At 62.4% G+C, this 55,033-nt stretch carries 57 protein-coding genes and 1 tRNA gene (2 of these 58 only partly in view); 23 read left to right on the top strand and 35 right to left on the bottom strand.

What is annotated here, in order from left to right; genetic code table 11:
• The 9 genes from pyrC to pxpB form a co-directional block, all read right to left on the bottom strand.
• Positions 1-341 carry the 5' portion of a dihydroorotase gene (pyrC, locus tag ACX93L_RS08955; RefSeq protein ID WP_459404532.1) on the bottom strand. 697 nt of this gene lie to the left of the window's left edge, so the window shows 341 of its 1,038 coding nt (coding positions 1-341); the start codon lies at positions 339-341; its stop codon lies beyond the left edge, outside the window.
• 66 nt (positions 342-407) lie between these two features.
• A complete protein-coding gene (locus ACX93L_RS08950; RefSeq protein ID WP_459404531.1) occupies positions 408-1,493 on the bottom strand; it encodes an HD domain-containing phosphohydrolase in 1,086 nt (361 codons plus the stop codon).
• A gap of 18 nt (positions 1,494-1,511) precedes the next feature.
• A complete protein-coding gene (locus ACX93L_RS08945; RefSeq protein ID WP_459404530.1) occupies positions 1,512-3,761 on the bottom strand; it encodes an ATP-binding protein in 2,250 nt (749 codons plus the stop codon).
• On the bottom strand, positions 3,758-4,252 hold the full coding sequence (locus tag ACX93L_RS08940; protein ID WP_459404529.1) for a putative pterin-binding protein: 495 nt from the start codon (positions 4,250-4,252) through the stop codon (positions 3,758-3,760). Before ACX93L_RS08940 ends, ACX93L_RS08945 begins: the two co-directional genes overlap by 4 nt.
• Before the next feature lie 26 nt (positions 4,253-4,278).
• Entirely contained in the window at positions 4,279-4,671 is a 393-nt protein-coding gene (locus ACX93L_RS08935; protein ID WP_459404528.1) for a response regulator, read from the bottom strand.
• Between the two features lie 210 nt (positions 4,672-4,881).
• Positions 4,882-5,604, bottom strand: coding sequence for a Crp/Fnr family transcriptional regulator (locus ACX93L_RS08930; protein WP_459404527.1), 723 nt, complete (start codon positions 5,602-5,604; stop codon positions 4,882-4,884).
• Between the two features lie 156 nt (positions 5,605-5,760).
• Positions 5,761-6,801 carry a proline racemase family protein gene (locus tag ACX93L_RS08925; protein WP_459404526.1) on the bottom strand — a complete coding sequence of 347 codons (1,041 nt, stop codon included), beginning with the start codon at positions 6,799-6,801 and terminating at the stop codon, positions 5,761-5,763.
• Between the two features lie 17 nt (positions 6,802-6,818).
• Complete coding sequence (locus ACX93L_RS08920) at positions 6,819-7,844, bottom strand: 5-oxoprolinase subunit C family protein (protein ID WP_459404525.1); 1,026 nt, start codon at positions 7,842-7,844, stop codon at positions 6,819-6,821.
• On the bottom strand, positions 7,841-8,506 hold the full coding sequence (gene pxpB, locus ACX93L_RS08915) for a 5-oxoprolinase subunit PxpB (protein WP_459404524.1): 666 nt from the start codon (positions 8,504-8,506) through the stop codon (positions 7,841-7,843). The genes ACX93L_RS08920 and pxpB overlap by 4 nt, the downstream gene beginning before the upstream one ends.
• Before the next feature lie 143 nt (positions 8,507-8,649).
• Between pxpB and ACX93L_RS08910 the strand changes: the two genes are divergently transcribed.
• From ACX93L_RS08910 to ACX93L_RS08895, 4 genes are read left to right on the top strand one after another with little or no spacing between them, the layout of a single operon-like run.
• The gene (locus tag ACX93L_RS08910; protein ID WP_459404523.1) at positions 8,650-9,414 is read left to right on the top strand and encodes a LamB/YcsF family protein; all 765 of its coding nucleotides are present in this window, start codon (positions 8,650-8,652) and stop codon (positions 9,412-9,414) included.
• A 10-nt stretch (positions 9,415-9,424) separates the two neighbouring features.
• Positions 9,425-9,892, top strand: a complete 468-nt coding sequence (gene accB / locus ACX93L_RS08905; protein ID WP_459404522.1) for an acetyl-CoA carboxylase biotin carboxyl carrier protein — start codon at positions 9,425-9,427, stop codon at positions 9,890-9,892.
• Positions 9,893-9,897: 5 nt separating this feature from the next.
• The gene (gene accC, locus ACX93L_RS08900) at positions 9,898-11,253 is read left to right on the top strand and encodes an acetyl-CoA carboxylase biotin carboxylase subunit (protein ID WP_459404521.1); all 1,356 of its coding nucleotides are present in this window, start codon (positions 9,898-9,900) and stop codon (positions 11,251-11,253) included.
• Positions 11,253-11,654, top strand: a complete 402-nt coding sequence (locus ACX93L_RS08895) for a hypothetical protein (RefSeq protein ID WP_459404520.1) — start codon at positions 11,253-11,255, stop codon at positions 11,652-11,654. The genes accC and ACX93L_RS08895 overlap by 1 nt, the downstream gene beginning before the upstream one ends.
• 49 nt (positions 11,655-11,703) lie before the next feature.
• On the opposite strand, the gene ACX93L_RS08890 is transcribed toward ACX93L_RS08895, so the two are convergent.
• Both ACX93L_RS08890 and trxC read right to left on the bottom strand, forming a co-directional pair.
• A complete protein-coding gene (locus ACX93L_RS08890) occupies positions 11,704-12,948 on the bottom strand; it encodes an alpha/beta hydrolase (RefSeq protein WP_459405356.1) in 1,245 nt (414 codons plus the stop codon).
• 162 nt (positions 12,949-13,110) lie between these two features.
• On the bottom strand, positions 13,111-13,554 hold the full coding sequence (gene trxC / locus ACX93L_RS08885) for a thioredoxin TrxC (protein WP_459404519.1): 444 nt from the start codon (positions 13,552-13,554) through the stop codon (positions 13,111-13,113).
• A 90-nt stretch (positions 13,555-13,644) separates the two neighbouring features.
• Between trxC and ACX93L_RS08880 the strand changes: the two genes are divergently transcribed.
• A complete protein-coding gene (locus ACX93L_RS08880; protein ID WP_169591258.1) occupies positions 13,645-13,947 on the top strand; it encodes an ArsR/SmtB family transcription factor in 303 nt (100 codons plus the stop codon).
• Positions 13,948-14,019: 72 nt separating this feature from the next.
• Here ACX93L_RS08880 and ACX93L_RS08875 read toward each other — a convergent pair whose 3' ends face one another.
• From ACX93L_RS08875 to ACX93L_RS08860, 4 genes are all read right to left on the bottom strand, one after another.
• Positions 14,020-15,513: an acetyl-CoA hydrolase/transferase family protein gene (locus ACX93L_RS08875; protein WP_459404518.1), complete on the bottom strand. Its 1,494-nt coding sequence runs from the start codon at positions 15,511-15,513 to the stop codon at positions 14,020-14,022.
• Positions 15,514-15,725: 212 nt separating this feature from the next.
• Positions 15,726-15,802: transfer RNA gene (locus ACX93L_RS08870), tRNA-Arg, on the bottom strand.
• A 138-nt stretch (positions 15,803-15,940) separates the two neighbouring features.
• Positions 15,941-17,371: an ATP-binding protein gene (locus ACX93L_RS08865; RefSeq protein WP_459405355.1), complete on the bottom strand. Its 1,431-nt coding sequence runs from the start codon at positions 17,369-17,371 to the stop codon at positions 15,941-15,943.
• 272 nt (positions 17,372-17,643) lie between these two features.
• Positions 17,644-19,668: a methyl-accepting chemotaxis protein gene (locus ACX93L_RS08860; RefSeq protein WP_459404517.1), complete on the bottom strand. Its 2,025-nt coding sequence runs from the start codon at positions 19,666-19,668 to the stop codon at positions 17,644-17,646.
• Positions 19,669-20,100: 432 nt separating this feature from the next.
• Here ACX93L_RS08860 and rpmH point away from each other — a divergent pair, with 432 nt between their 5' ends.
• Genes rpmH through yihA form a run of 5 tightly spaced genes read left to right on the top strand, consistent with a single transcriptional unit; the run spans position 20,101 to position 24,131 of the window.
• Positions 20,101-20,235: a 50S ribosomal protein L34 gene (gene rpmH / locus ACX93L_RS08855; protein ID WP_028738831.1), complete on the top strand. Its 135-nt coding sequence runs from the start codon at positions 20,101-20,103 to the stop codon at positions 20,233-20,235.
• Positions 20,236-20,261: 26 nt separating this feature from the next.
• Complete coding sequence (gene rnpA / locus ACX93L_RS08850) at positions 20,262-20,651, top strand: ribonuclease P protein component (RefSeq protein ID WP_459404516.1); 390 nt, start codon at positions 20,262-20,264, stop codon at positions 20,649-20,651.
• A complete protein-coding gene (gene yidC / locus ACX93L_RS08845; RefSeq protein WP_459404515.1) occupies positions 20,651-22,447 on the top strand; it encodes a membrane protein insertase YidC in 1,797 nt (598 codons plus the stop codon). Before rnpA ends, yidC begins: the two co-directional genes overlap by 1 nt.
• A gap of 59 nt (positions 22,448-22,506) precedes the next feature.
• Positions 22,507-23,421, top strand: a complete 915-nt coding sequence (locus ACX93L_RS08840; RefSeq protein WP_459404514.1) for a DMT family transporter — start codon at positions 22,507-22,509, stop codon at positions 23,419-23,421.
• Between the two features lie 50 nt (positions 23,422-23,471).
• Positions 23,472-24,131, top strand: a complete 660-nt coding sequence (gene yihA, locus ACX93L_RS08835) for a ribosome biogenesis GTP-binding protein YihA/YsxC (protein ID WP_459404513.1) — start codon at positions 23,472-23,474, stop codon at positions 24,129-24,131.
• A gap of 51 nt (positions 24,132-24,182) precedes the next feature.
• Here yihA and ACX93L_RS08830 read toward each other — a convergent pair whose 3' ends face one another.
• The 3 genes from ACX93L_RS08830 to ACX93L_RS08820 form a co-directional block, all read right to left on the bottom strand.
• Complete coding sequence (locus ACX93L_RS08830; protein ID WP_459404512.1) at positions 24,183-24,740, bottom strand: fasciclin domain-containing protein; 558 nt, start codon at positions 24,738-24,740, stop codon at positions 24,183-24,185.
• A 198-nt stretch (positions 24,741-24,938) separates the two neighbouring features.
• Positions 24,939-25,661 carry an anti-sigma factor gene (locus ACX93L_RS08825; RefSeq protein WP_459404511.1) on the bottom strand — a complete coding sequence of 241 codons (723 nt, stop codon included), beginning with the start codon at positions 25,659-25,661 and terminating at the stop codon, positions 24,939-24,941.
• On the bottom strand, positions 25,633-26,193 hold the full coding sequence (locus ACX93L_RS08820; protein ID WP_459405354.1) for a sigma-70 family RNA polymerase sigma factor: 561 nt from the start codon (positions 26,191-26,193) through the stop codon (positions 25,633-25,635). Before ACX93L_RS08820 ends, ACX93L_RS08825 begins: the two co-directional genes overlap by 29 nt.
• Positions 26,194-26,372: 179 nt before the next feature.
• On the opposite strand from ACX93L_RS08820, the gene argB reads away from it, so the two are divergent.
• Positions 26,373-27,260, top strand: a complete 888-nt coding sequence (gene argB, locus ACX93L_RS08815) for an acetylglutamate kinase (RefSeq protein WP_169591289.1) — start codon at positions 26,373-26,375, stop codon at positions 27,258-27,260.
• A 20-nt stretch (positions 27,261-27,280) separates the two neighbouring features.
• Here the strand turns inward: argB and ACX93L_RS08810 are convergent, their stop codons facing one another.
• The 4 genes from ACX93L_RS08810 to ACX93L_RS08795 form a co-directional block, all read right to left on the bottom strand.
• Positions 27,281-27,820 (bottom strand): methylated-DNA--[protein]-cysteine S-methyltransferase, encoded by a 540-nt coding sequence (locus ACX93L_RS08810; RefSeq protein ID WP_459405353.1) that lies wholly within the window; start codon positions 27,818-27,820, stop codon positions 27,281-27,283.
• A 75-nt stretch (positions 27,821-27,895) separates the two neighbouring features.
• The gene (locus ACX93L_RS08805; RefSeq protein WP_459404510.1) at positions 27,896-28,810 is read right to left on the bottom strand and encodes an EamA family transporter; all 915 of its coding nucleotides are present in this window, start codon (positions 28,808-28,810) and stop codon (positions 27,896-27,898) included.
• A gap of 65 nt (positions 28,811-28,875) precedes the next feature.
• Positions 28,876-29,997 (bottom strand): NAD(P)/FAD-dependent oxidoreductase, encoded by a 1,122-nt coding sequence (locus ACX93L_RS08800; RefSeq protein WP_459404509.1) that lies wholly within the window; start codon positions 29,995-29,997, stop codon positions 28,876-28,878.
• A 78-nt stretch (positions 29,998-30,075) separates the two neighbouring features.
• Positions 30,076-31,032 (bottom strand): LysR family transcriptional regulator, encoded by a 957-nt coding sequence (locus ACX93L_RS08795; protein ID WP_459404508.1) that lies wholly within the window; start codon positions 31,030-31,032, stop codon positions 30,076-30,078.
• 140 nt (positions 31,033-31,172) lie between these two features.
• Here ACX93L_RS08795 and ACX93L_RS08790 point away from each other — a divergent pair, with 140 nt between their 5' ends.
• From ACX93L_RS08790 to ACX93L_RS08780, 3 genes are all read left to right on the top strand, one after another.
• Entirely contained in the window at positions 31,173-31,943 is a 771-nt protein-coding gene (locus tag ACX93L_RS08790) for an ABC transporter substrate-binding protein (RefSeq protein ID WP_459404507.1), read from the top strand.
• A 92-nt stretch (positions 31,944-32,035) separates the two neighbouring features.
• A complete protein-coding gene (locus tag ACX93L_RS08785) occupies positions 32,036-32,755 on the top strand; it encodes a pyrimidine 5'-nucleotidase (protein WP_459404506.1) in 720 nt (239 codons plus the stop codon).
• 110 nt (positions 32,756-32,865) lie between these two features.
• Entirely contained in the window at positions 32,866-33,630 is a 765-nt protein-coding gene (locus tag ACX93L_RS08780; RefSeq protein ID WP_459404505.1) for a calcium-binding protein, read from the top strand.
• Positions 33,631-33,684: 54 nt separating this feature from the next.
• Here the strand turns inward: ACX93L_RS08780 and ACX93L_RS08775 are convergent, their stop codons facing one another.
• Positions 33,685-34,545 carry an LOG family protein gene (locus ACX93L_RS08775; RefSeq protein WP_459404504.1) on the bottom strand — a complete coding sequence of 287 codons (861 nt, stop codon included), beginning with the start codon at positions 34,543-34,545 and terminating at the stop codon, positions 33,685-33,687.
• Positions 34,546-34,699: 154 nt separating this feature from the next.
• Between ACX93L_RS08775 and dapD the strand changes: the two genes are divergently transcribed.
• From dapD to ACX93L_RS08755, 4 genes are all read left to right on the top strand, one after another.
• Positions 34,700-35,557 (top strand): 2,3,4,5-tetrahydropyridine-2,6-dicarboxylate N-succinyltransferase, encoded by an 858-nt coding sequence (gene dapD, locus ACX93L_RS08770; RefSeq protein WP_459404503.1) that lies wholly within the window; start codon positions 34,700-34,702, stop codon positions 35,555-35,557.
• A gap of 5 nt (positions 35,558-35,562) precedes the next feature.
• The gene (locus ACX93L_RS08765; RefSeq protein WP_459404502.1) at positions 35,563-35,946 is read left to right on the top strand and encodes a DUF805 domain-containing protein; all 384 of its coding nucleotides are present in this window, start codon (positions 35,563-35,565) and stop codon (positions 35,944-35,946) included.
• A gap of 106 nt (positions 35,947-36,052) precedes the next feature.
• The gene (gene dapE, locus ACX93L_RS08760; RefSeq protein ID WP_459404501.1) at positions 36,053-37,246 is read left to right on the top strand and encodes a succinyl-diaminopimelate desuccinylase; all 1,194 of its coding nucleotides are present in this window, start codon (positions 36,053-36,055) and stop codon (positions 37,244-37,246) included.
• On the top strand, positions 37,233-37,829 hold the full coding sequence (locus ACX93L_RS08755; RefSeq protein ID WP_459404500.1) for a hypothetical protein: 597 nt from the start codon (positions 37,233-37,235) through the stop codon (positions 37,827-37,829). The genes dapE and ACX93L_RS08755 overlap by 14 nt, the downstream gene beginning before the upstream one ends.
• Positions 37,830-37,834: 5 nt before the next feature.
• On the opposite strand, the gene arsH is transcribed toward ACX93L_RS08755, so the two are convergent.
• The 7 genes from arsH to ACX93L_RS08720 form a co-directional block, all read right to left on the bottom strand.
• Positions 37,835-38,560, bottom strand: coding sequence for an arsenical resistance protein ArsH (arsH, locus tag ACX93L_RS08750; protein WP_459404499.1), 726 nt, complete (start codon positions 38,558-38,560; stop codon positions 37,835-37,837).
• Positions 38,557-38,970 carry an arsenate reductase (glutaredoxin) gene (gene arsC, locus ACX93L_RS08745; RefSeq protein ID WP_459404498.1) on the bottom strand — a complete coding sequence of 138 codons (414 nt, stop codon included), beginning with the start codon at positions 38,968-38,970 and terminating at the stop codon, positions 38,557-38,559. The genes arsH and arsC overlap by 4 nt, the downstream gene beginning before the upstream one ends.
• An 88-nt stretch (positions 38,971-39,058) precedes the next feature.
• Positions 39,059-39,820: a tRNA pseudouridine(38-40) synthase TruA gene (truA, locus tag ACX93L_RS08740; RefSeq protein WP_459404497.1), complete on the bottom strand. Its 762-nt coding sequence runs from the start codon at positions 39,818-39,820 to the stop codon at positions 39,059-39,061.
• A complete protein-coding gene (gene fmt, locus ACX93L_RS08735; protein ID WP_459404496.1) occupies positions 39,820-40,755 on the bottom strand; it encodes a methionyl-tRNA formyltransferase in 936 nt (311 codons plus the stop codon). Before fmt ends, truA begins: the two co-directional genes overlap by 1 nt.
• Positions 40,756-40,815: 60 nt before the next feature.
• Entirely contained in the window at positions 40,816-41,331 is a 516-nt protein-coding gene (gene def, locus ACX93L_RS08730) for a peptide deformylase (RefSeq protein ID WP_459404495.1), read from the bottom strand.
• Positions 41,332-41,420: 89 nt separating this feature from the next.
• Positions 41,421-42,938, bottom strand: coding sequence for a methyl-accepting chemotaxis protein (locus tag ACX93L_RS08725; protein ID WP_459404494.1), 1,518 nt, complete (start codon positions 42,936-42,938; stop codon positions 41,421-41,423).
• Between the two features lie 178 nt (positions 42,939-43,116).
• Positions 43,117-44,649 (bottom strand): methyl-accepting chemotaxis protein, encoded by a 1,533-nt coding sequence (locus tag ACX93L_RS08720; RefSeq protein WP_459404493.1) that lies wholly within the window; start codon positions 44,647-44,649, stop codon positions 43,117-43,119.
• A 352-nt stretch (positions 44,650-45,001) separates the two neighbouring features.
• Between ACX93L_RS08720 and ACX93L_RS08715 the strand changes: the two genes are divergently transcribed.
• The 3 genes from ACX93L_RS08715 (at position 45,002) to ACX93L_RS08705 (ending at position 49,677) form a co-directional block, all read left to right on the top strand.
• The gene (locus ACX93L_RS08715; protein WP_459405352.1) at positions 45,002-46,156 is read left to right on the top strand and encodes a DNA recombination protein RmuC; all 1,155 of its coding nucleotides are present in this window, start codon (positions 45,002-45,004) and stop codon (positions 46,154-46,156) included.
• Between the two features lie 42 nt (positions 46,157-46,198).
• Positions 46,199-47,098, top strand: coding sequence for a ribokinase (locus tag ACX93L_RS08710; protein ID WP_459404492.1), 900 nt, complete (start codon positions 46,199-46,201; stop codon positions 47,096-47,098).
• Between the two features lie 221 nt (positions 47,099-47,319).
• Positions 47,320-49,677, top strand: a complete 2,358-nt coding sequence (locus ACX93L_RS08705) for a methyl-accepting chemotaxis protein (protein WP_459404491.1) — start codon at positions 47,320-47,322, stop codon at positions 49,675-49,677.
• Between the two features lie 74 nt (positions 49,678-49,751).
• Here the strand turns inward: ACX93L_RS08705 and ACX93L_RS08700 are convergent, their stop codons facing one another.
• Complete coding sequence (locus ACX93L_RS08700; protein ID WP_459404490.1) at positions 49,752-50,696, bottom strand: nucleoside hydrolase; 945 nt, start codon at positions 50,694-50,696, stop codon at positions 49,752-49,754.
• A gap of 154 nt (positions 50,697-50,850) precedes the next feature.
• On the opposite strand from ACX93L_RS08700, the gene ACX93L_RS08695 reads away from it, so the two are divergent.
• Together ACX93L_RS08695 and ACX93L_RS08690 are read left to right on the top strand one after the other, a co-directional pair.
• Positions 50,851-51,276: an Hsp20 family protein gene (locus tag ACX93L_RS08695; RefSeq protein ID WP_459404489.1), complete on the top strand. Its 426-nt coding sequence runs from the start codon at positions 50,851-50,853 to the stop codon at positions 51,274-51,276.
• 49 nt (positions 51,277-51,325) lie between these two features.
• Complete coding sequence (locus ACX93L_RS08690) at positions 51,326-51,583, top strand: BQ00720 family protein (protein WP_169591376.1); 258 nt, start codon at positions 51,326-51,328, stop codon at positions 51,581-51,583.
• A gap of 10 nt (positions 51,584-51,593) precedes the next feature.
• On the opposite strand, the gene trmB is transcribed toward ACX93L_RS08690, so the two are convergent.
• The 4 genes from trmB to lnt all read right to left on the bottom strand — a co-directional run.
• Positions 51,594-52,295, bottom strand: coding sequence for a tRNA (guanosine(46)-N7)-methyltransferase TrmB (gene trmB / locus ACX93L_RS08685; RefSeq protein ID WP_459404488.1), 702 nt, complete (start codon positions 52,293-52,295; stop codon positions 51,594-51,596).
• Between the two features lie 7 nt (positions 52,296-52,302).
• On the bottom strand, positions 52,303-53,541 hold the full coding sequence (metK, locus tag ACX93L_RS08680; protein WP_459404487.1) for a methionine adenosyltransferase: 1,239 nt from the start codon (positions 53,539-53,541) through the stop codon (positions 52,303-52,305).
• 166 nt (positions 53,542-53,707) lie between these two features.
• Positions 53,708-54,127, bottom strand: a complete 420-nt coding sequence (locus ACX93L_RS08675; RefSeq protein WP_169591386.1) for a helix-turn-helix domain-containing protein — start codon at positions 54,125-54,127, stop codon at positions 53,708-53,710.
• Positions 54,128-54,275: 148 nt separating this feature from the next.
• Positions 54,276-55,033, bottom strand: the end of a protein-coding gene (gene lnt, locus ACX93L_RS08670; protein WP_459404486.1) for an apolipoprotein N-acyltransferase. 829 nt of this gene lie beyond the right edge of the window; 758 of the gene's 1,587 nt are visible here — the last part of the coding sequence; its start codon lies off the right edge, out of view; it ends in the stop codon at positions 54,276-54,278.

Genomic DNA, 55,033 nt, shown 5'->3' with positions numbered 1-55,033 from the left:
CGGACGCCACCATGCGAGTTGGTGGTTGCTCCGGCCGGGTAGAGCTTCACGGCGGTGATGAGGCCGCTTTTCTTTCCCTCTTCCACGTCATCCGGATTCGTATCCTCGGTGAGATAGAGGGTCATCAGCGGCTCGAAACGATCGCCCTTCGGCAGGGCAGCCATGATCCGTTCGCGATAGGCACGCGCATCCGCCGTGGTGACCACCGGTGGGACGAGATTGGGCATGATGATCGCCCGGGCGAAATGGCGGCTCGTGTCGCCGACCACCCCCTCAAGCATCGCGCCGTCGCGCAGATGCAGATGCCAATCATCGGGGCGGCGGATGGTGAGCGAGCGCATGGTCAATCTCCGGGCGTAAGCGATGCCCGCAGATAGCACGTTCGCCGCGTCGATCAAACCCGCGTGTCAGGCGACCTTGCCGGCCTGCACCGCGAGGGCCTTTTCAGCCTCTTCAAGCTGCTCACGGCGGTCGTTGTCCATGATTTCCCGGATCCTCGGCAGTGCACGCTGGAACGCCGCCACGCAATCCGGATCGAACTGGCTACCGGCGCGACCGACGATGTGTTCGACCGTGCGCTCAAAGGGCCAGGCCGGCTTGTAGGGGCGCTCGGTCGTCAGCGCATCGAAGTTGTCGGCGATGCAGATGATCCGGCCCGAGATCGGGATGGCGTCGCCCGCCAGGCGGTTCGGATAGCCCTGGCCATCCCAGCGCTCGTGATGGCTCGCCGCAATCTCCGAGGCGAGCTGCAGCAGGGAGGAATGGGAGCGCGCCAGAATATCGCTGCCGATCTGGGCATGCGACTGCATCTGGCGGTATTCGGCCTCGGTCAAGCGGCCCTGCTTCAGCAGCACCGTATCGGGCATGGCGACCTTGCCGATGTCATGCATCGGGGCAGCCAGGCGGATGTCGTTGCAGAACTGCTCCGGCAGGCCGAGTTCGATGGCGATCGTTTCGGCATAGGCGGCAACGCGAAGCGTGTGGCGCGAGGTTTCCGGATCCTTGTAACCGGCGGCGAGTGTCAGGCGATGAATGATCTCCTGCTCGCGCTGGCGCAGTTCACCAACGGCGCGGTCGACCTCGCGGCGCAGCCATTCGGCTTGGTCGGCAAGCTGGCGTCGGGCGCGTGCGAGCGAGACGATGTTCTGTACGCGCGCCTGGAACTCGACCGGGTTGATCGGCTTCGTCAGGAAGTCGATCGCGCCGGCGTTGAGCGCAGCCATGCGGGTCGTCATGTCCTTGTCCGCCGTGACGAAGATTACCGGAACCTGGGCATATTTGTCGAAACGGACGATCTCGGTGAACAGCTCGACGCCGTTGTAGACCGGCATCTGGTAGTCGATGATCGCGATATCGAAATCCAGATCCGGCAGTGCGGAGAGGACCGCGTCGGGGCTGTCGAAGCCGACGGCTTCGCAGCTGTCGAGCTTGGCGACGAGTTTCGTCAGCAGTTTCAGGTTTGTGCTGTTGTCATCGACCAGCAGGATACGCATAGACGCCTCCCTAAGCTCTCAAGCTACGAGTTTGAATTTGAGGGTTTCGATTTCGCCGGTCAGCCTGTCGACATCGGCGGGAGAAGGACGACCGTTGCGCATTGCGTGCGCTCGATCGGCCAGATCATTGAGACCGATATTCACGGCGGCACCCTTGATGGTGTGCAGCACGCGGTCGATCTTCTGGGGATCGTGGTTGGCGAGGGCCACATGCAGTTCCTGAATGAGGCCGGCCGCATCCTGGAAAAAGGACTCGACCAGTTCGTGGAAAACGTCTTCGCCCAATGCGTCGACGAGCTCCGACTGGCGGGCTTCATCGAGGCCCTCGATCGCCAGTTCCGGGATAGACGGGAAATCCGTGTCGTCCATGTTGATCAGCTCCGGCAGGCCGCCCTCGTCGGCGGCATCTTCGTTTCCGGCGTCGGCCGGCACATCGACAATCGACTTCACCACGTTGCGCAGCCGTTCCATCGTGACGGGCTTGGATTCGAAGCCCGCCATGCCGGCCTCGATGCAGCGCCGCCGGTCGTCGTCGGAGGCGTTTGCCGTCATCGCGATGATCGGAGCCGACGAGGACGGGCCGCCTTCGGCGATGATGCGGCGGGTCGCCTCGATGCCGTCCATCACCGGCATCTGCATGTCCATCAGGATGACGTCGAAGCTCTCCTCGCCTGCAAGCGTGACTGCTTCCGCGCCGTCATTCGCCACCACGACATCCTGTCCCAGCCGGTCAAGGAAGCGGGTCGCGACCATCTGGTTCACCCGGTTGTCCTCGACGAGAAGGATGCGCAGGCGCGGCAACGGCGCCTTGTCGGCAAAGCCGCCCTGGCGACGAACCTCGTCCTTGCCGACCGCCACCACCGAGAGCTCGAACCAGAAGATGCTGCCGACACCGACGGTGCTGCTCATGCCGAGCTCGCCGCCGAGCTTCTCGACGATCTGCTTGCAGATGGTCAGGCCAAGACCCGTGCCGCCATATTTCCGGGTGATCGACGCATCGACCTGGGAGAAGGGTTTGAAGAGCTTGGCGAGACCCACCTCATCGATGCCGATGCCGGTATCCTCCACCTCGAAGCGCAGCATCAGCTTGCCGTGGCGATAGAACTCGCGAAGGCGCAGGGTCACAGTGCCCTTGCTGGTGAACTTGACCGCGTTGGAGAGGAGGTTCAGTAGCACCTGGCGCAGACGAGTGGGGTCGGTGCGGACATAGAGCGCGTCGAGTGAGTCCGGAATATCGAGCACGACGGTGTTGCCGTGATCGTCGGCGCGGCCGCGAATGATGCTAACGGTGGTTTCGGCAAGGGCACGAATATCCACGGCACGCTCTTCGAGTTCGAGCTTGCCGTGCTCGATCTTCGAATAGTCGAGGATCTCGTTGATGACTTCCAGCAGGGCCTCGCCGGACGAACGGATCGTCTTGACGCTGGAGCGCGCATCATCGGGAAGTTCGGAAAACTCGAGAATTTCCGACATGCCGAGAATGGCGTTAAGCGGCGTGCGGATTTCATGCCCCATGGTCGCCATGAACTGGGATTTCGCCCGGTTGCCGGCATCCGCAGCCTCATAGGCTTCGCTGACGCGACGCGCCATGCCCTCAAGTTCCAGACCCGCCTTGCGAACCGACTTGAGCTGGCGACGTAGGGTGACGACCAGGAAGACGACCGAGATCATGAGCAGAGCGAGCATGATCGCCGAGGTTCGCTCGAGTTCAAAGACGGTCTCGCGGGCATCCGAGCGCTCGATGCTCAGCCGCATGTTGGTATGAACCAAAAGATCTTCGGTCCGGACCGCCAAGTCGGCGAGCGTGCTGTCAATCTCTTCAAGTTCCTCTGTCGTGGGTACCCGACCGGCAGCATATGCGTCAAACGCAGGCTCCAGACTAGCTACGCCAGCAGAGATCTCGGAAAGCAGCCGGGCGACCTTCTCATCTTGCGAGAAGTAGCTGCTGAATTTTGATTCCTTCACCAGACCGGCCCTGGAAAAAAGGATGTCATAACGCAGGACGAGTTCGTCGGCGCGACCGGTCCCGGGCGCCTGGCGCCTCAGTTCGGCGACGCTATAGTCAAGAGCGCGGACTTCCCGATCCAGCTGATAGACCGACCAAACGGCGTTTTCGCGAATGCCGTCCTGCAGGAAACGGAACTGCCGGGAGATATCGACGAACAGCATGATCAGCACGAAGAGCAGGACAGCCGACAACAGCTGCAGGATCAGGGTGGTACTCCCTGCCTTGCGCATGATGTCACCGCTTCTGCGCAAACGTGTCACCGAACGACCTCGATTTCCTTGATCTGCCAGACCGACCGGGTGAAATACTTCTCGTTGTAGAGCGAGTGATCCTTGTCGAACGGATAGACCAGCATCAGGGGTCCCTTCGTCCGAACGGTCATCGGCTTGCCGTCGAGACGGGTCGCGAGGATCGTGTCCAAGTCGACGGCATCGGCAAAGGGAACCTCGGCGGAATAGCCATTCAGCGCCCGCACGATCAACATGGTGCCTTCGGCGCCAGCGGCCTCCAGCACCTTGCGGAGATAGGGGCCGGTAAACTCGACCTCACCCTTCGTCCAGGGCGTTTCCATTTTTGCGGCGCGGCCTTCGATGGCCTCGATCATCGTGAGGTCAAAGGCGGCACTACCGTCATGATTGACGTTCTTGACACTGCCGGAAATCGTCAGGACCACCGGCCCGGCCGGAGCGTCCAGTGCAAGAGCAGGGCTTGCGACGCAGGCCACGAGGGCGAGAGCAAGAAGCGTTTTCATACGTTTTTTCCCGTGTAGCTTCGATCTCAACCGGCAAGCGCCGAGGGAAAGGACGGGCGCCCTAGGCAAGAAGACAGGAGTGCACGGAAAGCGACCGCCTCGACGGGCTTGGTCAGGAAATCGGTGACGCCGACCTCCTTCGCGCTCTCGCGCAGCTTTGGCTCCTGATCGGCGGTCACCATGACGACCGGAATAGCGTCGTAGCGCGACATCATGCGGATCGCCTTGATGAACTGCAGCCCGCTCATGCCTGGCAACATGTGATCGACGATCAGCATGTTGAAGAGGGTGTTGTGGCAAAGCGACAAGGCCTTCGTGGCATCCGCCTCGACGACGATATCTTCGTCCGTCACCTTCTTCGCGAGATGCTTCAGGATCATTGCATTCGTAGCATTGTCTTCAACGATAAGGATCGTCATTTCGCTCTTCCCTCGCCGCAAAGCGCCTGTTGTGCCTTGGTTCTAGCAGGGGGACACTGATTTTGATTGAACCGTTTTGAATCAATTTTACGGATTGCTACATTAAGATGATCTTAAGCTTTTAGCGCACGCTAAAAGAACGGGTCCGGAGGCGACAAGCGTCCGGACCCGTTCTTGAAGAAGCTCGGTTATGCTCTGGAAAGCGGGCGATCAGCCCTCGAGGGCGCGAGAAATTCGGCGGGACAGTTCGACCGGATTTTTCAGCACGATGGCACGGCTGGTGCGCTCGATCAGTTGTTCGCGGATCAGCTTGGACATCTCGCGGGACACTGTCTCGCGGCTGGATCCGATATGCTCGGCCAGTTCGGCGTGCACGAGGGGCGGCGATATGATCCGCTCCCGGCCGCCGTCCCCCCGTAAACGCGAAAGCCTCAGCAGGGTATTGTAAAGGCGGTGCTTCGTGTCGAGGAACGACAGTTCCGAGATCCGCTCGTTCATGACGCGGATGCGGCGCGAGAGCAGCTGCATCAACGCCAGACAGACCTCCGGGCGATTGCGCAGGATATCGTGGAAGACCGCATAGGGAATAACGGTCACGACCGCATCACTGACAGCCATCAGGCTTGCGGAACGCGCCATATCGTCAATCGCCGACAGCTCGCCCAACAGGTCGCCGCGTCGAAAGGTGCCGAGGATTGCCTCTTTGCCAACGGTAAAACGGAGAACGGCGCGGATTTCTCCACTCTGGACAACAAAGACATCCTTCGACAGATCCTCGTAGTCGACCAGACTTTCACCCGCGCAGAGAGATCTCGTATGGCAACGGGACAGCCATTCGTTGTCTTCGCCCGCAGTCAAGCTGGCAAATATCGAAGTTCCGCGCAGCGTAGAGAGGTTCTGCGAGTTGGTCTGCAGGTTGGTTCCTGTCGTCAAACGGCTCTTCCACTTTTGTTATACTTGCAGCCGCATGGGCTGGACAAATGCAGAGACTTCTTATGCCCCGATCGGCACAAAGAGCAAGCCGGATCGGGACACGAAAGCCGTGGATGAATTACCAATTGGTAAAAAGTTGGGCCGGAACTCGCCCTATTAACCAATCGAGCCGGCGGAAGGCCCCCAGACGTCGGTGAGGGCGAAGCCTTCAGCCAACGGGTCGAAGGGGTCGAGTGCCACCTGATGCAGGCCAAACGTGAAGCCACGCCCGCTGATCGTCGGAATGACGGCCGGACGTCCGGCCACTTCGGTCAGCTCCTTGAAGCCGACCTCGAACTCCGAACCGATGATCGAACGGGAGGTCAGGACATCTCCGACCTTGACCTTTCCGCGAGCATGCAGCGTCGCCAGATTGGAGGAACTGCCCGTTCCACAGGGCGAGCGGTCGACGCGACCCGGCCACATCGTGGTGCAGGTGCGGATCGCGCCATCGGGGTCGACGTCGCGGAACATCACATAGGCGACGCCGGAAATCGCCGGAATTTCCGGGTGAACCACCGGGATGCGGCGGTTGATCTCTTCCTTGAGGATCATCCCTGCCTCGACCAGGGCGCGGGCATTCGCCTTGTCGATCTTGAGGCCGACCTGGCCGACATCCACGAGCGCATAGAAGATACCGCCATAACTGAGATCGAAGGTGATACGGCCCCACTGCTCGGTTTCAAGGCTGACATCCAGCTCGTGCACGAAGGACGGCACCATGGTAAGTTTGACCCGCTCGCAACGGCCGTCGCGGCAGGTGGCGGTGGCGGTGACAAGGCCGGCTGCGGTATCCAGCACGACGGTGGTCTCCGGCTCCTGCATTTCGACGATCCCGCTTTCGAGAAGCGCCGTGGTCATGCAGATGGAGTTGGAGCCGGAACTCGCATGCGCCTGATCAGGCTGCAGGATGACCATCCCGGCATCCGCCTTCGGATGCTTGGCAGGCAACAGGAGATTGACCGAACCGATCGGGGCTCCGCGCGGCTCGAGTACGAGGAAGCGTCGCAGTTCCTGGCCCTTGGGATCGTTGTTCAGCCAATGCAGTTGCTCGGCGATCGTTTCGCCCGGGATCTTCGGCACGCCCCCCACGGCAACCTTGCCGATCTCGCCCTCGCAGTGGACGTCAACCAGCTGAATCGTACGCTTCCATCTCATCAATATTACTCCGTCAATCAGAATGATCGGTCGGCACCGGCAAGGGCCGACAGATTTTCGGGATGTCTCGCATCCTTGCGGGCAAGGGCCGCAAACGCGGCTGCGCGATCGAGCCGCGCACGCTGCTCACGCAGCGCCGCCACTGCCTCGCTGCGGCTGACCAGGGCGAACCGCAACAGGCTCCCGACCGGCGCCTGACCAAGGCGCCAGAGATCGGCCTCGATCACATGGGCGATCTTCGGATAACCACCGCAGGTATTCGCCTCTGCCAGTTGGATGATCGGCTGGCCTGATGGCGGCACCTGCACGGTGCCCGGCATGATGCCATGCGAATGCAGTTCGAGCTTTCGCGTCAGCCTGAGTTCGGCGCCAGACAATCGATAGCCTTGCCGATTGGCGTCTTCGGTGACCTTCCACGGCGTGGTCTCGAAGGCCGCGGCAGCCGACGCCTCGAAGAACTGGTGTTCGGCGCCCGGGAAAACACGGATCGGAGTGGTTTCCGCAAGATCGGAGGCTGTGCGCCCCAAGGCGACCGGATCAAGCCCAAAACCCGCAGGCAGGGCGGTCAGGGTGACGGAACGCGGCGTGAAGACGAGCCGGTCGCCGCGGCGCAGGCCACGCCCCTCCAGTCCGCCCCACCCGCTCTTCAGGTCCGTCGCGGCCGAGCCCAGCACGTTTTCGACGACGATCCCGCCCGCGACCGCGAGATAGGCACGCGCGCCGGAACGCGGCAAACCGAGTTCGAGAACATCGCCGCTTCGAACGGGCAATGCCCACCACGCGGGATGGAGGTTTCCGTTGAGGCTCACGGGACAGTCGGCACCGGTCACCGCGACGAGGGCGGAATGGCTGAACCTTACCCGAAAGGGAAAGACGGCGATCTCAATCGCGGCGGCGCCGGCATCGTTGCCGATCATGCGGTTGGCAATTTCCAAGGCCGACGCATCCATGGCACCCGAACGCGAGACCCCGGCGTCGAGATAGCCGAACCGCCCCAGATCCTGAACCGAGTTCGCGGCCCCCGTCGTGAGGATCTCGATCATGCGCGGACCTCCATTGCGATGAAGCGGATGCGGTCACCGGCTCGAAGAGCCGCCGGCGGTTCACGCTTCGCGTCGAACAGGGAGAAATCGGTGTGGCCGAGAATATGCCATCCCGATGGCGCCGTCAGGGGCATGATGCCTGCCTGCGCGCCGCCGATGATCACCGAGCCGACCGGCACACCCATGCGGGGCACGGCGCGGCGCGGCAGGGCAAGATCGGGATCAAGGCCCGAGAGATAGACGAAACCCGGCATCGCGCCGACCGCCGCGACCGAATAGACCGGCGCAACATGCATTTCGACCAGCCGCCCGACCGTCAGCCCCTTGGCGGCCGCAACCTCCTTCAGGTCGCTGCCATCGTTTCCGTAGACCACGGGGATCTCGACCAGCCGGCCTGCCGCCGAACCCGGCTCAGCGTGACGCCAGCCGTCCTGCAATTGCGCTTCCAGCTTTTCGGGAGCGAGACGTAAGGGATCGAACACCACTATCAGGTTGTTCATGCCGGGTGCCGTCTCGGACACGCCGTCGATCTCGCGCAGGCTACGGGCCAGAACCCACAGCCGTTCCTGCAGCACCGGATCGAAGACGGGACCGGCAACATCGAAGAGCAGCGCACCGGCGCCCTCTGCACTGATCCGTGGATTGTCGTCACCTTGTCGCATATCGACCGTCGCAGTTCCGCTTGTTCGCATTCTGATATATCAGAGGATTTGAAAGACCCAAAGCATTTCTTCGCCGGCCCCTGTGCAAGCAGGCATCCCCGACCTAAACTTTGCCCAGAAGGCAGAAACGGAGCGTAAGCATCATGACAATCAGCGTCGATCTCAATTCCGACATGGGCGAAGGATTCGGAGCCTATCGCATGGGCGACGACGACGCGATGCTCTCGATCGTCAGCTCGGCGAATATCGCGTGCGGGCTGCATGCCGGCGACCCGGAGATCATGGCGACGACGTTTGCGACGGCGAAGGCCAAAGGCGTGGCAGTCGGTGCGCATCCGGGCTTCCCCGATCTGTGGGGTTTCGGCCGTCGCAACATACCGTTTTCGGCGGGTGAAATCGAACGGCTCGTCGCCTACCAGATCGGCGCGGCACAAGCCCTTTCCACTTATGCCGGCCATCCGATCACCCATGTGAAGGCCCATGGTGCGCTCGGCAACCTGACCCAGCAGGACGAGACCGTAGCACGCGCCGTCAACAATGCCGTGAAGGCCGTCGATCCGAGCCTGGTCTGCCTGACGATCGCACTCGGACACCAGGAACGGCTGGCGCGCGAGATGGGTCTGAAGTGCCGTTCGGAGATCTTCGCCGATCGCGCCTACACGGACGAGGGTTTCCTGGTGCATCGCAGCCAGCCGGGCGCGGTGATCCATGACGCCGACGCCGCAGCCAGACGCGTCGTGAGGATGGTGAAGAACGGATCGATCGAAACGATCACCGGACGCGTCATCGTCACGCCGATCGATTCGATCTGCGTTCACAGCGACACGCCGTCCGCGGTCGGCATCGCGCGGATCGTGCGCGAGGCGCTCGAAGCCGCCGGCGTCACCGTCGCCAACTTCCTTCGCTGAGGAGCCCCCGATGGATCTCACCACGATCGAACGACTGATGGAAATGCTGCAGAACTCGTCCCTCAACGAAATGGAGGTCAGCGAGAACGGCATGCGGATCCGCCTGTCCAAGACAGCCTCGCGCAGCAACGGAGCAGCGGCCGCCTCCGTCCCTTCGATGCGCCCGAGCTCGCCCGAAGCGATGGCCGCTGCCGAGATCGCCGCCCTGATGGCGCTACCGGATGTCGCCGAGACCGACGAGGTCGTGATCGTCGCGGGTCTATCCGGAACCTTCTACCGCGCGCCGGCTCCGGGTGCCGAACCGTATGCGAAGGTGGGCGACGTGATCGAGGAAGGCCAGACGATCGCCCTCGTCGAGGCCATGAAGATGCTCAATCCGGTCGAGGCGCCGCGCTCCGGTCGCATCACCCGGATCCTGATCGAGGACGGCGAGCCGGTCACGCCGGGCACCGCACTTGCCTTGCTCAGCAGGGACTGACGCTGATGTTCGACAGCGTCTTGATCGCCAATCGCGGAGAGATCGCACTCCGCATCCTCCGGGCCTGCCGGGATCTCGGCCTTAGGACCATTGCCGTCCATTCCGACGCAGATGCGGACCTGCGCCATGTCGCTCTTGCGGATCAGACGCTCTGCATCGGCCCGGCCCCGGCGGCACGAAGCTATCTCGACAAACACGAGATCCTGCTTGCCGCACAACTGACCGGGGCCGGCGCCATCCATCCGGGCTATGGCTTTCTCTCCGAAAACGCCGACTTCGCCGAAATGGTCGAACGCTCTGGCATCGCCTTCGTCGGTCCGCCGGCCACGGCGATCCGCACAATGGGCGACAAGGTTTCGGCCAAGCGGGCGATGATCGCCGCCGGCGTCCCTTGCGTTCCCGGACCGGATAGCGCGCTCCCCGACGAACCTGATCGCATCGCGGCGATCGGCGCCGAGACCGGATATCCGCTGATCGTCAAGGCTTCGGGCGGCGGTGGCGGCCGCGGGATGCGGATCGTGCGCGAGGCCGCCTCGCTCATCTCCGCCGTCTCGCTGGCACGCGAGGAAGCCGGCCGTGCCTTCGGCAATCCCGAGGTCTATGTCGAGCGCTTTCTCGAATTTCCCCGGCACGTCGAAATCCAGGTTCTCGCCGACGCCCATGGCAATGCGATCCATCTCGGCGCCCGCGACTGTTCCACGCAGCGCCGGCATCAGAAGCTGATCGAGGAGGCCCCGCCACCCGGCATCGACCCGGCGGCGATCGACCGGATCGGCCGCCGCTGCGCGGCCGCCTGCCTGGCGATCGGCTATCGCGGCGCGGGAACATTCGAGTTTCTCTACGAGGACGGCGAATTCTACTTCATCGAGATGAACACCCGCGTGCAGGTCGAACATCCGGTCACCGAAGAGATCACCGGGATCGACATCGTCCGCGAACAGCTGTTGATCGCTATGGGAGAGCCGCTCGGGGTCGCGCAGGAGGACGTGCGCTTCGACGGCCATGCGATCGAGTGCCGGATCAATGCGGAAAACCCGTTCCGCTTCACGCCCTCGCCAGGACGGCTCAGCCGATTTGTCGCCCCGGGCGGACCCGGCATACGCCTGGATACGCATCTCTATCCGGGCTACGAGATCCCGCCCAATTACGATTCCCTCATCGCCAAGCTGATTGCCCATGGCCCGACGCGGGCGATCGCGATTGCCCGCATGCGCCGGGCGCTCGGCGAGATGACGATCGAGGGCGTCGAGAGCTCCGGCCCGCTGCATTCTCTGCTGATGGCGGAGTCAGGCTTCGTTGGCGGCGGTTTCGACATCCATCATCTCGAGCGGCTGATGGCCGACGGATTCGGGAGAGCCTGATGAGCGAGCATCCGATCGAAACACTGCTTGCACTCATGCAACGACACGGCATCGAAGTCTTCGAATTCGAGGACGGCGACCGACATATCCTTCTCAGTGCGGGAGACGTCATCGAGGCCGCGGATCCCGTCCCTTCGGCGCCGGCACCCGCGAAGGCGGGAGAGACCATCCCGGCTCCGCATATCGGGATATTCGAACCCCGGCATTCCCTCGGCGACAGCCAGGGTACCCTACCGCGGCTGGTCAGGCAGGGCGAGATCATCGGCCTGCTGAAGGCCGGAGGGCTGTTGCGGCCGGTCCTCGCGCCGTCCGACGGCATCCTGTCGCGGCAGATCCTGGAGACCGGCGCACTGGCCGGCTATGGCACGGCCCTCTTCGAGATGCACGTCAGGACACTCTAGGCGCAAAGCTCTGGACGCGCGGTTGCGGCCGCAGCCACACGCGCGGCGTTCACGGCTGTGCCGGTATCAGCGCCTCGCCGGCAGAACCGAGCGTATTGCCGGCCGAGTTGCCGAGAAGCATCCATTGACGGCTGTAGCTGCGGCGGGTGCGGGGATCGAAGATGGCGATCGGCGTGCTGATGACGGTGCTTGCCGCCTGGCCGACGGTGGTGCTGGCGCCAATTGCGACGGCACCGAGGCTCTCGCCCAGCCCTACAGCGGAATCCGTCACCGCCTGGCCGGCGATCAGGCGATCGCCGATGAGGCGCACGACTTCCGGGCTCTCGGCGAACTTGCCATGATTGAGCGGATCGCCGGACTTGAGCTTGGTCAGATCGAGCACGGAGATACCCGCCATTTCGAGCTGCGAGCGATAGGGCTCCTGGGTCGGATCAATGTGACCAAGCCGCTCGACATTGCCGGAAATACGCTTGGAGAGCGTCAGCGCGCGGTCGTCGCGCGAGACGAACAGGGTGAAGTGCGGCGGCTTGGAGCCGAAGCTCTGGTATTGTCGGCTGAAGACGTCGACGTCGAGATCGGGCGCGGCCAGGATGACATTGCCGATCTTGGGATCGATGCCGCCGTTGCGGATCGCCATCTGGCGAAGCGCCTCCACGGCGAGCCAGGTGCCCATCGAGTGGGCCATCACCGTCACCTCGCCGACCGCGGGATTGCGGGCGATCTGCGTCAGCAGGTCTTCCAGCGCATCCCGGGAATAATTGGTGCTTTCCTTGTCGTAGTTGTAGTCGAAGACCGTGCCCCGCGACGGCCAGGTAAATACCACCGGCACCACGTCGGCCTTGGAGTCGTGGACGATCTGGGCGAAGCGGTAGACCGCCTCCTCATAGAGGTTGTTGAAGCCGTGGACGAAAACGAGCACGCGCCGACTCTTCGACACGCGCGTCTTCAGCCAGGCCTCACCTTCCTGCCTGCTCTCGATCGGGTCGACGGCAACGGTCGCGAATTCCTTATGCGGATCCGGCGGCAGGCGTTTCGGCCATTGCACCTGGCCGATCTCGCGCTTCGCATCCGGCGGGATCGAGATGGTCACCGCGTCGATCATCAGGCCGGAACCACGCTCGCCGGTGAACAGGATCGCCTTGTCGGCCGCCGGGGCCCGCGTGGTCGCCGCGATCAGTTCGACCTTGGTTGCACCGTCGGCGTGATGATTGGTCGGCTCCATGACGCCGATCGGCCGTCCCGCGCAGGCGGCAAGGGCGAAAGCAACCAGACCGAGGAACGCGGTTCTGCGCAGCGCCGAACCGCTTGCTGTCCGGGACCGGACCCGTCCCGAAATCTCGGTGTGATCAGGATACACTCGCACTCCAACGTCAGGCCACAGATAGGCCGAAACCAAGCTTCTACCGGCCTTGACGACAGCTTTCCAGCGTTTTCGAATGAAAACCGTCTTCGGGCGTCAGGCCTTGCCAAGCTGAGAGCGGGTCCAGTCAATGATCTGCCGGGCCGACATGGCGCCGGAGACGCGGGCGATCTCGCGGCCGCCGCGATAGAGGAGCATAGTCGGGATGCCGCGAATGCCGAGCCGAGACGCCGTCTCCTGCTCGCTCTCCGAATTCAGCTTGATCAGGCGGACATCCGGCTCGAGCACACCGGCCGCCTCGGCAAAGGCCGGCGCCATCATGCGGCACGGACCGCACCAAGGCGCCCAGACGTCGACGAGCACCGGAACATCGCTGCGGCTTACTTGTTTCTCGAAGGCGGCGGCACCAGTATCAACCGGATACCCCTGAAACACCGGCTGTCCGCACTTGCCGCAGCGCGCCTCCGCCGGCGGTCGGCCACCGACAAGCCGATTGACGGCGGAGCAGTTGGGACAAACGATCTTGCGGTCTTCCTGCATCTTCAAAAGCCCTGGATTTTCTCCGCCGACGGCGAAGGACGGCAACGCTTAGCCTTGACAATATATTCAGATTAACGTAGATACGCAAGAATGAAAATTGATCCCGATTCCATGCAGACGGCCGCCGACGACGCCAGCGAATTGCTGAAGGCGCTCGCCAATCGCCATCGGCTGCTCATCCTCTGCCAATTGATCGATGGCGAACGCTCGGTCGGCCAGCTTGCCGAATTCCTGGGGATCCGCGACTCCACGGTATCGCAGCACCTGGCACTCCTGCGCCGCGACCGGATCATTTCCGGGCGCCGCGACGGGCAGACAATCTGGTACCGCATCGAAAGCGAACCGGCCCGAAACGTCATCACGGCGCTCTACGGCACCTACTGCGCAGTGTAGCTGCCGCCACAGACATCTGGACACGAAAAGGGCCGCTGATGCGGCCCTTCTGCGTTCTACGATGCTACATCCTCAGGCGGGACGCATCGTGCCCCGTTCGCGCAGGTTCACGTGCCAGGACAGCGCTTCTTCAAGCACATGGGGCGTATGCCCGCCACGCTTCAGCGCGCGGTCGAAATAATCCTGCAACGCATCCCGGTACTCCTTCGCCACGCAATTGGCGATGATGACCGGCGCGCGCTCGCGCGGCGCAAGCCCACGCAGGTCCGCGAGACCGACTTCCGTGACCAGAATGTCGACATCGTGCTCGGTGTGGTCGACATGGCTGACCATCGGGACGACGCTCGAAATCGCGCCGTTCTTCGCCATCGACTTCGTCACGAAGATCGACATGAAGCCGTTACGGGCGAAATCGCCCGAACCGCCGATGCCGTTCATCATGTGGGTGCCGCCGACATGGGTCGAGTTGACGTTGCCATAGATGTCGAATTCGAGCGCGGTGTTGATGCAGATCAGACCGAGGCGACGGATCACTTCCGGATGGTTGCTGATCTCCTGCGGCCGCAGCATCAGGTGATGCTTGTACTCCGCCAGCCGCGGCAGCACCTTCTGGTACATTTCCGCCGACAGCGTGATCGACGAACCCGAGGCGAAGGTGAGCTTGCCGGCATCGAACAGCTCGAATGTCGAGTCCTGCAGGACTTCGGAATACATCTTCAGATCATGAAACGGCGTATCGATGAAGCCGTGCAGCACGGCATTGGCAATCGTGCCGATCCCGGCCTGCAGGGGCTGCAATTCGTAGCCCATGCGGCCCTGCTTCACTTCGTTCAACAGGAAGTCGGTCAGGTGGCTGGCGATCGCGCGGGTTTCATCGTCTGGCGGCTGGATGGCAGCCGAGCTGTCATGCTTCTCGGAGACGACGACGGCGACGATCTTTTCCGGCGGGATGGGAATGAAAGGCAGACCGACGCGGCTCTCCGGCGTGACGACGGGGATCGGCATGCGGGTGGGGCGGCGCGACGGAATGTAGATGTCGTGCAGGCCTTCCAGCGTGATCGGCTGCGACATGTTGAGTTCGACGATCACCTTGTCGGCCAGGATGGCGAAACTTGCCGAATTGCCGACCGAAGTGGTTGGAACGACGCCACCGGTCTCGGTGATGGCGACGGCCTCGACGACGGCGATGTCGACCGGCTTGAGTTGCTGTGTCCGCAGCTGCTCGACCGTTTCGGACAGGTGCTGATCAATGAACATTACCTCGCCGGCGTTGATCATCTTGCGCAGGCCCGGATCCGACTGGAAGGGAATGCGCCGTGCGGTGACGTGCGCCTCGGCGAGCGTCTTGTCGAGATCGTTGCCGAGCGAAGCGCCCGTCATCAGGGTGATCTTCAGCGGATCCTTGCGGGCGCGCTCGGCGAGCGCCAGCGGCACGGCCTTTGCCTCACCGGCACGCGTGAAGCCGCTCATGCCGACCGTCATGCCGTCCTTGATATAGGCCGCAGCCTCATCGGCGCTGACCACCTTCTCGAGCAATGGCTTGTAGCGAATACGGTCACGCAGCATGGAAGTTCCTTGTCGTCATCGAGTTTTGGCCCGGCTGGCGGGTGCATTGGCATAAATGCCGAGGCGTTAACAAGGCAATCATTCTTCAGTCGCATTGCGCGCGTGCCTGATATGCAAAAAACGCACAACTGACGATCAGCGGACGGATAGATGAAACGCCAATTCGGCGCGAACCGCTAACGTCTTACATTCGTATTTCGAAGGAAGAAAAATGGCGCACCCGAAGAGATTCGAACTCCTGACCCCCAGATTCGTAGTCTGGTGCTCTATCCAGCTGAGCTACGGGTGCGTACCGGTCCGACTTGTCGTCGGCGGCGTGGCGATCCTCTAAAGCGGGACGCGGAGGATTGCAAGCGCCTTTCGAAAAAAAGAGTCATTTTGCCGTCACATGAAGGGCAGAGCCCCTGCATTTTCGGGCTTTCTTTTTTCAGGCGCGGGCCCGCCAATCGTCGAGCGCGACGGGGCGGTCCGGAATCTCGATGCGGAACAGGGTGCCGGGTCCGGGCTTCTCCACCAGCGCGATCGTGCCGCCATGGGCGAGGACGAGCTCGCGTGCAATCGCGAGGCCAAGCCCGGTGCCGCCGGAGCGCGCTGAGCCGCGGAAGGCGGTGAAAAGATTCTCCCGAGCCTTGGCAGCAAGCCCCGGACCGGTGTCGTCGATCGAGATTGCTACCACGCTGCCGACACGCTGCGCCGAAAGCGTGATCCGCCGCAGGATGAGCGGATCACCGGCACCGTGATTCGCCAGCGCCTGAACCGCATTGCGGCAAAGATTGTGAATGACCCTGAAAAGCTGCTCGCTGTCGGCATCGACCTCGATATCGACCGCAACGGCCTCGAGGAAATCAATGCCGCTCTCGGGATCGATGGCCAGGATATCCCGCACCTCCTGACAGAGGTCGGCGAGACGGAAGCGCCGGCGCTTCGGTTCCGCCTCCGAGGCCTGCCCATAGGCCAGAACCTCGTTGGTATAGCCGACGGCCCTGTCGATGGTGCGGACGAGCTTAGGCGCAAAGCCCTTCACCATCGGATCATCGACATCGACGAGGCGGTCGGACATCAGCTGTGCCGATGCCAGGATGTTGCGCATGTCGTGGTTGATCTTGGAGACGGCAAGCCCGAGATCGGCGAGGTTTCGCTGCTGCTTCAGCGTTCGCTGCAGTTGGCCCTGCATCAGGGCGAGATGACGTCCGGCAAGCGCAATCTCGTCGCTGCCCGGTGCCGGGACCAACACCCTGGCCGGATCTTCCGGGCTGTCGGCAAAGGCCTGCATGCTGCTGGTCAAACGGCGCACCGGCCTGATCATCATGCGGTTGATCGCGATGTAGATCAGCGAAGCGGTGATCAGCGAAATCATCAGCGAGACCGAGAAGACGTTTCGCGCATAGGCAAGCATCGCGTTGCGGAGGCTTTTCTCCTGCATGACGACCTCGATGATCATGTCGCTGTCGCCGACCGGTCCATAGACGCGCAGCACACGATCGCCACCGAGCACCAGGGCATAGAGCGCGTCTCCGATCGACTCCAGCATGGGGACATCGGTCAGGTCGTATTTGGCATCCACCTGCGGCGGCATACCGTCGACCGCGAGAAGCCGCGAAGTATCGTCGCGGCGCAGCACGATGGCTTTCGTGCCGGTTGCCATCAGCGTGTCGTCCTGGACATTGCGCGGCAATTCGATCGGCTGCAGACCGTCGATCACCACCCCTGCGGCCGCGGCCGTGTTCAGACGATCCTGCAGCCAGCGCAGGCGCATGGTCGCGACCGAAGGAACGAAGATCAGCACTTCCGCCAGCATGACGAAGGCCATGGTCAGCCACAGGAGCTTGCCGGACAGCCCGCGCAGCCGATGGGGCATGACGGTGGGACCGCCTGCCTCGGCTTCCGGACCGGTCTCGGTCAGACGCAGCATCGTCTACTCTCCGTGGTCAGTGTCGCCGCGAGCGATATTTGTCGGTGCCAGCGGAACATTTCAATGGCAGCATACTAAACGACGCGACGGTTTTTGGCCAACGGCATTGCAACATCACCGACAAGACCGCGCCGGCTGGCCAATACCCCGCACGGAGAAAAGCAAACGCCGCGTCCCGATCGGGACGCGGCGTTCCGCAAGGCTACCGTTCGGGTCGATCAGAATTCTTCCCAGCTCTCGGTTTCCGGTACGGCTGCCCGGGCCGTGGCAGCACGTCCACCACCGAAGGCCTTGGCAACGGAACCCATCATCTGGCGCGCCGGAGAAGGCGCGGGGCGATGCTGTGACGCCTTTGCCACCACGGGAGTGGATTGCGCGCGCCCGTCGTCGGAAATGCGGAACTGCGCGACGAGACCGGCCAGGCCATCGGCTTCGCCCGACAGCTTGTGGGTCGCAGCCGAGGTCTCCTCCACCATGGCGGCGTTCTGCTGGGTTACCTGGTCCATCTGGTTCATCGCCTTGGCGACCTCAGCAAGACCTGTCGACTGTTCCTTGGCCGCGGCCGCGATCGAATGGATGTGGTCGTTGATCTTCAGAACGCGGCTCTCGATTTCCGAGAGTGCTTCGCCGGTACGCTGCACCAGCTTCACGCCTCCGGAGACTTCCTCGCCCGACTTGGTGATCAGCGCCTTGATGTCCTTTGCGGCATTGGCCGAGCGCTGGGCGAGTTCGCGGACTTCCTGGGCGACGACGGCAAAGCCCTTGCCGGCTTCACCCGCACGGGCGGCCTCGACGCCGGCATTCAGCGCCAGCAGGTTGGTCTGGAAGGCGATCTCGTCGATGACGTTGATGATCTGCGAAATCTCGCGCGACGCCTGTTCGATGCGTCCCATGGCATCGACGGCGTCGGAGACCACGATTGCCGACTGGGCAGCGCTCTGCTTGGCCTCGGTCACCATCTGGCTGGCTTCCTGGGCGCGTTCGCTCGATCCACGGACGACGACGGTGATCTCGTCGAGGGCGGCCGAGGTTTCCTCGAGCGCCGCCGCCTGCTGCTCGGTGCGCTTGGCAAGATCGTTCGTCGCCGAGGTGAGTTCGTCGGTGTTTCCGTTGATGAGATCCGTCTTGCCGCGGATGTCGGTCATCGTGTGGCGCAGGCGCTCGAAGGTGGCATTGACGTTTGTCTGAAGTTCGGCGAAGGCGCCACGGAAATCGCCCCGCATGTTCTGCGTGAGGTCACCCGCGGAAAGACTTGCAATGACGCGACGGGTCTCGGATACGCCCTGATCGACCGACGAGAGCAGCGTGTTGATGTTGGCGGCGAAACGGTTGAGATTTTCGTCCTCATAGTCCTTGTCGATGCGCTTGCCAAAATCACCGGCCGCGGCCGCGGCGACCGTGACTGACATGCTGGACTGAAGGTCGTCGCTCTTGGCGCGCATTGCGGTTTCCTGGGCATTGAGGCGCTGGACGGCAAGACCGTTGCGCTTGAACACCTCGACCGCGGCGGCCATGTCGCCGATTTCGTCGGCGCGTCCCTCGTAAGGAACATCGGCGCTGAAATCGCCGTCGGCCACGCTCTTCATTGCCGCCGTCACATTACGGATCGGCCGGCTGAGATGATTGACGCCGATATGCATGCCAAGGCCTGCTCCGATGGCGAGCGACAGGACCGTCACGCCGGAAATGATGACCAGCATGGTATCCTGGAAGCTTGCGAGCGAATCCTTGAGAGCCTGGAGCTCGACCTTGTCCGCATCGACGACTGCATCGATCTCGGCCTGGAAGGCCTTGCGGTTGGCGCGGTTGGCTTCGTTGTTGCCCTGCTCGTTCGCCGCCTTCGGATCTACCGAGGTGCCCAGGCGTGCCGTCTCCGCACGGAAGGTGCGGAACTCCGCTGAGCGGGCCTGCATCGCGTCGAAGGTCGCCATCTGCGCCTCCGGAACGAGCGGCTTCCAGGTCGCGAGCACCTTGTCCATCTCGTCGAGGTTCTTGAGCAGGCCCTTGGCGAAGTTCTCGGCCTTCTCTGTGCTCGGTGCCGCATAGATGCCGCGCGCTTCCATAACCACGCCGGTCACGAGGCGATTGAGCCGCTCACCCAGATAGACGCGCTCTGAAACTTCACTCACCTGTTCGGACTTGGCCCCGTACTGCGTGGTGACGAAGATGCCCATCGCCCCGATCACGACGGCTGCGAAGCCGAGAATCCCCACCAATGAATAGACTTTACCGCTGATCTTCACGAACGCGCTCCTGCATGAGACGAAGAGGCCTCAACCCCCACATTTTTACTAAAATAGAGTCCGCCTGTTAACGAAGTCTTGTCGCGCCCGAATCGGCCCCTTTCGCATGTAAAACTGCCACTGCAAGTGCGAAATTTGCGCGCGACAGCCATTCAAACGATCAAAACCGATCACTTTTCGCTGCAATGCAAGATGACCGCAGCATTAAGCCAAGGGAACTGTTCGCCCTACTGGTTAATGACGAATGACAAGATCTTGCCGCAGCGAAAACGCTGGAAAGGCCAGGAATTGACTCTCGGGGTCTTCGCCCGTATAAGCCGCGCACGTTCGGACCGACCCGCCCATGTGGCGGATGAAGAGCCGTGCGATAAATCCAACGCTCTTGCAGTTACTGCAAACCCAAGAAGGGCCGCACACCGCGGTGTTAAATAAATGAAGCGTACCTACCAACCTTCCAAGCTTGTTCGCAAGCGTCGCCACGGCTTCCGTGCGCGCATGGCCACCAAGGGCGGCCGCAAGGTTCTCGTTGCTCGCCGCGCTCGCGGTCGCAAGCGTCTCTCGGCCTAAGGCCGGGGCTGCCCGAGACCGGGCGAATGAATGCTCCTAAAAACAAGCACACTGTCGGGCGGCTGAAAAGCCGGCCGCAGTTTCTTGCCGTTCGCGCCGGAGAAAAGCGCAAGGGAGGCCTGTTCCTCCTCGAAGTCCTCGACCGCCAGCAGCCGGATACCGAAGCGCGGGTCGGCTTTACCGTCACCAAGAAACACGGCAACGCGGTCGAGCGAAACCGCATGCGGCGTCGGCTAAAAGAAGCCGTGCGGCTCAATGCGGCGTTTGCAATGCAGCCCGGACACGACTATGTGGTGGTCGCCCGCAGGGACGTGCTCAATGCACCCTTTGCGAGGATTGCCGCGCAATTGGCCGAGCGGATCAAGGCCAGACCGAAAAACGCAGGGTCCTCCGCGACCGATTCCAGGAAAGTATGATGCAAAACAACCGCAATTACTTCATCGCGATTGCCCTGTCCGTGCTGATCGTTCTCGGCTGGCAGTATTTCATCATGAATCCCAGGATCGAGGCGCAGCGGATTGCCGAAGAGGCACGCCTTGCCGAGCAGGCCAAGACCGAGCAGACGACGACGACACCGGCACCGGCCGGCACCGTCTCGGGCACCCTTCCCGGCAGCAATGCGCAGGCCGCCGCCGAGGCGAGCCGCGAGGAAGCGATTGCGAAATCGACCCGCGTCGCCATCGACACGCCCGCACTCGCGGGCTCGATCAACCTCACCGGCGCCCGCTTCGACGACCTGAAGCTCAAGGAATACCGCGAGACCGTCGACCCGACGAGCCCGATCATCACCCTCTTCAACCCGGCGGACACCAAGGACGGCTACTTTACCGAACTCGGCTTCATCGGCGGCGAGAACGCCGGCACGGTCCCGGGCCCGACCACCGTCTGGACGCTCGCCGAAGGTGACAAGCTTACGCAAACGACACCGGTCACCCTCTCCTTCACCAACGAGGCCGGCCTGACCTTCAAGCGCAAGGTATCGATCGACGAGCATTACATGTTCACCGTCGAGGATGAGATCAGCAATGCCGGAACGGTTGCGGCATCGGTTGCACCCTATGGCCGCATCACCCGCTACAACAAGCCAATCACACCCTCGGTCTACGTCCTGCATGAGGGCTTCCTCGGCGTGATCGGTGCGGAGAACGGCCTGACGGAAGAAAAGTACTCGAACATCGAGGAAGAGGCCGTTGCCAACGAAAAGGCGACCGGCGGCTGGCTCGGCATCACCGACAAGTATTGGGCGGCGGCCCTCGTTCCGCAGCAGACGCTGGCATTCGAATCGCGCTTCTCGCATTTCACGGACGGCCAGCCTCGCTTCCAGGCTGACTACAAGAACGATGCGGTCAGCGTCGCGCCCGGCCAGTCGGCCACGGTCAAGCAGCTCGTGTTCGCCGGCGCCAAGGAAGTTCCGGTCGTTGACAGCTACAAGGCAAGTCTGGCGATCCCGCATTTCGACCTGATGATCGACTGGGGCTGGTTCTACTTCCTGACCAAGCCGATGTTCAAAGTGATGGACTTCTTCTACCGTCACGTCGGCAATTTCGGCATCGCCATCCTGCTGACCACCATCGTCGTCAAGGCGCTGTTCTTCCCGCTCGCCAGCAAGCAGTACGCCTCCATGGCCAACATGAAGCGCGTCCAGCCGAAGATGGAAGAGCTGAAGGCGAAGCACGGCGACGACAAGATGGCGCTGCAGCAGGCGATGATGCAGCTCTACAAGGAAGAGAAGATCAACCCGGTCGCCGGCTGCTGGCCTGTTCTCCTGCAGATCCCGGTCTTCTTCTCGCTCTACAAGGTGATCTACGTCACCATCGAAATGCGTCATGCACCGTTCTTCGGCTGGATCCAGGACCTGTCCGCACCCGATCCGACGACGTTCATCAACCTGTTCGGCCTCCTGCCGTTCGAAGGTCCGACCTTCCTGCATCTCGGCGTCTGGCCGATCATCATGGGCGTCACGATGTGGCTCCAGATGCGGATGAACCCGACGCCGCCGGATCCGACCCAGGCAATGCTGTTCAACTGGATGCCGCTGATCTTCACCTTCATGCTCGGCACCTTCCCGGCCGGTCTCGTCATCTACTGGGCATGGAACAACACGCTCTCGATCGCCCAGCAGTCGATCATCATGAAGCGTCACGGCGCCAAGATCGAACTGTTCGACAATCTGAAGGGCATGTTCCGGCGAAAACCCACCGAGACGAAGTGATCCTCAAAGCCCCGGTCTTACCGGGGCTTTCTTTTATCACCGTTCGCTTACGAGTTCCCATGTCCGCCCAAAACGCTTCGCTCACCTCCGCCCGTCCCTGGCTCGGTATCGCATTGGTGCTCGGTTCCGCCACCGCCTGGAGCTATGGCGGTGCGATCCAGCGTTTCATCGGCCTGACTGACGGTTGGGCGATCGTCTTCTGGCGCTGCCTGTTCGGCGGATTGTTCTTGTTGAGCTTCATGCTGATCCGCGACAAAGCCGCGGGTACAGTCAAGCTGTTCCGGGCCATGGGATGGCCGGGCCTGATGATCGCGATCGGCTTTGCCGCCGTGTCGACATGTTTCGTGCTCGCGGTCAGCATGACGCCGGTTGCCAATGTGGTGCTGTTCATGGCCGCCATCCCCCTGTTCGCAGCATTGCTCGCCCGCATCCTCCTCGGAGAACCGATCACCGCGGTCACCTGGGGTGCGATTGCCGCCGTGATCGTCGGCGTGGCGGTCATGGTGTCGGCATCGATCGGCGAAGGCGGATCGATGCTCGGCCTCGGGCTCGCTGCCTCCATTCCTCTGATCTTCGCCTGCATGACGGTTCTCACACGCCGGCATCCGGGAATCCGCATGACGCCGGCGGCAAGCCTGGGCTGCTTCATCGCCTCGGCGATCGCCGCCACGCAAGCCGGCAGCTTCGAAGTCGGCGTTCCGGATCTGTTGCTGCTCTTTGCCTTCGGGGCGCTCAATCTCGGGCTCGGCATGGCGATGTACGTGACCGGCGCCCGGATGATCCCGTCTGCCCTTGCCGCCCTTCTGGGCACGGCGGAAATGATCCTCGCCCCGGTCTGGATGGTTCTCCTGCACCACGAGATCCCCTCTGTCCGGACGATGATCGGCGGAAGCATCGTGCTGGCGGCCCTGTTTACCTATCTGATCGGCCACATGCGCGGCGACGCGGGGCCGCGCGTGCCGACCGCGTCTTGACTTTGCCGGCCAAAACCCGGATTCCACAGGGTCACTCGAAAGGCGAACCCATGACCGACAACAATCAGAAGACCGACCTGCCCCTGTTCGGCAAGCCGTGGATCTTCATTCGTGGCGTCCCGTCCATGAAATTTCTGCCGCCGGAGGGACCCCTCGAGGTCGCCTTCGCCGGACGTTCGAATGTCGGCAAGTCGTCGCTGATCAATGCGCTGACCGGCCAGAAGGGCCTTGCGCGCACGTCCAACACCCCGGGCCGCACCCAGGAGCTCAACTACTTCGTTCCGGACGGCTATTCCGGCGAGGCTGGCGACCTGCCGCCGATGGCGCTGGTGGACATGCCGGGCTACGGCTATGCACAGGCACCGAAGGATCAGGTCGACGCCTGGACGAAGCTGGTATTCGATTATCTGCGAGGGCGCGCGACGCTGAAGCGCGTCTATGTGCTGATCGACAGCCGGCACGGCCTCAAGAAGAACGACGACGAAGTTCTCGACCTGCTCGACAAGGCGGCAGTCTCCTATCAGATCGTGCTGACCAAGACCGACAAGATCAAGGCGGCCGGCGTGGAGAAACTGATCGGCGAAACGCTCGGCAAGATCAAGAAGCGTCCTGCCGCCTACCCCTTCGTGATCGCCACATCGTCAGAAAAGGGAAACGGCCTCGACGAGTTGCGCGCGGCAATCATCGAGACCGTCGGTCAGGCCACCTGACGCAGCATGCCTGACCCAGGCTCCCTGCCCGTCTTCAGCGGACTTGAGAGCTTACATCTTCGGCAGGAGCACCTTGTCGATCACATGGATCACGCCGTTCGACTGCTTGACGTCGGCGACCGTGACGGTCGCCACGCCGCCGGCTTCGTCGGTGAGCGTGATCTTGTCGCCATCCATCTTGGCCTGGAGGGTGCAGCCGCCGACGGTCTTCACCGGATGGGTGCCGCCGTCATCGGCGATCATCTTGCCGATTGCGGAAGACATGGCATCGGCCGCGACAACATGGCAGGTCAGGATCTTGGTCAGCTGCTCCTCGCTCTCAGGCTTGAGCAAAGTGTCGACGGTGCCGGCCGGCAGCGCCTCGAAGGCCGCATTGGTCGGAGCAAAGACCGTGAAGGGACCCTTGCCCGACAGCGTCTCGACCAGACCGGCCGCCTTGACGGCTGCCACCAGCGTCGTGTGATCCTTCGAGTTGACGGCGTTTTCGACGATGTTCTTGTCCTCGTACATGGCGGCACCACCGACCATCGGATTTGCAGCATGAGCGGTGACCGCGCCAACGGAGACGGCGGCAGCAAGGGCAAGCGGGAAAAGTGTGGTCTTGAACATTTCGGTTTCCTCTGTCCTGGTGTTCCTGATCCCGTCCTCGGCGACTGGATTGCCGCCGGGCGGATGTCTCGGTCCCGTTTTCGGGAACACTGCAAAGGACGAGGCCTGTCGCGATCGAGTTTCACTAAAAGCACAAGATTGCCGAAAATTTTCGTAAATAATTGATTTTACGTTAAAATAAATGAAGGCCGACTTGCGTCAGAGATGGGCGGGGCCGAGCGCAATCACTGGCCCGGTTGCCTGGCCGGTCGGAGAACCACCAAACGGTTCGAGGCTGACCGCAAGTGTCACGCCCTCGGAGAAACGGGCACGCATCTCGTCGGGAACGATGATCTCACCTTCACCCGTCTGAGGAAGAACGCCAAGGGAGCGAGGCGCGGCCTGCCCCTCGATCAGCCAGAGCTCAAGCGATTTCTGGCGCGCTTCGCCGGTCGCGACCGGGGTCACCTGCAGCCGCCCGGAACCATGGTCATAGCGCGCGACAAGGCTGATCACGCTATCCTTGCCGGCGAGCTCGGCTATCAGCGGCGTGCCAACTTTCGGACGGTCCCAGAGCCCTGCTTCCGTTCCCCCGACGACGATGGCAGATGCAATGCCGGCAACAGCCATGCCGCGCCACAGGGTGAGAGAATTCCAGAGAGCCCAAAGCAGGCTCGCCGCTGACCGCGGGCGGGAACCGCCGTGAATACGTTCCTCGATCCGAGAGAACAGGGTCTCAGGGGGAAGCTCGGCGCCATAATCGTCATTGAACTGCAGGAGATTGTCTTCCCAACGGCGAACGATCTCGGCGAAGGACCGGTCGTGGCGCAGGCGGGCCTCGACCTGCATGCGATCCTCGATGCCGAGCACGCCAAGCACATATTCACCGGCGAGAACCTCGTCTCGCGAGCGGTCACCCTTGCTCTGGTCTGGCGTCGGCATCCATGCACTCTCTCAATCTCAACAGGCTGCGCCGCAGCCATGTGCGCATCGTGTTCAGCGGCACCGCAAAGCGATCCGCAAGTTCCTGATACGACAATCCCTCCACATAAGCGTGCCTGACGGCACGAGCCCGGTCAGGATCCAATGCCTGCAGACATGTGTCAATCCGCTTTCCTTCGGAACGCAACACAGCGGTGCGTTCCGGATCATCGGCCTCGTCGGCCACATCGACGGCGGCGTCAAGATCCACCGCTGCAGGCCGCCTCGTCCGAATGCGGTCGATACAGTGGTAGCGCGCAACCGCCGCAAGCCAGCCCTCGGAACCGCGTCCGGATCCGGCAAAGCTCTCGGCGCGCTGCCAGACCTTCACGAAGATATCCTGAAGAGCCTCTTCGGCATCTGCCCTGTCCTTCAATATACGAAGACAAATGGCGAAAAGTTTCGGCGCGGTCCGCGCATAAAGCAGGGAAAATGCTGCCCGATCCTTGAGGGAAACACGGAACAGCAGGCTTGAGAGGTCATCGCTCGTCATCGGCATCAACGCCTTTCCTCCGGACGGGTCCCCGTCCCAGGCATTCCAACTTGTTTCCGTTTGCGCTCCACTACGCATTTCTCCAGCCGACGGATCATCGCCCCGTTATCTTTGCCGGCATTATTCCATCGGTCACGATCTTGCGCTAAAAGGCCGCGAACCAGAGACGAGGGTATCCCATGACGGCTTCCGAAGGTGAAATGCAGGCGCGGCTCCTAGCCCAGGCCCTGCCCTACATGCAGCGTTACGAGAACAAGACGATCGTCGTGAAATATGGCGGGCATGCCATGGGCAATCCGGAACTCGGCCGTGCCTTCGCTGCCGACATCGCCCTCTTGAAGCAGTCGGGCGTCAACCCGATCGTCGTCCATGGCGGCGGTCCGCAGATCGGCGCCATGCTCACCAAGATGGGCATCGAATCGAAGTTCGAAGGCGGCCTGCGCGTCACAGACCAGAAGACCGTCGAGATCGTCGAGATGGTGCTGGCCGGCTCCATCAACAAGGAGATCGTCGCGCTCATCAACCAGACGGGCGAATGGGCGATCGGTCTCTGCGGCAAGGACGGCAACATGGTCTTCGCCGAAAAGGCGAAGAAGACCGTCACCGATCCGGATTCCAACATCGAGCGGGTCCTCGATCTGGGCTTCGTCGGCGAGGTGGTCGAAGTCGACCGCACGCTACTCGACCTTCTGGCCAAGTCCGAGATGATCCCGGTGATCGCGCCGGTCGCTCCCGGCCGCGACGGACATACTTACAACATCAATGCCGACACCTTTGCCGGTGCGATCGCCGGTGCGCTGCGCGCCACGCGGCTGCTGTTCCTGACCGACGTTCCCGGCGTGCTGAACAAGCAGGGCGAGCTTATCAAGGAACTGTCGGTCTCTCAGGCTCGGGCACTGATCAAGGACGGTACGATCTCGGGCGGCATGATCCCCAAGGTCGAGACCTGCATCGACGCCATCAATGCCGGTGTCCAGGGCGTGGTCATCCTGAACGGCAAGGTATCGCATGCCGTTTTGCTCGAGATCTTTACCGAAGGCGGCGCGGGAACCCTGATCGTTCCCTGATCTACGGCGCTACTCCGTGGTCAGAGGGCGAAGAGCCCGACCGGCCGCATCTGCCCTTCGTGGCGCAGGAGCCATTTCTTGCGCCACAACCCTCCGCCGTAACCGGAGAGAGTGCCATCAGATCCGATGCAGCGATGGCAGGGGATGACGATCCCGATGGGATTTGCGCCATTGGCCTTGCCAACCGCACGCACCGTCTCCATGCCGCCGACGTTTTTCGCGATATCGCCATAGGAACAGGTCTCCCCAAGCGGCACCGTCAGGAGCTCTGCCCAGACCTTTCGCTCGAACTCGGTCCCGGCCGGGGCAAGCGGCACGGTAAAATCGAAAAGCTTTCCGGCGAAGTAGCCCTCAAGTTCGCGTCCCATCCTGCCGGTGACGGCATTGCCTGCAGCGATGACCTCCCGCTCCAGGTGGCGTTTCTGCCGCGCAAGGCTTTCGGCAACCGGCCTGTCATCCTCGAAACTCAAGACGCGCAGATGCGTTTCGTCCGCCACGGCGACCATCGCACCGAGGGGAGTCTGAAACCACTCCGCGAAGAGAACCTTGCCCGTATCCATCATCCGTGCGCCAGTTGGAGATCCGTATTCCAATCTAGCCTCGGGTCGTCGCTCCATCAACCGGAGCCCCTCCGGTCAGGTGACGAGCAGCAGCAGGACGCCTGCCACGATCAGCAGGCAGCCGGCAACCTCCAGGCGATTGATCTTCTCCTTGAAGAAGAAGACCGAGGAGGCAAAGGTGAACAGCATCTCGACCTGAGCCAATGCCTTCACGACAGCCACCTGCTGCAGCGTCATGGCGGTGAACCAGCCGAAGGAAGCCGTCGCGCCGACGAAACCCACGAGGATGCCGACCTTCCAGGCCGAACGGACGCGGCCAAGCTCGGCACGATCGCGCCACAGCATCCATGCGAGCATAGACAGGGTCTGGACGAGGATCACCACGATCAGCGTGAAGGCGGCCTGCATGACGCTGTCCGGTGCGGGCAGGCTCGGCGCGAGCGCAAGCGAGGCCGAACGGTAGGCGATGCCCGAAACGCCGAAGAACAGGCCGGACAGGAGGCCGATCAGTGCCGTGCGGCTGAAGACCGATGTCACCAGTGCGGCCGGTGTCAGCGTGGTCCGCGCAACGGAGATCAGCATGACGCCCAGCACGGACACGAGAATGGCGGCCAAAACCGGAAGCGTGATGGTCTCGCCGAACAGGACGAGCGCGATCAGCGCCGCCTGGGCAGGTTCCGTGCGGGAATAGGCGGTGCCAACCGCGAAGTTGCGGAAAGAGAAAAGATGCACCAGCAGGAAAGTCGCGGCGATCTGGGCGCCTGCCCCGACGATGGCCCATCCCCAGAACGGTCCGTTCGGCACGGGCAGCACGCGACCGAGGCCGTAGTGGAGGATCGACAGGTAAAGCAGGGCGAAGGGTACGCCATAACCGAAGCGCACGAAGGTGGCGCCGGTGGTGCCCATCCGGCCTTTCAGGTGCTTTTGCAGGACGGAGCGCAAATTCTGGAGAAATGCGCTGGCGAAGGTGATGGGGATCCAGGCGATCATGGCGGAGCTGTATCACCGCGACCCGGCCGACGAAAGCCTGCCGTGGCGGAGAAATGGCGTGCCCGTCAGAATCGTTCGGGCGAAAAGCGTGACGGAGAAAGCCCCTCGCGGAGGAAGCCATCCGGCACCTGGCCGCCGGTCAAGAGCGCGGCGGCAAGCGAACCGAGCGCCGGTGAACTCAAAATCCCATAGCCGCCCTGGCCGGCAAGCCAGAAGAAGCGCGGATGATCGCTCGCCAGGCCGATGACGGGAAGGCGATCGGATGCGAAGCTGCGCATGCCGGCCCAGCTCTTGGCGATGCGGCGAACGCCCATGGTCGTTGCGGTTTCGAGATGGTGCGCCGCCCAGGCAATGTCGATCTCCTCCGGCTGCACGTCTCCCGGCTCGCACGGCGTCTCGTCCGCCGGAGACACCAGCAGGCGGCCGGCATCGGGCTTGCAGTAGAACTCGTCGTCGAGTTCGTTGATCTCGGGCATGCTTCGCCAGTCGATGCCATCGGGCAGGTCGACGAGGATTGCCGTGCGCCGATGCGGCACGATGCCCGTCGGCGCGACGCCGAAAAGCCCCGAGGTCTGGTCGGCCCAGCCGCCGGTCGCATTGACGACGATGCGTGCGCCGATCTCGCCCTGTTCCGTGTCGATCCGCCAGCGCTCACCATCGTCACGCGCGGCGATCGCACCGGCTTTCTGGCGCACATCCACGCCGGCCCGTCGCGCGCCCTTGAGATAACCCTGCAACAGGCTTTCGACCTCGATGTCCCAGAATTCCGGGTCGTGATAGGCGCTGGCGACATAGGCCGGATCGAGGATCGGGACCATGTCGATCGCCTCGTCGACGGTCAGCCGCCTGAGGCAATCGGTATTTGCCTGCTCCGCGGCAAAATGGGCTTCGAACCGCTCGGCCTTCTCCGCGTTGGCGATCATCACGCCTCCGCGCGGCACGAGCAGCGGCACCTCCGAAAACCCCTGCGGCGGACGATCGAAGAAATCGCGGCTGATCGCGGCGAGCTTGCAGACCTCGGGACTGTTGTAGCGCAGGACGAACTCCGCGGCAGACCGGCCGGTCGAATGATAGCCGAGGCTCCCCTCATGCTCCAGGAGCACGACCGAGCGATCGGCGCCGAGGAAATAGGCGAGCGAGAGGCCGGCAATGCCGCCCCCGAGAATAGCGATGTCATAGGTCTGCATGTGCGGTCATCCTTAAAGAGGTCCGCACGCTAGCGATCGCATAACCTTCGTTCAAATTTATAAGGTCAAATGCGGCCATCAATTCAATTGATGATATTGCTCATCCTCGAAGAGTTCGAGACCGTCCATCGCCGCGACGAATGCCTGTTCCGCCGGATTCAGCATGGCATTGGGATTGGTGATCAGGAAGACCTCGCTGACCGGAAGATTTCCATAGGGTGGCAGCTGCCAGAGCCTGCCGGCCTCGACCATCGGTCGCACCAGATGATTGGGCAACATTCCGATGCCGATGTTCGCGGCAACCATGCGGATCACCTCCTCCACATTGCTGGAAACGGCGCGCACCTCTTGCCCGAAGGAGCCGATCGCACGAACGGCCGTCACAGCGTTCATATGCTGACCTCCCAGAACGTCGGCAGTGAAGGCGATATAAGGATCGCCGCGCAGATCGTTGAGCGCCGCGCCCTTCACGCCGAACAGGCGGTGGCCTGCTCCGCAGTAGAGCGCGTACCGCTCGTTCTTGTAGGGTGCCTTGAACAGGTGATCGGGAATGATGCCATCGCAGATGCCGATGCTGGCGATGCCGCGCTCGACCGAACTGATGACATCGGCGGTCGTCTCGATCGTGACGTTCATCGTCACCTTCGGGTGCGCGGCGAAGAAGCGGGCGCTGCGTTCGTCCCAGCCCGGGTGATGGACATGGGAGACCGCGTGGACGGAGACATGGCCAGTGATATCGGCTCCGGCGCTTTCCAGCGTGTCCGGCAGGCGAACGACGGCGGCAAAGATGTCTCTCGCCTGGCGGTAGAGCCGTTCGCCGGCTTCGGTCATCTCGAAGCGGCCGGGTCGTCGATCGATCAATCGGTGACCGGTCGTCTCCTCCAGCCGCTTCAACGCCATCGAGACTGCCGGCTGCTGAAGCAAGAGGCGGTTGGCGGCAGCGGTGATGGAGCCCTCCTCGACGACCACGGCAAAGGTGCGCAGGAGGTTCCAGTCGAGATTATGAGCAAAGCGTTCGAGCCGTTTGCTGGTCATGGTCGAGCCCTGAGACGCGGATTTTACGATTAATCACGTTGATAACGGATATTGCAACTATCTATTTCGCTTATACCGAAGGCCTGCATAGACTTTCCTCGAAGGCGGCGCAAAAGCCGCCACCAGCCAGGGGAACGATCATGAAAAAAACCATTCTCGCATTGGCCTTCACGGCGCTGACGGCGTTCGCTGCCCAGGCCGCCGACAAGCTCGTCATCGGCACAGAAGGAGCCTATCCGCCCTTCAATTTCGTCGATTCCGACGGCAAGGTCGGTGGCTTCGACGTCGAGATCGGCCTGGCGCTCTGCGCCGAAATGAAGGTGGAATGCGACGTCGTCACGCAGGATTGGGACGGCATCATTCCGGCATTGCAGGCGAAGAAGTTCGATTTCATGATCGCCTCGATGTTCATCACGCCCGAGCGAGCCGAAAAAGTCGCCTTCACCAAGTCCTACTACAAGGCGCCGATGACCCACATCGCCCAGAAGGGTGCCAACATCACCGACTTCACGAACGAAGGGCTCAAGGGCAAGGTTATCGGCGCACAGGCCGGCACCACCCAGGCCGAATACGCCACCGCCACCTATCCGGACGTCGAGGTGAAACTCTACCCCACCCAGGACGAAGTGAACCTCGACATGATCAACGGCCGCCTCGACCTTCAGGTCGGCGACATGCTGCCGATGATGGACTGGCTGTCCAAAGGTGACGGTGCCAAGTGCTGCGAACTGGTCGGCGCACCGATTGCCGATCCCAAGTTCATCGGCGAAGGCGCCGGCATCGCGGTACGCAAGGAAGATACCGACCTGCTCGCCAAGCTGAATGCCGCAATCGACGCGATCCGCGCCAACGGGAAATACGCGGAAATCAACAAGAAGTACTTCCCGATCGACATCTACGAGATGAAGTAATCGCCCGGACCTTCTGAAACCTCCCCTCGCCGCCCCGCGCCGGCGAGGGGATTTTCATTGCCAAATCGGATGGTCCTGTCATAACGCGGAGCATGACCGACAAATCGCTTCTTCCGCATCGAGACGACTTCGCCCACGTTCGGGACTGGGTGTTCGATCTCGACAACACGCTCTATCCGCATCACATCAACCTGTTCGCGCAGATCGACCGCAACATGACGGCCTACGTCGCGCAGCTACTGCAGATGGATCCGGCGGAAGCGAAGCTGCTGCAGAAGAAGTACTATCACGACCACGGCACCACGCTCGCCGGCCTGATGCTGCACCATGGCGTCGATCCCAACGACTTCCTCGAAAAGGCCCATGCGATCGACTATTCGGCGCTGCTGCCCGATGCCAACCTCGGCGCGGCGATCAGGGCACTGCCGGGCCGGAAGTTCATCTTCACCAACGGCACCGTGGCCCATGCGGAAGCGGCAGCGCGTGCGCTCGGCATCCTCGACCATTTCGACGACATCTTCGACATCGTGGCTGCCGAGTACCAGCCGAAGCCGGCTGGCAGCACCTATGACAAGTTCACCAGCCTTAACCGCATCGACACCCGCAATGCGGCGATGTTCGAAGACCTGCCGCGCAATCTCTCGGTGCCCAAGGCGCTGGGGATGAAGACGGTCCTGCTCGTTCCGCGCAATCTCGGCTCGGTCGTGCTGGAGAGCTGGGAACTCGCGGAGAACACCGATCCGGGCAGCATCGATTTCGTCACTGACGACCTCGCGGGCTTCCTGGAACGGTTGATCTCCGCCGACGGCTGAGCCTCCGGCTAGATTACCAAAGTTTCACCCAGCTTACCGATGTTTAAGTAGGTTCTGGTCAACCGGCGCCTTAGGTTTCTCTCATCACCGACAGATGAAAGGAACAGGCAATGACCGGCAAGAAACTCACAATCGCGGCGATCATCGGCAGCCTCATGATCGGCACCTCGGCTTCGGCCGTCCTCGCTCGCCAGGAGATGGGACGCGGCCCCGGCGGCGGCCCGGACGGAATGTTCGTCCGCATGCTCCAGAACTTCGACAACAACAAGGACGGCAAGATCGCCAAGGACGAGGCCTCTGCGGCTGGTGAAAAGATCTTCGCTTCCATCGACGAGAACACTGACGGCATCCTCACGCCCGGCGAGTTCCGTAAGCACCGCGAAGCCATGCGTGAACAGCGCAAGGCCGAACGCGAGGCCAATGCGGCCGGACAGGGCAATGGTCCCGGCCAGGGTCCGCAGGACGGCAGTGGCCCTCAGGACGACCAGCCCCCGCGTGACGGCTCTGCCAACCAGTTCGGCTGGAACTGGGGCTTCGGCGGCGGACGCGGTGGCCACCATGGCTGGGGCGGCAACGGCCCGGACGGTAATGACGGTCCGCGACACGGCAAGCATAATGGCGAAGACCATGCCATGCGTGACGGCATGGGGCCTAACATGGGTCCCGACATGGGCCGAGGTGGCCCGATGGACGGCCGCATGGGTGACCATGGTCCGCGCGGCATCATTCGCGTCGCCGATGCCGACGAGAACGGTCAGATCACCAAGGCCGAAGCCAGCGCGCTCATCGACAAGATGTTCACCCAGCTGGATACCAACAAGGACGGCGCAATCTCTGCCGACGACCTGCCGAAGCGCGGGTTCGGGTTCCTCTGACCCCCTCACATCCATGAGCAGGAAAGCCCGCGTCGATCGCGGGCTTTCGCGTTGTCAGAGCTCGTAGTGATCGGCGATGATCTTCCACGCCTCGTCCGCCGTCTCGACGAAGTGCAGCAGGTCGAGATCCTCCGGCGCCACGGTTCCGAAATCCGCGAGCGCCTGAAAATCGACGATCTTGCGCCAGAAGGACTCGCCGAAGAGGATCAACGGAATCGGCGCCATGCGCTTGGTCTGGATGAGGGTCAGCGCCTCGAAAAACTCATCGAGCGTGCCGAACCCGCCCGGAAAGATGGCGATCGCCTTGGCCCGCATCAGGAAATGCATCTTGCGGATGGCGAAGTAGTGGAAGTTGAAGCTCAGTTCGGGCGTGACGAAGGGGTTGGGCGCCTGCTCGTGCGGCAATACGATGTTGAGGCCAATCGTCGGCGCACCGACTTCCGAGGCCCCGCGATTTCCGGCCTCCATGACACCTGGCCCGCCGCCGGTCGTCACCACGTATTCCCTATGCTCGTGGCGCGTCGCGTATTCAGCGCAGAGACGGGCGAACTTACGGGCCTCCTCGTAATAGACGGAGGCCGCCATCAGACTGGCCCGCTGGGTCTCGTTGCGCGCGGCCCAGGCATCCTTGCCCGGGGCCGGGATACGGGCGCCGCCGAACATGACGACCGTCGACTTGATGCCGCGTTCCGCCAAGATCATCTCGGTTTTCAGGAGTTCCAGCTGCAGTCGCACGGGGCGAAGCTCCTCGCGCATCATGAAGTCGTCGTCGACATAGGCAAGCCGATAGGAAGGCGATTCCGACTGCGGCGTGAGCGGCACCTCGGCGGCGCGCTTTCGGTCCGTCCGGCTGTCCTTCAGGGCAACCCAGGAGCCGTCCTTGCTCCGCTGCCGGCCATTGGTCTGCTTTGCCATATGTCATGCCTTTCTTTGTCGCAATCCGAGACGCCGAATGCGCCGGCGGCTGTTTTCAACCCCGGGCGAATGCGCTAGAGCAAATGCCAGTTCCCGATTGCGAATTCGGATATCGTCCGGTTCAACGATAGACAACGAAGTTTAAGGAATTCAAATGAACGCCACGGATCTCACCGCCCTCGAAAGCATCATCGAAGCGGCCTTTGAAAACCGCGACACGGTCACGACCGCGACCCGCGGCGAGATCCGCGATGCCGTCGAAACCGCCCTCAACCTGCTCGACAGCGGCAAGGCACGCGTTGCGACCCGTGGCGACGACGGGAACTGGACCGTTCACCAGTGGCTGAAGAAGGCCGTGCTGCTGTCCTTCCGGCTCAACGCCATGGAAGTCGTCTCCGGCGGCCCGGGCGGCTCGACCTGGTGGGACAAGGTTCCTTCGAAGTTCGACGGCTGGAGCACCAACGAGTTCGAACGTGCCGGCTTCCGCGCCGTTCCGAACGCCGTCGTGCGCCGTTCCGCCTATATCGCGCCGAACGCCATCCTGATGCCGTCCTTCGTCAATCTCGGCGCCTATGTCGGTGAAGGCACGATGGTCGACACCTGGGCGACTGTCGGCTCCTGCGCCCAGATCGGCAAGCATGTCCACCTTTCCGGCGGCGTCGGCATCGGCGGCGTGCTGGAACCGATGCAGGCCGGCCCGACCATCGTCGAGGACAACTGCTTCATCGGCGCCCGCTCCGAAGTCGTCGAAGGCTGCATCATCCGTGAAGGCTCCGTGCTCGGCATGGGCGTGTTCATCGGCAAGTCGACCAAGATCGTCGATCGCGCCACCGGCGAAGTCACCTATGGCGAAGTGCCGCCCTACTCCGTCGTCGTTGCCGGCTCCATGCCCTCGGGCAATGTCATGCCGAATGGCCAGCCCGCACCGAGCCTCTACTGCGCCGTCATCGTCAAGCGCGTCGATGAAAAGACCCGCTCGAAGACCGGCATCAACGAGCTGCTCCGGGACTGAGCCCGATGCAGCCCGCGGCCCGGCGGCCGACCGTCGGCTGGTTGCTGTTTAGCCCGTCCGGCCGTGCCGGGCGGCAGGTTTTCATCCTCGGCTGGCTGTTCTGGATGACCGTGAACTGCTTCACGGTCAGCGCGCTCGCGACCCATCAGGACGACGAGCAGGTCTTCGGGCTTCTCAGCGCGCTCTTCTTCTCCGGGGTCTTCGTCTCGGCCGTATCGACCGTGATGCTCAGCATCAAGCGACTGCACGACATGGGACTGCCGGGGATCAGCGTCGCGGCACTGTTCATTCCGGCGATTTCCTTCGTCATGCTGTTCGTACTCTGCCTCTGGCCGTCGGCAAAAGGCCAGAACGCCTATGGTGCCGCCGCCGACTCGCCGCAATCCTGAGGGAGGCTTTAACCGTGACAGGTCACGACCGATCGGCTAAACCTGCCAGAAATTCTCCCAGCCGGTCGCAGGCTCGCGCCTTCGGACCCCACACGACGCCAAGATCATGATCGCCACAAATCCCGTCGAAGTTCTCCAGGCTCTCATCCGCTGCCCATCCGTCACGCCGGCGGAAGGCGGCGCACTCACCGCGCTCCAGACGCTCGTGGAACCGCTCGGCTTCAAGGTCTCGCGCATGACGGCGACAGAGCCGGGCACGCCTGACATCGAAAACCTCTATGCCCGCCTCGGCGACGGCGGCCCTCACCTCATGTTCGCCGGCCATACCGACGTCGTGCCGGTCGGCGACGAGGCGGCTTGGAGCCATCCACCGTTCGCCGCCGAGATCGCCGAGGGCGTCCTCTTCGGTCGCGGTGCCGTCGACATGAAGGGTGGCATCGCCTGCTTCGTCTCGGCGATCGCGCGCGTCATCGAGGAGAAGGGCGCGCCGAAGGGTTCGGTTTCTCTGCTGATCACCGGCGACGAGGAAGGACCGGCGATCAACGGCACCGTGAAGCTGCTCGAATGGGCAAAGGACCGCGGCGAAAGCTGGGATGCCTGCCTGGTCGGCGAACCGACCAATCCGGACCAGCTCGGAGACATGATCAAGATCGGCCGGCGCGGCTCGGTTTCCGGAACCGTGACGGTGCGCGGCGTACAGGGTCATGCGGCCTATCCCCACCTCGCCGACAATCCCGTGCGCGGCGCCATCCGGCTTGCCGACGCGCTGATGCATCCGCCCTTCGATCACGGGACCGACAATTTCCAGCCATCCAACCTCGAAGTAACCTCGATCGACGTCGGCAATGCCGCCACGAACGTCATCCCCTCGCGCGCGACGTTCAAGTTCAACATCCGCTTCAACGACACATGGTCGGCCGAAACCGTGCAGGCTGAGATCGTGCGCCGGCTGAACGTGGCTGCCGCGGAAAGCCCGCTTCGCCCCGGCCGCGACCCGGTTGCCTACGACATCGTCTGGTCGGAACGACCGAGCCACGTCTTCCTGACCCGCAGCAATTCGCTCATCAGCGCGCTCTCGGCAGCGATCGAGAAGCAGACCGGTCTCACGCCACAGCTTTCGACGACCGGCGGCACTTCGGATGCGCGTTACATCAAGGATTATTGCCCGGTGGTCGAATTCGGCCTCGTCGGTCAGACCATGCACATGGTCGACGAGCGCGTCGCCGTCGAGGACCTGGAAAACCTGACGAGGATCTACAAGGTCTTCATCGAGCAATGGTTCGCGAATGCCGACGCTTAAGGAGGTCGAAATCTACCTGAACGGCCTATGGCTGCTATTCAGGCAGGATGCGAAGGGGTTTGCCTTCCTGGATTTCTCCGACCGCGGGGCGATGCGCTCGTTCTGGGCCGTGTTCTTCGCCCTGCCGACCACGATGCTCTCCTTCCTTTGGTGGAGGAGCATGTATCTCAAGGGGATGCCGGAAGGCGTCGATGTCGGCGCTCTCTTTTTCTTCAGGCTCGGCCTCGTCGAGATCGCCAACTGGATCGTACCGCTGGTTCTGGCAGGCCTGCTCTGTTGGATGCTCGGGATCGGCTCACGATTTCTGGCGATCGTCGTCGTGTCGAACTGGCTCGCGCTACCCGTCTCCTACGCCTACGCGCTCCTCATCCTTGCCATGATACTCGTTCCGAGCCTGTCGGGCCTGGTCGCCATCCTGTCCTACGGACTGGCGCTCACGTTGATCATCGCCCTCTTTCGCATCCTCAGGATGCTAATCGGCGACCATTCCCTGACGATCGCAACGGTGGTCATGGTGTTGCTCGTCCCGACCATGATCCTCTCGGAACTGCTCGAACGCTATCTCGACGTCTATCCGGGCTGATCCGCTCAGATGGCGCGCTGATTGACGCGCTTCGACAGTTCGGCTGCCGTCTCGACACGCTCCGAATAGCGTTCGACAAGATAGTCTGACCGCTCGCGCAGCAGCAGGGTAAACTTGATGAGCTCTTCCATCACGTCGACGACGCGCTCGTAGTAGGACGAAGGCTTCATCCGGCCGGCCTCGTCGAACTCGGCAAAGGCCTTCGGAACCGACGACTGATTAGGGATGGTGAACATCCGCATCCAGCGCCCCAGCACCCGCATCTGGTTAAGCGAGTTGAAGCTCTGCGAGCCACCGCTGACCTGCATGAGGGCGAGCGTACGGCCCTGCGTGGGACGAATGGCCCCAATCGAGAGGGGCAGCCAGTCGATCTGGGTCTTCATCGCGCCCGTCATCGCTCCGTGGCGCTCGGGCGAGCACCAGACCTGGCCTTCCGACCAAAGCGACAGCTCGCGCAGTTCCTGGACCTTGGGATGCGACGCCTCGACCGCATCGGCCAGCGGCAAGCCATGCGGGTCGAAGATGCGCACCTCGGCACCATAGCGCATGAGGATTCGCGCGGCCTCCTCGGTCAGAAGGCGGGAATAGGAACGCTCCCTGAGCGAGCCGTAAAGCATCAGGATACGCGGAGGGTGGGTCATGCGCTCCGCGCGGAACAACCGGTCCTCGTCGACAGGACGAAACTGGCTTTCATCGATATTTGGCGTGTCGATGCCTTCGACGCGACTCATTCCCCGGCGCCCCCGTGCTTGACGGTTTCACCATCCTCCTTGGTGAACGAGGTCACCGGATTTTCGAGAATCTCCAGGACGACTTCCGAAGGCCGGCAAAGGCGGGTGCCCTTCGTCGTCTCGACGATCGGCCGGTTGATGAGGATCGGATGAGCCATCATCGCGTCGACCAGCTGGTCGTCCGAGAGGCTTGGGTCATCGAGGCCCAACTCCTCATAGGGCGTGCCCTTCTTCCGCAGCAGTTCGCGCGTCGAAATTCCCATCTTGCCGATCAGCTCGACCAGGCGCTCGCGGCTCGGCGGCGTCTTCAGATATTCGATCACCACCGGGTTCTCGCCGGACTGGCGGATCATCTCCAGCGTGTTGCGGGAGGTCCCGCAGGCGGGGTTGTGATAGATGGTGACGGTCACGAACAACTCCATATTTCTAGATTTCTCGAAATATGGATATGTCATTTCCAACCCGCTGGCAAGCGGCGTTCGCCGCCAGATGCGAGCGTCAGACCGCTTCGTCGCCCGGATAGTCGACGCGCAGGAAGAACAGGCCTCCGGGCGGAGCGACCGGACCACAGGCGGCGCGATCACGCGCTTCAAGGGCGGACTGCACGTCGTCGGGCGTCATCTTGCCGTCGCCGACCAGCTTGAGCGTTCCGGCGAAGGAACGGATCTGGTTGTGCAGGAAGCTCTGCGCTGTCGCCCGCAGTTCGATCAGATCGCCGCTGCGGGTGATGTCCAGTCGGTCGAGCGTGCGGACGGGGCTGGTCGCCTGGCAATGCGCCGATCGAAAGGTGGTGAAGTCGTGATGACCGACGAGCCGCTGGGCGGCGGCGTGCATCGCCTCGTGATCGAGCGGTTTCGGCACCCACCAGGCGCGATCCGCCTCCAGTGCCAGCCGGGCGGGTCGGTTGATGAAGCGATAGAGATAGTGGCGGCGTAGCGCGGAAAAACGGGCGTCGAAGCTTTCATCGACGGTGTGCACGTCGAGGACCGCGACCTTCTCGCCGGCAAGCGACAGATGTGCATTCAATGCGTTGCGCAGCTTGTAGGGAACCCATTCGCGCGCCAGATCGACATGAATGACCTGGCCCATGGCATGGACACCCGAGTCCGTGCGACCCGCGCCCCGGATGGAAACCGTCTCGCCCGTCAGCGCCAGCACCGCGGCCTCGAGGGCGCCCTGCACCGAGGCGCCGTTATCCTGGCGCTGCCAGCCGACATAGGGCGTGCCATCATATTCGACGGTCATGCGGAACCGCGGCATCAGGCGAGAACCGTTCCGGGCGAGACAGGCGTGCCACGCAGGAAATCGGCGGCATCCAGCGGTTTTCCGCCAGCCTTCTGCAATCGCGTCAAACGCACGGCGCCGGCCGCACAGGCCACGGCGAGAGAGGCATCAAGAACTTCACCAACTCTCCCCGCGCCATCGCACAGTTCGGAGCCGAGCACCTTGACGCGCTCCGGCTTGCCGTTGACTGCCAGTTCGAACCAAGCCCCGGGGAAAGGCGAAAGACCACGGATGTGATTGTGAACCTCGGCAGCGGAAAGGGAAAAATCGATCCGAGTTTCGGCCTTGTCAATCTTGGCCGCATAGAGAACACCGTCGGCCGGTTGCGGATCGGTCTCGAGGGTGCCTGCTTCCAGCCTCGCCATCGCATCGACCATGGCTTCCGCGCCGATTTCCCGCAGGCGATCATGCAGTTCGCCGGCCGTCATGTTCGGTTCGATGGCAACCTTGCGCGTCAGTGCGACAGGACCGGTGTCGAGCCCCTTGTCCATCTTCATGACCATCATGCCCGTCTCCGCATCACCGGCCATGATGGCCCGCTGGATCGGAGCTGCACCACGCCAGCGCGGCAGAAGCGAGGCGTGACCGTTATAGGCGCCGAGCCGCGTTCCCGTCAGGATCGCCTCGGGCAGGAGCAAGCCATAGGCAACGACCACCGCGACATCCGCACCGAAGGCGCGGAACCGGTCACGATCCTCCGCCTCGCGGAAATTCAGGGGATGGAGAACCGGAATTCCGAGGCGTTCGGCAGCGAGGTGAACGGGAGACTTCTGGAGGTCGAGGCCACGCCGCCCGCCGGGGCGCGGCGGCTGGGTGTAGGCGGCGGCGATCTCGTGACCCGCCGCGGCGAGCGCCTCGAGCGTGGCGACCGAGAAGTCGGGCGTTCCCATGAAGATGATGCGAAGTGCCATGATGGGTCCCATCTCCTCGCAGGATGTGATGCATGCCGCAGCCACCTGGACCGCACGGCGTCAGAGCGCCTTCGACTTGGCCGCCTTCGTGAATTTCTTGATCACCATCTCGCGCTTCAGGCGGGAGATGTGGTCGATGAAAAGAACACCGTTCAGGTGATCGATCTCGTGCTGCAGGCAGGTGGCCAACAGGCCGTCGGCTTCGGTCAGCCGTTCCTTGCCGTCGCGGTCAATCGACTTGACGGTCACGCTCGCGGGCCGTTCCACTTCGGCGTAGTAGTCGGGGATCGACAGGCAGCCTTCCTCGTAGACCGAACGCTCGTCGGAACTCGTGATGATTTCCGGGTTGATGAACACGAGCGGGCGCTTGTCTTCACCTTCCTTGGCGACATCGATGACCAGCAGGCGGCGCGGCACGCCGATCTGGATGGCCGCAAGACCGATGCCGGGCGCATCATACATGGTCTCCAGCATGTCGTCGGCCAACTGACGCATATCGTCGTCGACGCGTTCGATGGGCGTGGAAACCTGCCGCAGCAAGGGATCGGGGAGAATGATGAGAGGCTTGATCGTCATGGGCCTCCCATATCGCATCTTTTCTGGCGATGGAATCGAAAAACGCGGCGGGCCGCCGCGTTTCCGTAAGCGACGAGGATGGTGCTGGATCAGGCGGCTTTGCGCGGCGCGACGACACGGCGCTCGGCACCGGTCGGCATATCACCTTCACCGGAGCGTGTGTTGAGCTGACCGAGCAGCTTGACGAGACTTTCCACCTCGGTGCGGAGGCGCCGGGTTTCGGCGGAAGTCTGCTCGACCATGGTCGAGTTCTGATGCGTCAGCGTGTCGATGCTGATCGTCGCCTGATTGACTTCCTTGAGACCCGTCGCCTGGTCCTTGGCGGCGGTGGCGATCTCGGAGACGATCGCATGGATGGTGTCGATCCGGCTGATCATGTCACCCAAGGCAGCACCGGTGTTGGAGACGAGCCCCACACCCTCGTTGACCTGGTTGGTGCTCTGCGAAATCAGGCGCTTGATCTCCTTTGCCGCATCGGCGGAGCGCTGGGCAAGCTGGCGGACTTCCTGGGCGACGACGGCAAAGCCCTTGCCTGCCTCGCCCGCGCGGGCTGCCTCGACGCCCGCATTGAGGGCGAGAAGATTGGTCTGGAAAGCGATCTCGTCGATGACGCCGATAATCTTGGAGATCTCGGTCGACGATTTCTCGATTTCGGCCATGGCATCGACGGCCCGCGAGACGACATCGCCGGAACTGCGGGCCTGCTGCTGGGTGTCATGGACGGCGAGCGAGGCGCGCTCGGCATTGCTCGCGGTCTGGCCGACGCTGACGGAAAGCTGCTGCAGCGCCGTCGAGCTCTCCTGAATGCCGGCAGCCTGCTTGGCGGTGCGCATGGCCAACTCGTCGGAGGCCTTGGCGATTGTCTCCGTGCCGTCGAGGATTTCCTCGGAGGCGCGGCGGATCGAGGCGAAGGAGGCATTCAGGCGGACAACGGTTTCGTTGTAGTCGAGCGCCATCTGCTTGAAATTGTCCGGCAGGTCGGTTTCCATCCGGCTCTCGAAGTCACCGCGGGCGAGCGCTTCCAGGCCACGGCTCAGGTGTTCCATGGCCAGGCGCTGGTCGGCTTCGAACTGCAGCCGCTCGGCCTCGAGCTGCTTGCGGCGATCCTCAAGCGCGTCGAGATAGACCGAGATCGAATAATCCATGTCGAGCATGGAAGCCTTGATCAGGGCGCCAAGTTTCTCGCCAAGGGCGGTGGCGTGCTGCTTGCCGAAGGGAAAAGGCCAATGCTTGACGAGCATGCCCGCCACCAGTTCGGTCATCAGCATCGAGTAGCCGCCGATGTACCAGCGGGGCTCCAGTCCGATGCGCGCATGGGCCTTGCCGATCGCAGTTACGCCCTTGACGTAGTCCGGATCGAACGTTCCCTTCGAGACCTTGTCCCAGTGTTGCATCTGGGCGTTCTTGGCGGCCGCCATGTGCGGCTTTCCGTTGAAGAAGCCCGAAATTTGCGGTGTCGACGCGACCTTAGTGTAAAACTTGTCGAGCACGCCGCCGAGGAGTTCACTGAGTGTCGGTCGAAGCGAATTGAGTGTCTTGCATGTCTTCTGGTCGATTTCGAGAAATGCCAGACGTTCCGTCAAATTCTTGTCTGCTTCTACACTCATTTGTTCGCCATGACTTACGTGGAGGCGGACAAACGCCCCCTAGATTTCAGGAATATGTCGAAAGAATTCGAGAAAATCCTGAACAGACCATGAAGATCCTCGGCGAGAAATGAGAAATCCCGGGACGGTCGGTGTCACGATCGCCCCGGGATGAAACAGGTCTGCAATTTGCGATTGGTCAACTTGCGCGACGATAGGACGAGATCCGGTCACCGGCGCGTCGTCCCGCGCCGGAATCGTCGGCGGCATCGTGGTCACGGGTCTTGAAGCCCCGCAGAGCCGCCACCAGACGTTCCACTTCGTCACGCAGTGTGGCCGTTTGAGCGGATGTTTCCTCGACCATGGCGGCGTTCTGCTGGGTGATCTGATCCATCGAGGATACGGCGGTGTTGACCTCCTTCAGGCCTCCCGCCTGGTCTGACGCGGCCGTGGCGATATCTGCAACTATACCGTTTATTTCATCAATACGGGAAATGATCTGGTCGAGAGCCTGGCCGGCGTGATTAACGAGGCCGACACCCGTCTGAACCTGGCCGGAACTCTGTGAGATCAGGCTCTTGATCTCCTTTGCAGCGCTCGCACAGCGCTGGGCGAGTTCGCGAACTTCCTGAGCGACGACCGCGAAGCCGCGGCCAGCCTCTCCCGCACGGGCCGCCTCAACACCGGCATTGAGCGCCAGAAGATTGGTCTGGAAGGCGATCTCGTCGATGACGCCGATGATCTTTGAGATCTCGTCGGAGGATTTTTCGATGGCGCCCATGGCGTTGACCGCGCTGGTGACAACCTCGCCGGAAGCACGGGCCTCCTCCAAAGCAACGCTCACGACGCCCGCGGCCCTCTGCGCGCCGCTTGCCGCGAGGGTCACGTTCTGCGTGAGTTCGTGCAGGGCGGCGGTACTCTCTTCAAGACCCGCAGCCTGCTGTTCCGTCCGGTGGGCGAGGTGATCGGATGCGTCCGAAATCGCGCTTGCCGAGCGCAGGATCTCTTCTGCGGCGCTCCGCACCGTGCCGATCGTGTCGCGCAGTTTCTCGACGGAGGAATTGTAGTCATTCGCCATGCCGACAAAATTCTGCGGCTGCTCGACAGGCATCTTCGCCTCGAGGTCACCCTGGGCCAGCTTCGTCAGCACGGCACTCAGTGCCGCAAGCGCGAGGGCCTGTTCGTGCTCGGCCTTCGCCCGCGCCTCTTCGGCCGCCTTGCGCTCGGCTTCCAGGATATCGAGATAGACCGTGATGGAATAGTCCATGTCGAGCAAGGCCGCCTTGACGAGCACACCGATTTCCTGGCCGAGCGCCTCACCCTGTTTGCGGGCAAAGCGCGTCGGCCAGCGCTCGCGCATCACGGAGTGAACCAGTTGCTCGACGAGAAGGGCGTAGCCGCCGATATACCAGCGCGGTTCGAGACCGATGCGGGCATGTGCCTTGCCGACCGCCGTGACGCCTTCGACGTACTGGCCGTCGAACTGGGCCGCGGTCACGACCGACCAATGCCCCTCCTGCCGCTTCTTGGCGCTTTGGATATGCTCCTCGTTGCGGAAGAAGGCAGCGGTTTCCGGCGTGCTTCGGACCTTCTTGTAGAAGGTATCCAATGCCGCACCGATATTGGCCCGGACGGTCGGCGCCAAGGTCCGGAGGGTGTTTCGGGCGGCCTTGTCCAGGCCGAGAAACTCGAGGCGCGCCTCAAGCGCACCCTTTTCGTCATGCTTTGTCATAGCCAACCCCCGCGTTGCATCTTGACGTTTGCGAACTACTTCAAGGAAGTATTTTTTAGTAGTTCATTATCTACTTAAAAGGGTAAACATTCCATTTACCTAATGAACATCATGTGTCTTTTTCTTGTATTAGCATGTTACATTTCCACCCGCGCGAGCATGCATGACGTTTGTCAATTACCTCGGAAACCGTGGCGTATAACGGCGCTCCACTCCAATCTGCGGCACCGATTGCGATGTTCCCGATTTGATCTGTCTCTGCCGACCGAATCTGCTAGTCTCCCCCGTCATGGACACGACAGCACGACTGCCCTTCGACCCCGGCACTCTCCTGGCCTCCCCGACAGCCGTCATGGCAATCGCGGGGGGAATCCTGCTTGTCGGGATGGCATTGCTGGCAATCACCATCCGTCGGGGCGGACGATTGCGACTGGAGCTCGAGGCGGAAACGCTGCGCCGGGAGGCTGCCGCCGAGGCAAGGCTTGCCGAGCTTCTGAAGTCTCAGGCCGAGATGCAGGGGCGTCTTGCCGCCATGTCGGACGTATTCGGCAATCGGCAAGCGGAACTCAACCAGGCGATCAACCAGCGCCTCGACGGATTGACCCACCGCATCGGCGCCACGATCACCGAACAGACCAAGTCCACCCACGAAAATCTGAGGCATCTTCAGGAGAGGCTGGCATTGATCGATGCCGCCCAGAACAACATCCAGTCGCTGGCGAAGGATGTGGTCGGTCTTCAGGCGATCCTTTCGAACAAGCAGACGCGAGGCGCCTTCGGCCAATCTCGCATGGAGACCATCGTCGCGGACGGCCTGCCGATGGGGGCCTATACCTTCCAATCCACGCTCTCGAACGGCATGCGGCCCGATTGCACGATCCGCATGCCCAACAATTCGCCACCGCTGGTGATCGACGCCAAGTTTCCGCTCGAGGCGTGGAATGCGATCCGCGACGCCGACACGGCCGAGGCAAAGAAGCTCGCCGGTCAGCAGTTCCGCCGCGACATCGAGGTCCATATCCGGGATATCTCGGAAAAGTACCTGATTGCCGGCGAAACCCAGGACATGGCTTTCCTGTTTGTCCCGTCCGAGTCGATCTTCGCGGAAATCCACGAGAATTTCGAAGCGGTCGTCCAGAAGGCGCACCGGCTGCGGGTCGTCATCGTCTCGCCTTCTCTGCTTATGTTGTCGATCCAGGTGATCCAGGCTGTGCTGAAGGATCAGCGCATGCGCGAGCAGGCGCATGTCATCCAGGGAGAGGTCCTGCATCTGATGGAGGATCTGGCACGCCTTGACGATCGAACGCGAAAACTGCAAGGCCATTTCCTCGCCGCGCAAAAGGACGTGGACATGATCCTGACCTCGGCCGACAAGCTGACAAAAAGAGGCGCGCGGATCGAGGCCCTGGAGTTCGAGACGGCTGCGGCCGCACCCGTGGAGGAAGGTCCGCGCACGGTCGAGAGCCGGACGGGCCTGCTGAAGCTCAGAATAGTAGATGAGGACTAGCCAACGGTACCGCCGGCGGCCCCACCCAGGAACGGAACGCAGATGATTTCAGTATTCGGCTCCATCAACATGGATCTGATCGCAACCACCCCGCGGCTTCCCAAGCCCGGCGAAACGGTGGCCGGAACCGGCTTTTCGACGGCGGCTGGTGGCAAGGGCGCGAACCAGGCTCTTGCCGCGCGGCGTGCCGGCTCCGTGGTCAGGATGGCCGGTGCCGTCGGACAGGACGAGTTCGCGGCTCCCGCCCTCGCCCTCCTCGATGCCGCCGGTACCGATCTTTCCTCCGTCCGCCATGTCACTGGACCGACAGGTACTGCGCTGATCCTGGTGGGCGGCGACGGCGAGAACATGATCTCCGTCGTGCCTGGTGCGAACGGCACTATTACGGAGGCAGACGCCTCAGCGACCGTCAACACCCTGCAGCGGGGCGACTACCTGATGCTCCAACTGGAAGTTCCGGCGGCAGCGGTCGAACGCGCTCTGACGGATGCCCGAACCCGCGGCGTGACAACCATCATCAACATCGCGCCGCTGACCGCCGATGCCGCGCGCCTCGGTCGCGCGGCTGACATCGTTATCGCCAACGAGACGGAGTTCGAACTGCTTGCCGGGCGCGACGGAATGACGGCAGCCGTGCGGGAAGACGCGCTGATGACACTGCATCGCGAGACCGGCCAGACCCTGATCGTGACCCTTGGAGCGGACGGGGTGATTGCGGCACGGGGTGGCAAGCTTCATCGCACCAAAGGGCTTCACATCACGCCGGTCGACACGGTCGGCGCGGGCGACACCTTCTGCGGCTACCTTGCCGCAAGCCTGGACCAGGGACTGGATTTCGAGACTTCGCTTCGTCGGGCCGCCGTCGCCGGCTCCCTCGCCTGTCTGAAACACGGCGCCCAACCTTCCATTCCGACCGCTGAAGAGGTCGCGGCACACCTCTGATGCCGCCAACGCGACATTGCGTGTCGCACGGATTGCGAAACAGCCTCAGGATTGCGAGAAAAGAGCCAATCGCTTCAAAAGTCATTAAACTTTAGCCTATCATAGTACTCGAGATTGGCGTGCGCTTCCGCATCTCGGAGGCGCGCTTACGCACCATGATGGCGCGGACCTACCGGTTGCATTCTCCAGCCGTCGCGGCTTCTCCGTATCCTGAGGTTTCCATGTTCAAGTTCATCTCGCGTTCGATCGCGGCGAAACTGCTCGTCGTCACCGGCGTTGCCATTGCCGCCGTCCTGTTCATTTCCAATCTCATTCTCATTACCCAGACGCGCGACCGCGTGCAGAACCTGACGATGGAGCAGGCCAATTCGGAAGCGAAGGCGATCGCCAACGGCGTCGCCGTCGACATCGGCGAACTGGCAAGCGCAGCACGGTCCATGGCCGGCGTGATCGGCCGCGGCCACGAAGGAACGTCCTTCGACCGCAAGGGTGCAATCAATCTGCTCAAGGCCAATGTCGACCAGAACCACTTCGCCTTCGGCAGCTGGTTCGCCGAAGAGATCAAGGCGTTCGACGGCCGTCAGGAAGACCTGCTGGGCAACAAGGAACTCGGCGCGAACGAGGCGGGCGTCTTCACCCCCTACTGGTCGAAGGACCGCAACGGCAACATCCAGTTCTCGACCTTCAAGAACGATTACGCCGCCGAATGGTACGCACTGGCCAAGGCCAGCGGCAAGGGCGCCATCACCGCGCCTTACATGACCCAGGACACCGACGTCCCGGTCGCAATGACCTCGATCGCCTATCCGGTCATGTCCGGTGGCAAGCTGATCGGCGTCACCGGCGTCGACATTTCGCTCTCCTCGCTGTCCGATAAGCTCAAGGCTCTCCGTCCGTTCGAGACCGGCCGCGTGCTGCTCGTAGCCCAGGCCGGCCAGTGGCTGGTCGCTCCGTCTGATGACGTGATGATGAAGCCCTACGAAGGCGAGGGCGCCGACGCGCTCAAGGCAGCACTTTCCTCCGGCAAGTCGCAGCTCGTCTCCGATCTCCAGGCAGAAGGCCAGGAGGGTTTTGACCGCCTGCTGTTCCCGTTCGCCGTACCGGGCGTGAACACCAACTGGGCCGTGATCATCGATATTCCGCACAGCGCTACCGGTGCTGCCGTCGAAGCGCAGACCGCCATGATGATCGTTGCCGGTCTCGTGGTTCTTGGTGCGGTCATGACCGCACTGTTCCTCGCCGTCCGCGCCTTCGCCCAGAAGCCGCTCCATGCGCTGATCGGCGACGTCGACCGACTGAGCCGCGGTGAGTACAACGACGTGGTCAGCGGCCAGGACCGAGCCGACGAACTCGGTCTCGTCGCCAAGGCACTAGAAGGCTTCCGCCATCGCCTCGCAGACAGCCGCAAGCTCGAGGGCGAGGCCGAGCAGCAGCGCGGTGCTGCTGATGCAGAACGTCGCCGTTCCGAACAGGAGCGCACGGAAGCGCTCGGCATCCAGCAGCAGGTCGTCAGCGTTCTCGGAACCGGCCTGTCGCAGCTGTCGCAGGGCAATCTCGGCTATCGCATCGATGACGAGTTCCCCGGCGAATACGCTGCCCTCAAGCGCGACTTCAACGAGGCGCTGGCAAGCCTCGAAACGACGATCGGCGCCGTCAACTCGAGCGTCGTCAACATTGGTGCCGGCAGCGGCGAAATCGCGGAAAGCGCCGCCGATCTCTCGAAGCGTACCGAACAGCAGGCGGCAAGCCTCGAAGAGACCGCGGCAGCACTCAACGAGCTGACCGAGCAGGTCAACGCCAGTGCCGTCAACGCCAATACGGCGGCGGCAACGGTCAGCCTCGCCTGCGAGGATGCCGAGCGCTCCGGCGAGGTGGTCCAGAAGGCCGTCACCTCCATGCACGGCATCGCCCAGTCGTCGCAGGAGATCTCCCGCATCATCGGCGTCATCGACGAAATCGCCTTCCAGACCAACCTTCTCGCCCTCAACGCGGGTGTCGAAGCTGCCCGCGCTGGTGAAGCAGGCAAGGGCTTCGCCGTGGTTGCCCAGGAAGTACGCGAACTGGCCCAGCGTTCGGCCGGCGCAGCGAAGGAAATCAAGACGCTGATCACCACCTCGGGTGCCCAGGTGAAGGACGGCGTCGAGCTCGTCGGCCAGGCTGGCCAGACGCTGCACAAGATCGCCGACCAGGTCATGCAGATCAACGACCTGATCCGCCAGATCTCGGCCTCCGCCAGCGAACAGGCCTCCGGCCTCAAGGAGATCAACTCCGCTGTCAACCAGATGGACCAGGTGACGCAGCAGAATGCCGCGATGGTCGAAGAAACGACCGCCGCCAGCATGACGCTGAAGAACGAGTCCGAGAACCTTCGGGAACTCGTGTCGCGCTTCACGGTCTCGGGTGCAAACAGCTACAAGGCGTCTCCGCAGGCCCTGTCGTCGTCGCTCACCTCGGTCGCCCGCACCATGCGGACGGCTGCGCCGAGCGCTCCGATCGCAACGCCTCGCCCGGCTGCCAAGCGCGTGGCCGCCGGCGGGTCCGCCGCAGCCGCTGTTGCCGACGACTGGCAGGAATTCTGAGCCTCGACCTCGGGAAGAAGCACCAACGAGAAAGGCCGCCGGATCGCTCCGGCGGCCTTTCTCATTCGAGGCGATCAAAGCCGCGCGAAGCGCTCGATCAGGAGATTGAAGAAGCCTTCAGCATCGACATTGCGCATCACCTGTGCGTTCGGTGTGCGGCCGGATACCCGCCACCAGTCGACCACGGTCATGCCGACGGTCAGTTCGGACGCGGTCTCGATCTCGACGTTGCAGTGGCGGCCCGAGAAGAGCTCCGGGCGGAGCAGGTAGGCGATGACCGTCGGATCGTGCAGCGGCCCGCCGTCGGAGCCGTATTTCTCCTCGTCGAAGCGTTCGAAGAATTCAAGCCACTCGACCATGACCTTTGCAGGCCGGGTTCCGAGCGCCGCCAGACGCGCGACGCGGGACTTGGTCGTCATCAGCTGATGGGTGACGTCGAGCGGCATCATGACGAGGGGGATGCCCGATCCGAAGACGATTGCTGCAGCCTGGGGGTCGACATAGATGTTGAATTCGGCAGCCGGCGTAATGTTGCCCCCTTCGAAGAAGCCACCGCCCATGAGCACCAGTTCGCGAATGCGCGGCGCGATATCCGGCGCCTTCTTCAGTGCGAGGCCGACATTGGTGAGCGGCCCCAAGGTGCAGAGCGTGACGCTTCCCGCCGGTTCGCGGCGAAGCGTCTCGATGATGAAATCGACCGCATGCTGCGACCTGACCGCCATCGTCGGCTCGTCGAGAACGGCACCGTCGAGGCCGGTCTTGCCGTGGACGTGCTCGGCGGTCACCAGCTTGCGCTCGATGGGTCGGTCGGCACCTTCGTAGACCGGCACGTCCGTATGGCCGCAGAGCTCGCAGACGATGCGGGCGTTTCGGCTGGTCAACCTCAACGGGACATTGCCTGCAACGGTCGTGATGCCGAGAATCTCAAGCTCGTCTGCACTCGCAAACGCCAGCATCAGTGCAGCGGCATCGTCCTGCCCCGGGTCGGTATCGATAATGATCTTTCTGCGTTCCGTCATTCGTCCGGTCCCAATTTCAAAAGCTGGCCAGTTGAGCCAGTCAACCACCGTTGTCAAGATCCGAAGCGCTTGCAGCCATGCACCCGCCATCCCATATTGACCTGCAGGACGATTTCGAGCCGGCCTGTGGGGACGGTGACGACGAGGAGGATCGATGAGAAGCACCAGAACGTCGGCGCCCCCGCTGCTGCTCGGTTTCGGAATGGGCGATCCGATTTCAGGGCGCCTCACACGCCCCGGTGAGGGATATCCCCCGTTCGACATCGAGCGGCTGCGTGGTGCCGAGGCGCAAGGCGACAGATTGCGAATCACCCTGGCGGTCGCGGGCTTCGGCGAAGAGGAACTCGAGGTGCTTGTCGAGGCGAACCAGCTTGTCGTACGTGGACGGCAGGTCGACCGGGCGGAGCCCCATTACCTCTTCCGCGGCATCGCCGCCCGCCAGTTCCAGCGGGTCTTCCTTCTCGAAAAGGGCATGGACGTGCTGAGCGCCACGTTGCGCAACGGCCTTCTTTCCATCGACCTCATCCGCCCCCAATCGGCACAGATGGTGCGAAAAATTAACATTTCCTCGGCACAGTAGGGTTAACGGCATGATCGTGCCGTAGCTCCCTATCTGGTGGAGGATCGGAATGTTGATGAGAGAAGTGAATTCGCGCCTGACCCAATCGGAACTGGCGCATCTGGGCGCCGGCGAAGTGGGTTACATTCGCAAGATGCGCTCCGACGAAGTATCGCGCTGCTTTCCCGAGGCGCCCGACGTCGACCCCAATCTGGATCTCTGGGCCCTTTTCGCGGCAGACGGGACCCCGATCCTTCTGACCGACAACCGCTCGAGCACCTTCTACAAGGCAGCGGAAGACGACCTCAAGACGGTAAGCCTGCACTGACGCTCAGGCGTCAGCGCCGACGGAAGGTAAGATAGGCGGACGAGCGACCTTCGCGCTTGGCCTTGGCTTCGTAGCGCGTTCCCGGCCAATTGGAAAACGGCGTCTTCCAGTCCGACGCATTGCGCGCCGTCCATTCGAATCCGCCATGCTCCGCGCAATGTGCGAGCGTCCAATTCACGTAAGTATCAATATCCGACGCGAAGCAGAAATGCCCACCCGGCTTCAGCACGCGGTGGAAGCGCGTGAGATTGACCTGCGAGACGAAACGGCGTTTCCAGTGCTTCTTCTTCGGCCAGGGATCGGGATAGAGCAGATCGATCTGGTCGATCGAGGCATCCGGTAGCCAGTCGAGCAGCTGCGTCGCATCGTCATCATAGAGACGGATGTTTTCGAGCTTGCGCTCCTCGACCTCGGCCAGCAGCTTCGCCATCGAATTGACGAAAGGCTCGACGCCGATGAAGCCCGTCGCGGGACTTTCCGAGGCCCGGTGTACGAGATGTTCGCCGCCACCGAAGCCGATTTCCAGCCTGATTCGCTCCACCGGGGCGGCGAACAGCCCTTCAAGCGGCCGAGGGGCCGGCGTGCTCAGGTCAACGCGCAGCGCGGGCAGGAGATGCTCCATGCGCACGACCTGCTGATCGCGGAGCGGCTTACCCTTGCGGCGACCGAAAAAGGCTTCGGTCGCCCTGCTGCGACGTTCAGATGTGTTCATTGCCGTATCAGGCCTTCAGCGCTTCCTTGAGCGGCTTAACCAGGTCGAGCTTCTCCCAGGAGAAGGAACCGTCGCGGCCAGCCTTGCGGCCGAAATGGCCGTAAGCGGAGGTCTTAGCATAGATCGGCTTGTTGAGGTCAAGATGACGACGGATACCGGTCGGGGAAAGATCCATGACCTTGCGGATCGCGGCCTCTACCTGGTCCTCGGTCACCTTGCCGGTGCCGTGCAGGTCGACATAGATCGACAGCGGCTGGGCAACACCGATGGCGTAAGAGATCTGGATTGTGCAGTTGTCGGCAAGGCCGGCTGCAACGACGTTCTTCGCCAGGTAACGGGCAGCGTAGGCGGCCGAACGGTCCACCTTGGTCGTGTCCTTGCCGGAGAAGGCACCGCCGCCATGGGGTGCGGCACCGCCATAGGTGTCGACGATGATCTTGCGGCCGGTAAGGCCTGCGTCGCCGTCCGGACCACCGATGACGAACTTTCCGGTTGGGTTGATGTACCACTTGCAGTCGTCGGCAATCTTCAGGTCACCGAGCGCTTCGCGGATATAGGGTTCGACGACCTGGCGAACCTTCTTCGAATCCCAGCTCTCGTCGAGGTGCTGGGTCGACAGGACGATCGAGACGGCCTCGGCCGGCTTGCCATCGACATAGCGTACGGTCACCTGGCTCTTCGCATCGGGGCCGAGCTTGCCGGCGTCGCCGACGCCCTTTTTGCGGGCTTCGGCGAGCAGCTGCAGGATGCGGTGCGCATAGTAGATCGGGGCCGGCATGAGGTCCGGCGTTTCGCGGCAGGCGTAGCCAAACATGATACCCTGGTCGCCGGCGCCTTCGCTGTTGTCGTGGTCGGAGGCCTTGTCCACGCCCTGGGCGATATCCGCAGACTGCGAGTGCAGCAGCACATCGATCTTGGCCGTCTTCCAGTGGAAGCCATCCTGCTCGTAGCCGATGTCACGGATCGCCTTGCGGGCGGCGGACTTGAACTTGGCCGGATTGATGACGTCCTTGCCGGTCTTGTCAGTCTTGAGCAGGCTCGGCGGCAGGCGAACCTCACCGGCGATCACCACGCGATTGGTGGTGGCCAGCGTTTCGCAGGCAATGCGCACGCTCCACGGATCCACGCCGGTCTTGGCCGCTTCGCGGTAAACCAGGTCAACGATTTCGTCCGAGATACGGTCACAGACCTTGTCCGGGTGACCTTCGGACACGGATTCGCTGGTGAAAAGATAGTTTGCGCGCATGCGGGATTCCCCTCAAAGAACAGGCTTCGATCTTGTTATTCAGTTCGGACGCGAAAAACAAGAACACAACGACATAAATATATCTTTATGTGAACATCCCGCTGGCGTTAAATCGACAAAAAAAGCGGCCGTCAGGCCGCTCTCTTTCCCTGCCCCCCGGCTGGATTCATTCGGCGTCGGACTCGGCTGCAAGCGCCTTGACGAGATCGACGAGCTTGCGACGCACCTTGGGGTCGGCAATCTTCACGAATGCACGGTTGAGCTGCAGCCCCTCGGAAGAGGACAGGAAGTCGACGACATAGTTGGAGCTCGATGCTTCAGCCATTCCGCCGGCGCCGGTCGGCTGCTCGCCCGGAGCATCTTCGAAGAAGAAAGAAACCGGCACGTTCAGAATATTGGAAATGTTCTGCAGGCGGCTGGCACCGACGCGATTGGTGCCCTTCTCGTATTTCTGGATTTGCTGGAAGGTGATACCCAGGCTTTCGCCCAGTTTTTCCTGACTCATGCCCAGCATGGTGCGGCGAAGACGAATCCGGCTGCCGACATGAATGTCAATCGGGTTCGGTTTCTTCTTATTCTCGATCATGTTGTGATCCTGACAAGTGTTGGCAATTCACCATAACGCCCCTTGCTTCTCGCGGACCATAACGTGGCGTTGTATACGCCATTCAGGAACTTTGAGCATACTTACAGACTTATGGTTCCGGCCACTATGCAATTTTAGGGGTTTTTGGTCAATTCTTCCTAAAAATAAAACCCATGCGTGAAATCAACGCAGTCATAGCGACAGCAAGCAGGACCAACCACTGGTTTAATTTACGGGCGTTAACGTCCCATTTTGGTACATTACCAATATCTAAAGTTGAGTCGATGACGCCACGCGTGCCGAGCGCCATTCCGCTTAGCACACGCCCCCAGGGATCGACCACGGCTGAAATTCCGTTATTTGCACCGCGAATGAGCGGCAGACCCGTTTCGACGGCGCGAATCCGGGCCTGCTGGAAGTGCTGGTAAGGCCCTGGCGTAATCCCGAACCAGGCATCATTGGTCACGTTGAGAATGGCAACGGCGCTCTCGACCGGTATGGCCACTTCGTCGGGAAAGATGATCTCGTAGCAGATCAGCGGATAAAGACCGATCCCGGCCGGTGTTGTGAGCAAGGAGCGCTGCTGGGCCGGCGAGAAGCCTCCCGGAAGGCTGACGAGGTTGTCGAAACCGATCCGGCGCAGGACATCTTCATAAGGCACATATTCGCCGAACGGGGTGAGATGCACCTTGTCGGACGCCGAGAGGATCTGCCCCTTGTCGTCGATCATGTAGACGGAATTGTAGTAGCGCGGCGGATGGCCCGCTCCCTGGTCCTCGGAGCGCACGGCACCGGTCACCAGCACCTGGCCATCCTTCAGGACATCGCCGATCCGTGCGAGCGCATCGGGATTTTCGGTCAGGATAAAGGGAATCGAAGTTTCGGGCCAGACGATGATGTCCGGCT

The organism is Rhizobium sp. CAU 1783 (assembly GCF_054551725.1).
Note: the sequence above shows the minus strand (reverse complement) of the source record. Positions and strands in the feature narration are given on the sequence as shown.

What these genes read in the sequence shown, in the direction of transcription:
- ACX93L_RS08690 (WP_169591376.1), top strand. Translation starts at nt 51,326, where the DNA reads ATGTTGATGAGAGAAGTGAATTCGCGCCTGACCCAATCGGAACTGGCG.
- ACX93L_RS08880 (WP_169591258.1), top strand. Translation starts at nt 13,645, where the DNA reads ATGAAAATTGATCCCGATTCCATGCAGACGGCCGCCGACGACGCCAGC.
- fmt (WP_459404496.1), bottom strand. Translation starts at nt 40,755, where the DNA reads ATGGCACTTCGCATCATCTTCATGGGAACGCCCGACTTCTCGGTCGCC.
- ACX93L_RS08780 (WP_459404505.1), top strand. Translation starts at nt 32,866, where the DNA reads ATGACCGGCAAGAAACTCACAATCGCGGCGATCATCGGCAGCCTCATG.
- ACX93L_RS08805 (WP_459404510.1), bottom strand. Translation starts at nt 28,810, where the DNA reads ATGATCGCCTGGATCCCCATCACCTTCGCCAGCGCATTTCTCCAGAAT.
- ACX93L_RS08825 (WP_459404511.1), bottom strand. Translation starts at nt 25,661, where the DNA reads ATGCCGACGCCAGACCAGAGCAAGGGTGACCGCTCGCGAGACGAGGTT.
- ACX93L_RS08705 (WP_459404491.1), top strand. Translation starts at nt 47,320, where the DNA reads ATGTTCAAGTTCATCTCGCGTTCGATCGCGGCGAAACTGCTCGTCGTC.
- accC (WP_459404521.1), top strand. Translation starts at nt 9,898, where the DNA reads ATGTTCGACAGCGTCTTGATCGCCAATCGCGGAGAGATCGCACTCCGC.
- truA (WP_459404497.1), bottom strand. Translation starts at nt 39,820, where the DNA reads ATGCCGCGGTTCCGCATGACCGTCGAATATGATGGCACGCCCTATGTC.
- dapE (WP_459404501.1), top strand. Translation starts at nt 36,053, where the DNA reads ATGATCGCCACAAATCCCGTCGAAGTTCTCCAGGCTCTCATCCGCTGC.
- rnpA (WP_459404516.1), top strand. Translation starts at nt 20,262, where the DNA reads ATGAATGCTCCTAAAAACAAGCACACTGTCGGGCGGCTGAAAAGCCGG.
- arsH (WP_459404499.1), bottom strand. Translation starts at nt 38,560, where the DNA reads ATGAGTCGCGTCGAAGGCATCGACACGCCAAATATCGATGAAAGCCAG.
- metK (WP_459404487.1), bottom strand. Translation starts at nt 53,541, where the DNA reads ATGCGCGCAAACTATCTTTTCACCAGCGAATCCGTGTCCGAAGGTCAC.
- ACX93L_RS08675 (WP_169591386.1), bottom strand. Translation starts at nt 54,127, where the DNA reads ATGATCGAGAATAAGAAGAAACCGAACCCGATTGACATTCATGTCGGC.
- trmB (WP_459404488.1), bottom strand. Translation starts at nt 52,295, where the DNA reads ATGAACACATCTGAACGTCGCAGCAGGGCGACCGAAGCCTTTTTCGGT.
- ACX93L_RS08830 (WP_459404512.1), bottom strand. Translation starts at nt 24,740, where the DNA reads ATGTTCAAGACCACACTTTTCCCGCTTGCCCTTGCTGCCGCCGTCTCC.
- ACX93L_RS08795 (WP_459404508.1), bottom strand. Translation starts at nt 31,032, where the DNA reads ATGACCAGCAAACGGCTCGAACGCTTTGCTCATAATCTCGACTGGAAC.
- ACX93L_RS08720 (WP_459404493.1), bottom strand. Translation starts at nt 44,649, where the DNA reads ATGACAAAGCATGACGAAAAGGGTGCGCTTGAGGCGCGCCTCGAGTTT.
- ACX93L_RS08775 (WP_459404504.1), bottom strand. Translation starts at nt 34,545, where the DNA reads ATGGCAAAGCAGACCAATGGCCGGCAGCGGAGCAAGGACGGCTCCTGG.
- trxC (WP_459404519.1), bottom strand. Translation starts at nt 13,554, where the DNA reads ATGCAGGAAGACCGCAAGATCGTTTGTCCCAACTGCTCCGCCGTCAAT.
- ACX93L_RS08710 (WP_459404492.1), top strand. Translation starts at nt 46,199, where the DNA reads ATGATTTCAGTATTCGGCTCCATCAACATGGATCTGATCGCAACCACC.
- ACX93L_RS08950 (WP_459404531.1), bottom strand. Translation starts at nt 1,493, where the DNA reads ATGCGTATCCTGCTGGTCGATGACAACAGCACAAACCTGAAACTGCTG.
- ACX93L_RS08755 (WP_459404500.1), top strand. Translation starts at nt 37,233, where the DNA reads ATGCCGACGCTTAAGGAGGTCGAAATCTACCTGAACGGCCTATGGCTG.
- ACX93L_RS08925 (WP_459404526.1), bottom strand. Translation starts at nt 6,801, where the DNA reads ATGAGATGGAAGCGTACGATTCAGCTGGTTGACGTCCACTGCGAGGGC.
- ACX93L_RS08935 (WP_459404528.1), bottom strand. Translation starts at nt 4,671, where the DNA reads ATGACGATCCTTATCGTTGAAGACAATGCTACGAATGCAATGATCCTG.
- ACX93L_RS08865 (WP_459405355.1), bottom strand. Translation starts at nt 17,371, where the DNA reads ATGCCCCATCGGCTGCGCGGGCTGTCCGGCAAGCTCCTGTGGCTGACC.
- ACX93L_RS08820 (WP_459405354.1), bottom strand. Translation starts at nt 26,193, where the DNA reads ATGACGAGCGATGACCTCTCAAGCCTGCTGTTCCGTGTTTCCCTCAAG.
- rpmH (WP_028738831.1), top strand. Translation starts at nt 20,101, where the DNA reads ATGAAGCGTACCTACCAACCTTCCAAGCTTGTTCGCAAGCGTCGCCAC.
- ACX93L_RS08940 (WP_459404529.1), bottom strand. Translation starts at nt 4,252, where the DNA reads ATGAAAACGCTTCTTGCTCTCGCCCTCGTGGCCTGCGTCGCAAGCCCT.
- ACX93L_RS08790 (WP_459404507.1), top strand. Translation starts at nt 31,173, where the DNA reads ATGAAAAAAACCATTCTCGCATTGGCCTTCACGGCGCTGACGGCGTTC.
- ACX93L_RS08700 (WP_459404490.1), bottom strand. Translation starts at nt 50,696, where the DNA reads ATGACGGAACGCAGAAAGATCATTATCGATACCGACCCGGGGCAGGAC.
- ACX93L_RS08875 (WP_459404518.1), bottom strand. Translation starts at nt 15,513, where the DNA reads ATGCTGCGTGACCGTATTCGCTACAAGCCATTGCTCGAGAAGGTGGTC.
- dapD (WP_459404503.1), top strand. Translation starts at nt 34,700, where the DNA reads ATGAACGCCACGGATCTCACCGCCCTCGAAAGCATCATCGAAGCGGCC.
- ACX93L_RS08785 (WP_459404506.1), top strand. Translation starts at nt 32,036, where the DNA reads ATGACCGACAAATCGCTTCTTCCGCATCGAGACGACTTCGCCCACGTT.
- argB (WP_169591289.1), top strand. Translation starts at nt 26,373, where the DNA reads ATGACGGCTTCCGAAGGTGAAATGCAGGCGCGGCTCCTAGCCCAGGCC.
- ACX93L_RS08920 (WP_459404525.1), bottom strand. Translation starts at nt 7,844, where the DNA reads ATGATCGAGATCCTCACGACGGGGGCCGCGAACTCGGTTCAGGATCTG.
- ACX93L_RS08895 (WP_459404520.1), top strand. Translation starts at nt 11,253, where the DNA reads ATGAGCGAGCATCCGATCGAAACACTGCTTGCACTCATGCAACGACAC.
- ACX93L_RS08910 (WP_459404523.1), top strand. Translation starts at nt 8,650, where the DNA reads ATGACAATCAGCGTCGATCTCAATTCCGACATGGGCGAAGGATTCGGA.
- ACX93L_RS08810 (WP_459405353.1), bottom strand. Translation starts at nt 27,820, where the DNA reads ATGGATACGGGCAAGGTTCTCTTCGCGGAGTGGTTTCAGACTCCCCTC.
- def (WP_459404495.1), bottom strand. Translation starts at nt 41,331, where the DNA reads ATGACGATCAAGCCTCTCATCATTCTCCCCGATCCCTTGCTGCGGCAG.
- ACX93L_RS08765 (WP_459404502.1), top strand. Translation starts at nt 35,563, where the DNA reads ATGCAGCCCGCGGCCCGGCGGCCGACCGTCGGCTGGTTGCTGTTTAGC.
- ACX93L_RS08695 (WP_459404489.1), top strand. Translation starts at nt 50,851, where the DNA reads ATGAGAAGCACCAGAACGTCGGCGCCCCCGCTGCTGCTCGGTTTCGGA.
- ACX93L_RS08715 (WP_459405352.1), top strand. Translation starts at nt 45,002, where the DNA reads ATGGCAATCGCGGGGGGAATCCTGCTTGTCGGGATGGCATTGCTGGCA.
- ACX93L_RS08840 (WP_459404514.1), top strand. Translation starts at nt 22,507, where the DNA reads ATGTCCGCCCAAAACGCTTCGCTCACCTCCGCCCGTCCCTGGCTCGGT.
- ACX93L_RS08800 (WP_459404509.1), bottom strand. Translation starts at nt 29,997, where the DNA reads ATGCAGACCTATGACATCGCTATTCTCGGGGGCGGCATTGCCGGCCTC.
- ACX93L_RS08725 (WP_459404494.1), bottom strand. Translation starts at nt 42,938, where the DNA reads ATGAGTGTAGAAGCAGACAAGAATTTGACGGAACGTCTGGCATTTCTC.
- yidC (WP_459404515.1), top strand. Translation starts at nt 20,651, where the DNA reads ATGCAAAACAACCGCAATTACTTCATCGCGATTGCCCTGTCCGTGCTG.
- pxpB (WP_459404524.1), bottom strand. Translation starts at nt 8,506, where the DNA reads ATGCGACAAGGTGACGACAATCCACGGATCAGTGCAGAGGGCGCCGGT.
- yihA (WP_459404513.1), top strand. Translation starts at nt 23,472, where the DNA reads ATGACCGACAACAATCAGAAGACCGACCTGCCCCTGTTCGGCAAGCCG.
- accB (WP_459404522.1), top strand. Translation starts at nt 9,425, where the DNA reads ATGGATCTCACCACGATCGAACGACTGATGGAAATGCTGCAGAACTCG.